Source organism: Alcanivorax sp. DSM 26293 (genome assembly GCF_900107995.1).
GTDB lineage: Bacteria > Pseudomonadota > Gammaproteobacteria > Pseudomonadales > Alcanivoracaceae > Alcanivorax.
This window is the reverse complement of sequence record NZ_FNUM01000010.1, coordinates 2,501-58,367: the sequence shown is the minus strand read 5'-3', so window position 1 is coordinate 58,367 and position 55,867 is coordinate 2,501. Positions and strand designations below refer to the sequence as shown.

Sequence of the window (55,867 nt, the reverse complement as noted above, 5' to 3'; positions counted from 1 at the left end):
AGATGAGGATTGCGAACTCCCTGTTGTCGCAGGAACAGGGGGGTGAACAGGCTGCCCATGGCAACAATGGTTTGCTGGCAGGTCAGGCTCAGGGTGATCGGGCGACCGTCAGCATTTTGCCCGCGGGCGATGACGCCGGTAATGCGGTTGCCTTGTCGCTGCAGTCGCTCGGCCCGGAAACCGCTGAACAAGAAGGCCCCCCGTTCCAGTGCGCGCGGAATGTAGCTCACATTGGTGGACTGTTTGGCGTCCGTGGGACACCCAAACTGACACAGCCCCTGGCCGTCACAGCCCTGGGCGTTGCGCATCAGCGGCTGGCGCTGCAAGAAGCCGTTGGCGGCGGCGCCCCGGTCGATAAGGTCGCCGATGGGGCCGACGGTCTCTGTGGTGGCTTGCTGCACACTGAGCATGCGCTCCACGCCCTCGAACCAGGGAGCCATGGCCTGTTCGGTGAAGGCCCCCAGTCCCTGCTCTCGCCAGCGCTGCAGCACCGACGGCGGCGTGCGCATGCAGGTGCCGGAATTGATGGTCGTGGTACCGCCCACATTGCACCCCACCGGTACCGGGATGATGGCGTTGCCGGTGGCCACGGTTGCTCCCCAGCTGCGATAGAGCTTGGGGATCACCTCGGTGAGTTTGCCGGTGAAGTGGCTGCGATCGTAATATTGGCCTTCCTCGATGATCACCACGGCCAGGCCACGACAGGCCAGTTCATAGGCTGCTGCCGCGCCGCCGGCGCCGCTGCCCAGAATCACCACGTCTGCTTCCAGGGTCATATCCTCGTCGCAATCCCGGGCGGCGGTGATCTGCTGTTGCCAGCGGAAGGTCTCGACCTGGGCGGGCAGTTGCACGGGTTGTCGGCAGCCGGTGGCCTGTTCCACCTGCTCATCCAGCACATAGGCGGCCTTGAAGGGCAGGGCCAGCAGGCGCAGCAGCTTGCCGGACACCGGAGTGGTGGCCAATTTGTCGAGAAAACGCTGTTGCTGTGTCGGCCTGGCACGATGAAAGGCGCGGCCACGCACCAGACGGTGACGATTGTCGAGCCACAGCAAACCGGCTTTCAGGCTGCGTTGCAGGCCTGTCTGGTTGGCCAGTTGCGCATCCATCCTGCTCAACAGGGCATCGGTATCTGCTGCCGGCAAGCGCTTTCCGGCCGGAAACAAGGCACGGCAGAGGGCGATGGCAGTGGGGTCTTGGCGAAGAGTGAAAGGTTCCATGGCTTCAGTGTAGTGCGCACGGAGCGTGGCGCTTGTCTTCACTGACAGCTAGCCGTTGCGGCCAGGGACAAAAACCTTGATGTCGATCAAGGCAGAGGAGGGCAAGAGGAGAGAGGATAGCAGCGGGATATGATCCCGCTGCGTATGCTTCCGGTTGTCTCCGGAAACTCTTTGGCCCCGGTCTCCGGGGCCTTTCTTTTGGTGCTGCAATCTGCCCGCCAGCGGCAGGGAAATTGCCCCTGTTACCAGTGAATACCCTTGAACAACCGGGAGAAAGCCGCCTGTTCGCGGCGGATCTTCTTCGGCGAGCTTTCCTTGTCGCCCAGGGCCGCGGAGGAATCCGAGAACAGCTTGTAACCGGTGTTCATGATGGTCTCGGTAACCTTGGGCGTCAGGAAGTGCATCACCTGACCCATGACGCCCAGATTGGTGGCAATGCGTTTGGGTTGGCGCACGATGGCATCGCAGATCATGTCCGCTGCCTGGGCCGGGCTAATGGTTGGCACATGATTATAGATCTTGGTGGGCGCAATCATCGGGGTACGCACCAGCGGCATGTTGATGGTGGTAAAACGAATGCCCTCGTGAGCGAGCTCACTGGAGGCACACCGCGTGAATGCATCCAGTGCGGCTTTCGAGGCCACATAGGCGGAGAAGCGAGGCGCATTGGTCAGCACCCCGATGCTGGAAATATTGATCACGTGGCCGCCGCCACGCTCGATCATCCCCGGCATCAATTGCATGATCAGCCGCAGCGCGCCGAAATAGTTGAGCTGCATGGTGCGCTCATAATCGTGGAAGCGATCAAAGGAATGCACCACTGAACGGCGAATGGAGCGACCGGCGTTGTTGACCAGCACATCCACATGGCCGTGGTCGGCAATCACCTGCTGAATCAGATCATCCACACTGTTCAGGTCCGACACGTCGCAGCTATAGGCCTGGGCGGTGCCGCCCAGCTGATCGATTTCATGCAGGGTCTCTTCCAGCTTTTCTGCGGTACGGGCGATCACCAGCACGGTGGCTCCGGCCCGCGCCAGCTTCAATGCTGTCGCCTTACCGATGCCGGAGGTGGCGCCGGTTACCATCACGACCTTGCCGTCCACCCGTTCGGGCAGGGTGGGCAGGGGTTGCAGTTCATCCTTGCGGTCACCGCGGTCCGGGTCCAGGTGGTTTTCCCAGAAGTCCCACAGTTGCTGGATATAACCTTCCAGATCCGGCACCTCGATGTTGCTGCCAGCCAGGGCTTCACGGGCACGCTGGTTATCGTACTCGGTGGGGAAGGTGAGAAATTGCAGGGCTGACGGCGGGATGTCCAGATTCTCCAGTACCGTATTGACCATCAGCTTCGGCGTCATGGCGCTGACACCTTTCTTCACAAAGCCGGGGACGGCGTTAAACAGACTGTTATCCAGTTTTACCGGCCAGCGCGGGGCCTGGGCGGCACCGGCAATAATGTCCATGAGTTCGCCCAGGTTGTAGCTGCGGTCCGCGGTGAGGTGAAAACACTGGCCATCATGGTCCGGCTGGTGGGCGATGTGATCCAGGGCATCCGCCACAAAGTCCACCGGCACCACATTGAAGTGGCCGCCTTCCACGCCGATCAGTGGCATCCAGTTGGGCAGTACGTCCTTGAGCTTCTGGATCAGCTTGAACATGTAGTAGGGGCCGTCGATCTTGTCCATTTCCCCGGTTTCGGAATGGCCTACCACCATGGAGGGGCGGTAGATGCGCCAGGGGAGTTTGCTCTCCTGGCGAACCAGGGCTTCAGACTCATGCTTGGTCAGCAGGTAGGGGTCGTCCAGGCCAGTGGCCTCCTCGAACATGTCTTCGGTGAAGGTCCCGTTGTAGAGACCGGCAGCGGCAATGGAGGAGACATGGTGAAAGCAGCCTGCTTCCAGTTTTTCTGCCAGTTTCAGGGTTTGGCGGGTGCCCTCGATGTTGGTGTAGCGCTGGGTGTTTTCGTCGGCGGTCAGGTCATAGATGGCCGCCAGATGGAAGAAATGGTCCACCTGACCGTTCAGATCGTCCTGATCCCGCTTGCTGACGCCCAGCAGTTTTTCGTTGATATCGCCCTGGATGGCCACCAGGCGGTCGGCGTCCACGCCCAGGCGACGACGCAGGGCATCCAGCTTGTATTCGGAGCCGGAGCGCACCAGGGCAAATACCCTGCTGTCCTCTCGCTTGAGCAGACGACCAACCAGAAAACGACCAATAAAGCCGGTGGCACCGGTGACGAAATAGTTCATTGCTTTCCCCTTTTGCTTCCCTGCTGCCCGCTGTGAGCGGGCAGTCTGTGTTGTAGCGCTAGTTGATGATGCGCCGTGAGATCGGTAAGAGCCAAATTTCTTGCCTTACAACTGTAAGGCGGATTCTCTTTCAGCGAACACTTGTTTGTCAAAGATTATTATGTAACCAGGGTGTAGTTGCGCGATGAGCGTTATTCATGGGATTATTTAACTAACACTCGTTAGTGATAATGTTATGGCTGAAACAACTCGACAGCGGCAGAAGCGACAAACCCGGGAGCGCATTCTGGAAGCGGCACGGACCCTGATGGCCGGTGGCCGCGGCCTGGATAGCCTGGGATTACGGGAAGTGGCCAGGGAATCCGGACTGGCCGCCACGTCCCTGTATAACCATTTCCCGGACATGGATGCGCTGGGGCTGGCGCTGATCGATTCCTGCTGCTTTCGTCTGCGCTCCGCCATGGAAAACGAGCGCCGCAGCATGATCGAAATCGGGCCGGCACGGGCTGTGAAAGAGCTGGTGGGCCGCTTTGTCCGTTATCTGAACGATTATGAAAATGACTTCCGTCTGCTGGTGCAACAGCGTCTGGGCAGCCATGACCGCTACCGGATGCGTATCCAGCGGGAGCTGCAGCTGCTGGTGGACGAGCTGGCCGAGGATGTGCGCCAGGCAGTGGCGGCCCAGGGGCGCGATCCGGTGCCCGCAGAACAGGAGGCGGAAGCGGCCATTGCCATCATGTTTGGCGCGGGGATTTCCATGCTCGACAACACGGTCGCCGCGCGAAAAGTGTTGGCGGACCATGCCTGTCTGCAGCTGGAAATGATGGCGCTGGGTGGACGAATGATGGCTCAAGGGGTGCGACTGTAGGCTGTTTTGGCCGTTGTCCTCTTGGGTTTGAGCGGCAAACCGGACAAATGTGACGCAATTCGTGGGTTTTTGACAAAAATTGCACTACAAAAGCGCATTGGTTTCCTTCAATTGCCAGAGGAGGTGGCGATGTCATTCGATCCCACGGATCCCTACGACGCGGCGGCCCTGTACGACATGTGGCTCAATTGCAGTCGTTGCCCGGCCACCTTCGATTTCGAGCCCGGTGGTGAAATCAATCTGGAGTATTACCACCGTATTGGCCAGCAGGCGCGCCGGGAAAACTGGGCAGTGTTGCCGGCCCGTATCAAAGGCGATGAATTGGTGTTCAATGTGCTTTGTCCGGCCTGTGCAAAGGGCCTTGGTGTGGCTGATTGTGAGGGTCATATGGAGCTTGCTGCCCCGGTGATCGACCAGATTTGTCAGGCCATGCGCGAGGCGTCTGCGGCCTGAGCGTTTCTGTCATCGTCCCTCTTTTTCTGGCTGGTTAGACTGGTGGGTAATTTAGAGGAGTTACCCATGACCGCCGATTCCCTATCCCTTTATCAGGCTATGACCGAGCGCCGCTCCGTGCGCGGCTTTCTCGACAAGCCGGTACCGCAAGCAGAGCTGGAGGCGATTTTCTCACTGGCCCAGCATGCTCCCTCAAACTGCAATATTCAGCCCTGGCAGGTGTGGGTTGCCAGTGGAGAGACCCGCAATGCCTTGCGTGAGCGTCTGGTGGACAAGGTCAGCCGGGGGGTTCCCTTTGCGCCGGACTATGAAAGTCTGCCGCGTTTCCAGGGTGTCTATCGCGAACGCCAGGTCGATTGCGCCATGGCCCTCTACGGCAACATGGGCATTGCCCGGGAAGACCGGGAGGGCCGCCGTCGTGCAGAGCTGCGCAACTTCGAGCTGTTCGATGCGCCCCACGTGGCCTTTATCGGCATGGAGCGGGATTTTGGCGTTACCGTGGCGCTGGATGTGGGCATGTATGTGCAATCCCTGCTGCTGGCCATGACCGCTCACGGGGTGGGGGCCTGTGCCCAGGGCAGCATGCGCTACTATCCGGACGATGTGCGCGAGCTGCTGGGGATTCCTGACAGCACCGCCATCGTGCTGGGCATCAGTTTCGGTTACGAAAACGCCGATGTGGCAGCCAACCGCACCCGGGTCGGGCGGGTGCCGCTGGGGGACTCGGTCCGTTTCTGTGGTGGCGGTTGAGCGGACAGAACAGGCGCAATTGTGGTACCATAGCGGTTTTCCGACCCAGTGGACCCCAATGATCATCGTCAAAGGTTCTTTCCCCGTGAAACAAGACCAGCAACCCGAGGCACTGGAGCTGGTGCAGGCCTTGGCGAAATCCTCCCGGGGGGAACGCGGCTGTCTGGCCTATGAGGTATACCTGCAAGCAGACGAGCCGCGGGTCATCGTGGTTTGGCAGCAATGGACCGACCTGGACGCGTTGGAGATCCACTTTGGTTCCGAGCATGTGGATGCCTTCCTGGATGCCATCCCCGACATGATCGATGGTGAAGTGACCTCTGCCCGATTCGATGTGAGCAGCCTGGACGGCGAACCCGTTGTTGATGAGGTGGCGGAGATTGCCCCGCTGGTGCTGGCGGACAACATTACCCTGCATTGACAGTTTCGCGTTCAGGTACCAAGTCAGCAAACCCTTCGCTGCAGATGTCATTCCCGGCCAGCCTTTCCTGCGCTACCCTCTGAGGTCTGTTGCAGGAGCCTCCATGAAAACCCGTATTGATTCCGTCGAAGAGATAACCCGCAGTTTTGCCGGGCAGGGCTATATCTGTAGTGAGCAGATTGCCCTGGCGATCTACCTGGCCGCGCAGTTGCACAAGCCGGTGCTGGTGGAGGGACCTCCGGGGGTGGGCAAGACTGAGCTGGCCAAGGCTGCGGCGGCTTTCCTGGAAGCCCCGTTGATTCGCCTGCAGTGCTATGAGGGGCTGGATGAAAGCCGGGCGCTGTATGAATGGAAGTACGGCAAGCAGCTGCTCTATACCCAGTTGTTGCGTGACAAGCTGGGCGGCATGCTGGCTGACACCGACAGCCTGGAAGCCAGCATGGAACGGCTGGGAGACCTGGGTGAAGCATTCTACAGCGATACTTTTCTGGAACCGCGTCCCCTGTTGCATGCCCTGCGCAGTGACGAGCCGGCGGTGCTTCTTATCGATGAAATCGACAAGGCGGACCAGGAGTTCGAAGCCTTCCTGCTGGAGCTGCTGTCCGATTTCCAGATTTCCATTCCCGAACTGGGCACGGTGAAAGCCCGGCACCAGCCCCTGGTATTGTTGACCAGTAACGACCAGAGGGAGTTGTCCGATGCCCTCAAGCGGCGCTGTCTGCATCTCTATATCCCTTACCCGACGGCAGAGCTGGAAGCCCAGATTGTCGCCACCCGGGTGCCGGATCTGGATGTCCGGTTGCGGGAGCAGCTGGTGGCGTTTATTCAGCATCTCCGCGAGCAGGATATGAAAAAACTGCCGGCCATTTCTGAAACTCTGGACTGGGCCCGTGCGCTGGTATTACTGCATGCGGATAGTCTGGAACATGCCCAGGTTGCCGATACGCTGAACCTGGTACTGAAAACCGAGCAGGATGTGTCGTTGGCCCGTGAGTTATTGCCTGCCTGGCTACGCAAGCTGGGTAAGCGCTAACGGGATTGCCAGCGTGAACGCTTTCCGCACTTTCCCCATGGACCACTAGGGGTTGCCGATGCCAACTCGTCGCTTGTCCGAGTTTGTTCAAGCCTTGCGCGGGGCTGGGCTGCGCATTTCCCCGGATGAGGCCAGCCAGGCCATGGATGCGGCGGCGCTGGTGGGCTATGCGCAGCGCCAGCGTTTTCATGACGCTCTGGCCCTGACGCTGGTCAAACAACAGCAGGACCGGTCCGCGTTCGAAGAAACCTTTGCCCGCTTTTTCGAGGCGGAAGACCCTCGTTCTGACTCCCCGCAGGATTCTGCCTCGTCCATGCCGTCCCCGGCAGCCCAGGCTGACCCGGCTTCCGCACAGACGCCTGAGGCGCAACAGGCAGAAGCCTTGCTGGCCAGCACTCCCGAGCAGCTGCAGCAGCGGATGGCAGAAGCTGCTGCCGAGATGGACTTCACGCAAATGGAAGTGATTACCCAGCAGGGGATCTATACCCGTCGCTTGCTCATGAATATGGGCATGGGAGCGGTGGATGACCGGGTATTGCAGCTGGATCAGGGCAGCCCGGCCCAGCAGGCCAGGGCGGAACAGCTGCGGCACTGGCGAACCCGGGTTCGGGAACAGGCGGCCGCTCAGGTGCGCCGTCAGTTTCTGCTGCATGGGGCGGGTAAAGGGCGAGCACTTCGAGAGCAGACCCTGAGGGCAGTGCCATTCCGGGACCTGCGTGAATTTCGTGACGTGCAGGCACTGGTGCGCAAGATGGCCCGGCGACTGGCGAGCCTGCACCAGCGACGCACCAAAACCAGTCGCCGGGGCATGCTCGATGCCCGTCGCACCATGGTGGCGAGCATTCGCCATGATGGCGTGCCGGCGAAACTGTTCTGGCGACGTCGCCCGCCCCGCAAGACCCGGGTCATGGTGATCTGTGATGTGTCCAGCTCGGTCAGCGATGCGGCTCGCTTTCTGCTGCAGTTTCTCTACGCCATGAACGATGTGCTGCCACGGGTGCGCAGTTTTGCGTTTGCCTCGCGGTTTGATGAAATCACCGAGGACTTTGCCCGTTACTCACCCGAGGTGGCAGTGGGTCAGGTGCTGGATCGGCTGTCCGGCAGCGGTACCGACTATGCGGAAATGTTCCGGGCGTTTCAGGCCCGCTGTGAAAGGGAGCTGGATGCCCACACCACGGTGATCATTCTCGGTGATGCCCGCAACAACTACCTGCCGGACGGTGCCGAAACGTTGCAGGCGATCCGTCGTCGGGTCAAACAGGTGTGGTGGTTGAATCCGGAATCCCGGAGCCGCTGGAACAGCGGTGATGCGGTGATGGACCGCTATTTACCCCACTGCCGCCTGGCCCGTCAGTGCGCCACCCTCAACGATCTGGAACGGGTGGTGGACAGTCTGCTGGGGGCGTTGGATTAAACGTCCGACGTCAGACGCTACCGCGTGACCCCTTGCCCGGATCGCGCAGTACCTGTTTCAGCGTGGCCTGCAGGCGCGCCTTGTTGATGGGCTTGGCCAGGTGGGCGACCATGCCGGCATCGTGACAGGCATGGATCTTGTCGGGAACCGCGTGGGCGGTAAGCGCGACAATCGGGGTCCAGGGTAGCCGGCCTTCCTGTTGCAGCTTGATAATGGCGCGGGCGGTTTCGAATCCATCCATGTCCGGCATTTCGCAGTCCATTAGAATCAGATCGAACGACTGGCTGGCAGACATCAGTACCGCAATCGCTTCCATGCCACTTTCCGCCACTTCGGTCTCGTAGCCCAGTTTCTGACACAACCCCTCGGCCACCATCAGGTTAATATGGTTGTCATCGACGATCAGGAGCCGTCCACCGGAAAGGCCGGGCACGTCGTTGTCGTCGTTTTGTGGCAGGTAGCCGCTGTCTTTTTGGGTGCCGGGCAAAGGCAGACGAAACCAGAACCGGGATCCCTGATGCTGGCGGCTGAAGACACCAATCTCGCCTCCCATGATTTCTACCAGTTGTCGGCAAATTGCCAGCCCAAGACCCGTCCCGCCATAGCGTCGACTGGTGGAGCTATCGCCCTGGTGGAAATGATCAAACAGGTTGTTGAGTTGCTCAGGGGCAATGCCGATACCGGAATCCGAGACTTCGAAATAGACATAATCCGGATTGTGTTCATCCCGCGCAGCGCTGACAGTGATGATGCCGTTACTGGTGAACTTCACTGCATTGCCGATCAGGTTTACCAGAATCTGCCGTAACCGGACCGGATCACCCAGGCAGCGTTCTCCCAAATTGGCGTCGAGCTCGGTCTGCAAGGTATTGGAGTGTACATGGGCCTTGTGTTGAAACAGGGCGAGGGACTCGTCAACCACATCCGCCAGGTTGAAGCTGGTCTGCTCGATGGGCATCTTGCCTGCTTCGATGCGGGAGTAATCGAGAATGTCGTTGATCAGGTTGAGCAGGCTGTTACCGGATTGCTCGATGACGTTCAGGTTGTGCTTCTGGTCCTGATCCAGCGGGGTGCCCTTGAGCATATCCACGGTACCAATGATGCCGTTGAGCGGCGTGCGAATTTCGTGGCTCATGACAGCCAGGAATTCGCTACGGGCACTCAGCGCACGGTTCAGTTCCCGGGTGCGTTCATCCACGCGTTGCTCCAGGACCTCGTTGGCTTCCCGTTGAATGCGGGCATTCTCACTTTTCAGTACCGTCATCCTGTGAGCCAGAGCGAAAGACAGCAGTACCGCTTCGGTAAAGGTGCCCAGCTGCATGGCATTTTCCAGCAGCCATCCTCCCTCCAGTAGCTGGAAGGTCTTCAATATGTAGAGCACGGTGGCGCAGGCGACGGCAGTAAAAGCGAGCAGGAAATAACGCGCCGGGCTGTAACCCTTGATGATCAGCCACAGGGAAAGGGCAATGGCAATAAAAGGCCAGGGCAGCACAATGGCGGTGGTGGCCTGGATGGAGAAATGAAAGTTAAGCAACGTCAGCGGGGTCAGCGCCAGCAGCACCATCGCGCTAGAGAACAATACCCGGTGAATTCGCGGGGCCCGTTTTTTCAACTCCAGGAACTGGCTGGCAAACAGCATGGAAAACGCCAGTGTGACCAGATTCAAAACCGGCAGGGAGTAATGATTCCACAGGGTGGCATCAGGCCACAGCCATTGGTAACTCAGCCCTTCCCGGGTAAACAGGTTAAGACCAAAGGTGCCGAGGTAAAGCACATAAAGCAGATAACTGGGGTCCCGGATCGAGAGGAAGATCAAGAGATTGAAGAGGCACATGGCGACAATGGCGCCAAAATAGAGGCCGTAAAAAACAGAAATTTTGTTGTCATGGGCGTTAAAGGCTGCTGGCGTCATCAGGGTGGCAGGCAGCTCAATCACGTTATTGCCCTGGGCCCGTAACAGCAGGTAATGCTCGCTGTCAGCGGGCAGGGTCAGAGGCGTCACCAGGTGATAATGGGGCAGTTCCCGGCTGTGAAAGGGCACTCTGTCGCCCATGCGGGCATGCTTGATCCGGTTGCCGTCTTTATCGAAGACGTAGATATCCAGGTAGTCCAGATGGGGACGTCCCACCCTCAGAAACCAGTAGGGCAGCGTGCTGTTGTTTTTCACGGGAATAAGAAACCACTGGTATCCCTCGCGAAAGCCCAATGAAGGATAAGGACTATCCAGCTTCTGCCCTTTCCCGCCAAGTAATGCCTGCAAGGCAAGCGCCGGGCTCAAGGAGTGATCTTCGTCGCCGAGCCATTGCATGCCTGCGGCGGCTTCATAGCTGTCGCGGTCATCCGCCAGCGTGAGAGCGTCGCTGTTCAATGACAGAAACAGAGCGCAGATAAACGCAGCCAGTCGCCCTGTGGTGACGGTTCCCTTTGTCATTCCCGATCCTGTTTTACTGTTATTGCTGTTATCCGGATGCGGCGTGTCTTGTTTTGAAGGTATTTTACAGACTTTACCGTATTGCCCGGAACCGTGCGTCGGACAGCATCTCCAAAATGGTGATTAAACGGAAAAGGAGATATGTATGAAAGTGATGATACGTAATGTTCTGGTCATGTCCTGTTCCCTGGTGGCGGCCTCCGGCGCCTTTGCTGCTGGCCCCTACATCGGTGGTAACTATAGCCAGATCCAGTATGACAACGAGGAAATTGACAGCGATACCCTGAAAATTGATGCCGCCACCATCCGTGCCGGCTTTGATTTTACCGACTTTCTTGCCCTGGAAGCCCGGGGTGGCATGGGGTTCGACAAGGACTCCCGTGGCATCGTCGACTTCGAAATGGATCATCTGTATGGCGGCTATGTGAAGCTGGGTGCACCAGTGGGTGACACGCTGCGTCCCTATGTGATCGGCGGCTACAGCAAGGTAAAAGGAGAGGTCTCGGCCAGCGGCACCGTGGCGGGAGTGGATTATTCCTTCAGCGAAACGGAAACCTTTGAGGATGAGTCCTGGGGTGCCGGGCTGGATTTCAATCTGACCGATACCCTGGGCGCGAACCTGGAATACATGCGCTATGTGGATACCGATGAAGAAGAAATTTCCGGGGTCAGCGTAGGCTTGCGTTCCGCTTTTTAGGTTGCGCGGATTGACCCGCCTGCGGGCACCATCCGGTGCCCGCATCTTCAACCTTCCCGGGACAGATCCAGAGCTTTTTCCAGATTGGGGCGGAAAGCGGTGTTGACGCCAAGTTTCATCATGGTCCAGTAGTGCCCGCTGACCACTCTCTCTATTAACAGGCTCCGGGAGGAAGGTTGGAATTTCAGCATTTGCTCCAGTGGCGTGCGTTTCACCTGTCGAAGTATGTCGGTGTGCAGTTCCGAGCGGCCAAAGTCGTAGGGTTTGTCATCGAAGGCCCGTAACAGCAAGGCGATCCAGGTGGCATAAAATTGCCCGTTGACCTGGGTGTCTTTCTTGCGGGCTCCCAGTTCCAGCAAGAGTTCGTCCAGCTGCTCCCATTGTTCATTCAGGGCGCTGCGTACGATCTTGCGCAACAGGTCGGCATCCTGGGGCGGCAAGCGTTTTACCGCGCCGAAATCATAGATCACGATGGTGCCGTCCGGGCGAAAGGCAAAATTGCCGGGATGTGGATCGCAGTGAACCGCCCGTAACTGGAAAATTTGCTGGCCCAGGGCATCGAAAAGGCGCTCGCCAAGCAGGTTCCGGGTCGCCTGATCGAAGCCGTGATCGTCATCCACCTGATCCAGGGCAATGCCGGTTTCCTGGCTCAGGGTCAGCACCTTCTCGCTGGACAGATCCTCGAAAACCTGCGGGATCACCAGCCACGGCTGGTCTTTGTGGAATGCCTGGAAATGTTTCAGGTTGCCCGCTTCCTGGTGGTAGTCCAGTTCCTCGTGGAGCTGGTTGCGGATTTCCTTGAACACCGCGTCCAGAGCCGCTTCATCCACTTTCAGCAGGCTGCCCAGACGCAGGATCCGGCGCAGATGTTTCATGTCCGAATCAATGGATTCCTTGACCGCCGGATACTGAACCTTGACCACCACATCCTTGCCATCATGGGTGGTGGCCCGGTGAACCTGGCCGATGGACGCCGCTGCGAAAGGGGTTTCCTCAAAATCGGCAAACAGCGTATCCAGTGGTTTTCCCAGCTCCCGCTCGAGTTGACGACGGATTACGTGGAAAGGCATGGGTGCCGAGGCATTCTGCAGCACCTTGAGCTGATCGCTGATCTCCCGGGGGAGAATGTCCTGCATCTGCGAGGCAATCTGCCCCACTTTCATCACCGCGCCTTTCATCTCTCCGAGGGTCGCGGCGACTTCCCGGCCGATATGCTGGAGCAGTTTTTCCCGGTCTGCGGCTTTGGCCATGTCCGACTGGAACCACCCCTTGACCTGATGACCGGCCACCCGGGTGGCAATGGACGTGGTCATGCCGGTCAGCCGGAACAGTCGGCCGGTGGCGGTGGTGGGGCGTTTGCGACGGCGGTCGTCAGCCATGGTGTCCTCGGGTGGCGCGAGCGATGTTTTGGAGAAGCATTCTCGGCATGCGCTGAGCAAATCAGCGGACGCTACCAGACTCTAGCGCTTGTCCGGCGGGCTGTACATGGTGGGATGATGCCAGAAAGAGAGGGGGAGAAAGTGAAGTTCGAGTAAATGACGGGCAAAAGAAAGGGGCCCAAATCAGGCCCCAAAGGAGAGTACAACAGAATCAGGGAAACAGAATCAGCTACGTTTTTCCCCGGCAGAAACCAGTTCATTGAACAGTTTCTCGCCTTCTTCGCGTGCAGAGGCAACAGCACCCAGGCCGGCCAGCACGAATTCGTTGGTTTCTTCGGCTTTCTCGCCGCGCTCTTTCTTGCCGGCTTCAACCAGTTTCTCGTAGAGGGCCTGGCGCTTTTCCGGCGCGGTATCGAGCAGCTGACGGGCAGCCAGCAGGGCGCCGCGGCTGGCCAGCAGAGCCTTGGGCTTGCCTTCAGCGTCTTCGCCAAACGCTTCGGTGCCGGCTTCCACGTACTTGCTCAGCAGCTCTTCAGAACCTTCCTCGGCCTTGTCATAAGCGCCCAGGCCAGCCAGATACAGCTTGTTGGCCAGTTCTTTGGCACGGTTTACCAGAGATTCGCTTTGTTCGCGGAGATCTTTCAGCTCGCCCATGATTAATGGTTCCTTTACGTTGTCCGGTGTGAAAACAAAATTTGTTGCAGCGGTAATGTGCGCTGCGTGGGATAAAGAGTAAGGATTCAGGGAAAGGAGAGGGCGGCTAACTGTCCAACAATTGGACATGGAGCGGTGAGCATTGAAGCGTCAGGATGTGATATCCGTCAAAGTCAGTAAGCCAAACCCCGCATGGTCGTGATTTATGCTCATGCGTACACTGGCTAAAAAGACTGTACCGGCTAGAGAGAACATAATGATAGAAAAATTCATTGCCAAAGTGCCTTCGCGTATCTGGGCAGATGGCCGACCGGCTCGTGCCCGCCAGTGGGAAGCGGAATTCAACGTGGCCTCCTGGGTCCGGATTGCAGGGGCGGCGGGGAAGGTGCAGTTGGTGGTTCGCTACCTGGACAATAAGACCGATCGGGCCGTGTTGGTGGACACTGCGGATGTGGGCGGGGAAGGCAGTGCATTGCTGTCCGGCAGTATACGGTTGAAGCTGACTGCAGACGTGGAGCAGGTGCAAATTTCCTTGCGGTTGAGCGAGCCGGCCATGACCCATGTGGTGGAAGAGTTGTTCATGCAGCGTCGCGGCGCGGCCCTCAAGACCTCCGACAAACTGATCTCGAATTACTGACCCGGCAGGAAAGGAGCGATCCATCCGGCAGCCGTGGCTGACATGTTTGGGGCGTCTGTCCCGGTAGAAAAATCGGGCGGGAAAAATAGACGCGTCAGCCCTGGCGGCCGACGCGCTGCGGAAAGTGGGGGCTGGGCTCGAACGAGTCCTGTTCCTGGCGAGCGGTGTCGTCATGGTTCACCAGGGACTCCGGCAAGCTCTGGAAATCCAGGCCGGTGAGCCGGTTCAGGTTCTCCAATGCCGTCTTCGGGCGCAGCTTTTGTAATCTCAGAATCTTGCTCATGGCACGTTCTCTCTTGCTTGAAACAACTAAAGCGAGAACCGTGCCAGTGTTGTGAAAATATTTTTATTGTTTTTGTTCAGTGGCTTACGTTATGTAAACGGGGAAAGTCACTGCGCAATGGGCGAAGCCCGGCAGCATGTGACAATTTTGGTAACCTGCTTTTCCGTCAATCCAGAAAGAAATCCGGCAGCAACTTGTCGTCATCCAGATCCGGGTCCACCCGATAGCCACTGAGGTCGTTGACGCCGGCGCTGCGCAACACGTCCTCATCAATAAAGAAGCGCCCACTGGCCGCGTCCACTGGCTGTGTGAGGATGGTCCAGGCGGCATCGGCCATGATGGACGGCTGGCGGGCGGCCTTGACGGTGGGGGCGCCGCCGAGCTGGTTCTGTACGGCGGCAGTGTTGATGACGGTTTTGGGCCACAGGGCATTGATGGCCACTTTGCCGGCATATTCGTCGGCCATGCCCAGTACGCACAGGCTCATGCCGTACTTGGCCATGGTGTAGGCCACATGGCGGCCAAACCAGTGGGGCGCCATGTTCAGTGGTGGGGCCAGGTTGAGAATGTGCGGGTTGGCCGCTTTCTTCAGGTGGGGCAGGCACAGCTTGCTGGCCATGAAAGTGCCGCGACTGTTGATCTGGTGCATCAGGTCGTAGGACTTCATGGTGGTGGCTTCGGTGCCAGTGAGGGAGATGGCGCTGGCGTTGTTAATCAGAATATCAATGCCGCCAAAGGTTTCCACGGCCTTGTCCACGGCGGCCTGCAGCTGTTCCTCGTAACGAATGTCGCCCACACAGGGCAAGGCGGAGCCGCCTGCCTCGCGAATTTCCTCGGCCGCGGTATAGATGGTGCCGGGCAGTTTCGGATGCGGCTCGGTGGTTTTGGCGAACAGAACGATGTTGGCACCGTCACGGGCTGCGCGCAGGGCGATGGCCTTGCCGATGCCGCGGCTGGCACCGGTAATGAACAGGGTTTTGTCTTTGAGGTTGTCAGTGGACATGGGGCTCTCCCGGAGTTGGCGCTGACAAGTGAACGAGAGTTACTTGTCAGCGGCGAGACGTAACGTTATGGTTGCTTTTTTCGGTCATTTGGGGCCATGCGCGGCACAAGCTGGATATAGCCATGACAATACTAAAAATGGACCCTGCGGAGTACTCGGTCTCCGCCGAATACCTGGCCCTTTTTCTGGAGGTAATGTCCAGACGGGGCATTGCCAATGAGGTATTGCTGTCCGGCACTGACATTGAGCCTGGCTGCTGGCGGGACCCCAAGGCACGGGTAACCGCCCAGGATTTTGAACGGGTGGTGATGCGCGGTATCCAGCTTAGCGGTGAGCCCTGGTTGGGCTGGGAGCTGGGCGCCGCCATGACGATTTCCTCCCATGGGTTTCTGGGGTATGCCGCCATGAGCAGCGCCACCCTCGGCGAGGCCATGGAGCTGGCGGTGAAATACTTCCGTACACGCAGCACCCTGGTGCAGCTGGATATTTTCACCGATGGCGACATGGCGGTGATGCAGATCGATGAGTTGCTGGCGCTGGGTGGGTTGGCGCCGGTAATGATGGAAAGCCTGTTCGCCAGTTTTCACTTCATGGGCCAGAAGCTGTTGCCGGATATGGAGATTATCGGTGAGTTGCGCTTTACCTACCCGGAGCCCGAGTACTTTGCGCGCATGCGGCCGGTGATGCCGGTGCCGGTGTATTTCGATTGTGCCTACAACCAGATGCGTTTTCCGGTTGAGCGCCTGGACTATGAACTGCAATTTGCCGACCCGCGTCTGGCACGCATGGCTGCGGATCAATGTGAACAGGAGATGGCCTCCATCAAGGCACCGCCAGCCCTGCTTGGACAGGTTCGGCGGATCATTCTGGGCGGGGGTGGCCGTTTCCCCGGCGTCGAGGAGGTGGCCGGTGAGCTGCACATGTCGTCGCGCACCCTCAAGCGCAAGTTGCAGCAATTGGGTACCAGTTACCAGGAAGTGCTGGATGGGCTGCGCAAAGGCCTGGCGGTGGAATACCTCACCCAGACAGACAAGACAGTCGACGAAATCGCCATGAGTCTGGGCTATTCCGATGCCTCCAACTTTGCCCGGGCGTTTCGACGCTGGACGCTGCGAAGTCCTTCAGATTATCGATAATAGGGCCCCATGATGCGGGGCAACCGTTGACGGTCCGTTGTGAGAAGCGAGGTACGAGGAGCGAAAGGCAGTCCGGTTTTGAATTTAGACACCCGTAGCTCGTCACATCGCTCCGATGTTCTGTTATTTGAGGAGACACCATGGCCACACTCCACCCGCGCCTTGCCGCTGATACCCGGCCCCTTGGCGAAACGGATCTTTGCTGGCTGCGCTGGATGAATGACCGGCGCTTTCCCTGGCTGATCGTGGTGCCCAAACGCGACGGGCTGCGCGAATGGCATCACCTGCCCATGGCGGACCAGCAGGCGCTGCTGCAACAGGTCAATGGCCTGGCGGCGGAGCTGGAGCGGGTGACCCGGGCGGACAAGATCAATATCGGCGCCTTGGGAAACCTGGTGCCGCAATTGCACATCCACATCATTGCCCGCTTCGAGGGGGACCCCTGCTGGCCTGGCCCGGTCTGGGGGCAGGGGCAGCCCGAGCCCTGGGCAGAGGGCGAGAGTCCGGAGTGGCTGGAAAAAGTGGCGTTGACGGGGGCCGTGTAGCCATGGCGGGCCTGGTACCGGTAACCGTGCAATGCCCCCATTGCTGGGAGCCCATCGAGGTGTTGATTGATACGTCGGTGGCAGAGCAGGAGTACGTGGAAGACTGTCAGGTGTGTTGCCAGCCGTTGCTATTTACTGTGGCAGTGCCATTCGACAGCGAAGAGCCGCAGGTAGAAGTGCGGCCGGAGAATGAGTAGCTCGCCTCTTTGCGATTGGCTCGATGCCGCTCGCGGCGCGATAGCCAAGTTCATGTTGTCCCGAGCTGTTTCGAAGTCGCTGTAGGAGCTCCTCTCGAGGAGCGAACCACGCGTCAACGTGGAAATTGCCCGCGGGCGGTCAGGAGTAGCAGGGCTTGACAGGTTCCATGGCCTGCCTCGCTACGCTCGGTTCGCCCCTCGAGAGGAGCTCCTACAGCAGCGTTGTAGAAAGTTTTTCACTGCGCCGGTTATCGCGCCGCCAGCGACGCTCCTGCAGTGCGATTGTAGGGGGGGTATCAGGAGCCCTGGCGATCAATGTGCCCCAACTCCCGTTCCGGGCACACCACATCCCGCACCCGTCGCTTCAGCTCGGTGATTTCCGGAAAACCGCCGTCGCTCTTGCGTTCCCAGATTCGCTGGCCATTGGCCTCGATCTGAAAGACACCACCGGTCCCCGGTTGCAGGGCCACTTCGTCCAGCTCGTCGCTGAAGGTGGTCAGCAATTCCTGCGCGTACCAGGCACTACGGAGCAGCCAGTTGCACTGGCTGCAGTAGTGAATGGCGACCCGGTTGCCAGGCATCAGGGTGTGTCGTTACCCGCCAGGAAGGACAGCATCTCCGGGTCTTTGAGCAGACGGTTGATGGCGCCACTGAGGATGTCGTTGACCATCTGCTGGTTACGGCTTGCCGACGGGGTCAGCGGCAGGTCGTGTTCCACACTGCTTTTGTAGGTGCCAGTGTGGATCACATCGCCACGACTGGCCTCGGCCAGCAGGGTCAGCGTCAGGGTGACCTGATTGATCACCGACCCTTCCTCGGGCACGTAGTCTAGCTGCTCCAGACGCACTTCCAGGCGGGTCGCGTCATCGTCGGGATTGAACGCGTTGAAACCCTGGGTTTGCAGGCCCTTTTTCACCGCGTCTTCAATGGCGCTCTTCACGTCATTGGCGGGACGCACCAGGGCGGTATCCTTGTAGACGCCGCCGCGGGTGCCAAACGCTTCCTGGTCACGGGAGTCCACGGCCAGAACCTGTACGGGCTGGTTACGGCCAATGTTGGTGGCGTCCACGTCGGCAACCGGTTTGACATCAATCACCTGCGGGCTGAGGGCGCAGCCGGCGAAAGTGGCGGTCAGGGCAAGCACTAGCACAGCACGAAACATGGTGGCTCCTTGTATCAATAAGTCCGCTTCAGGGATTCTTCTGCCAGGGTGAACAGGGTCTCCTTGTAGGGGGAGGCCGGCACCGCAGCGATGGCGTCCAGGGCCAGGCGCGTATGCTCGGCGGCCTTGTCCACCGTATATTGAAGACCACCGCTGGCCTGAACGGTTTCAATAATATGCTGCAGATGATCCAGGCCCCCGTTACGGATGGCGTCCTTGATCAGCTTGGCCTGCTCCGGACTGCCATTGGCGATGGTGTAAATCAGCGGCAGGGTGGGTTTGCCCTCGGCCAGGTCGTCGCCCACGTTCTTGCCCAGCTCGCTGGCTTCACCCTGATAGTCCAGCACATCGTCGATCAGCTGGAAGGCAATGCCCAGATGGCGGCCGTAGGTGGCGAAGGCCTCTACGAAGTCGGTGTTGTCATCGGCTCCCAGCACGGCACCGGTTTCTGCCGCGGATTCGAACATCTTGGCCGTCTTGTGGTGGATTACCCGCATATAGTTGTCTTCACTGGTATTCGGGTCGCGCACATTGATCAGCTGCAGCACTTCACCTTCGGAAATGGTGTTGGTGCTCTGGGAGAAGATATCCAGCAGGCGCGGGTGTTTGAGTGCCACCATCAGTTGCAGGGCCCGTGAAATCAGGAAATCGCCCACCAGGACGCTGGCCGCATTGCCCCACACCGCATTGACCGTGGGCCGGCCGCGACGCAGGTTGGATTCGTCCACCACGTCGTCGTGGAGCAGGGTGGCGGTGTGCAGGAATTCGATAATGGCAGCCACGTCCACATGGCGCTCACCGTGGTAACCGGAGGCCCGGGCACAGAGGATGGAAACCAGCGGGCGCAGGCGCTTGCCACCGGACTGGACGATATAGTCACCCACCTCACGGATCAGCGGGACATTGGAATCCAGGTGGTGGTTGATAAACTGGTTCACCGCCGCGAAGTCATCTTCGACGACAGCATAAATGGCCTTGAAATCCATGCACTTGTGTCCAGACAGAAGGTGGGCGCAACAGCGGGCAATGCTAGCAGTGGCTGGCAGCTAGTCAAGGAAAGCCCATTCCCCGTGAAGACGGCGGCACGAGGCGGAATCAGGGCTTGTTCAGGGGCGGTGTTTCACGTACACTTCGCGACCCAATTTCATCCTCTGCCTGGCCCGCAAGTGGTGATCCCTGAACAACAGGGTGTTACCCGCCTGAGTGGAGTTGTGCTGGAGCACATACATGTACGCAGTAATCAAAACCGGTGGTAAGCAGTATCGCGTTGAAGAAGGCGATGTTGTTCGCATCGAGAAAATTGAAGTGGCCACTGGCGAATCCGTGGATTTCGATCAGGTGCTGCTGGTTGCCAACGGCGATGACGTGAAAGTCGGCCAGCCAATGCTGGATGGCGCCAAGGTAACCGCTGAAGTGCTGGAGCAGGGCCGTCACAAGAAGATCAAGATTGTGAAGTTCCGTCGTCGTAAGCACTCCCGCAAGCAACAAGGTCATCGCCAGTGGTACACGGCGGTGAAAATCACCGGGATCCAGGGCTGATCCTTAGGACATTTGAGAGAGGATTGAGATATGGCACATAAAAAAGCCGGTGGTAGTACTCGTAACGGTCGCGATTCGGAAAGTAAACGCCTTGGCGTGAAACGCTTCGGCGGCCAGGTTGTCAGCGCAGGCGAAATCATCGTTCGTCAGCGTGGCACCAAATTCCACGCTGGCGTGAATGCCGGCATGGGCAAAGACCACACCATCTTTGCCAAGGAAACCGGTCGCGTTAAGTTCGAAACCAAGGGTCCGCTGAGCCGCAAGTTTGTGGTGATCGAGCCCGTGGCCTGATCCGAAAGGGTCAGAAAAAGCCCCGCGAGGCTCCTGCCCGCGGGGCTTTTTTGTGTCAGGCTGCTTGCAAGCGATATGCATCACGCCACAGGAAACAGATCTGAGACATTGTGGTGAGCGGCCTGCGTGCTGCTCTACAATGGCATCCATCCAGTAAAGAGTGTCCTCCCAATGCAATTTGTCGATGAAGCCACCATTGAAGTTCACGCCGGTAAGGGCGGTGATGGCTGTCTGAGTTTCCGCCGCGAAAAATACGTGGAATTCGGCGGGCCGGATGGCGGCGACGGCGGGGCTGGCGGCAGTGTGATGGTGCAGGCGGATACCAATCTGAACACCCTGGTGGATTACCGCTACGAGCGCATTTTCAAGGCCCGCAATGGCGAGCCCGGCAAGGGGCGTCAGATGACCGGCAAATCCGCCGATGACGTGGTGCTGCTGGTGCCGGTGGGGACTACCATCGTCGATGTGGATACCGATGAGGTGCTGGCGGACCTGACCGATCCGGAGAAGCCGGTAATGATCGCCCTGGGCGGCCGCGGTGGGCTTGGCAATATTCATTTCAAGAGCAGCACCAATCAGGCACCGCGCAAGACGACCAAGGGCAAGCCTGGCGAATCCCGTCGTCTGCGTCTGGAGCTGAAGGTGCTGGCGGATGTGGGGCTGCTGGGGATGCCCAATGCGGGCAAGAGTACCCTGATTCGGGCGATTTCCGCTGCCAAGCCCAAGGTGGCGGATTATCCGTTTACCACTCTGGTGCCCAATCTCGGTGTGGTGAAGGCGGATCGCCATCGCAGTTTTGTGGTGGCGGATATCCCTGGCCTTATTGAGGGTGCGGCCGAAGGGGCGGGTCTGGGGATTCGTTTCCTCAAGCACCTGGCGCGCACTCGCCTGTTGCTCCATGTGGTGGATCTGGCGCCCATGGATGGCAGTAGCCCGGCGGATCATATTGATGCCATCGCTGACGAACTGGACCGTTTCTCTCCCGCTCTGGCCGAGCAGGAGCGTTGGCTGGTGTTCAACAAGATCGACCTGTTGGCGGATGATGAGGCCCAGGCGCAGGCGGATGCCATCGTCGAGGAGTTGGGCTGGCAGGGGCCGGTGTTCAGGATTTCCGCTGCGGCGGGAGTGGGCTGCGAAGATCTGGTCTATGCCCTGATGAATGCCATCGAGGACCGTCGCAGGCTCGAGCAGGAAGACCCGGAGTATGCCGCTGCGCAGCAGGATCTGCGGGCTCGCCTGGAAGAAGAGGCCCGTGAGAAAGTTCAGGAGCTCAAGGCGGACGCCCGCCGAGCCCGCCAGAATGATGATGACGACGATGACGACCACGATGTGGAAATCATCTACGAACCCTGATTGAGCGCAATGAAGGAGTGAGCGTGGCGGACCGCCAGCGTTGGGTGATCAAGATAGGCAGTGCCCTGCTGACCAATGACGGCAAGGGGCTCGATTGTGCCCTGATGCAGTCCTGGGTGGACCGCATGGTGGCGTTGCGCGAGCAGGGCATCGAGGTGGTGATCGTGTCCTCCGGTGCCGTGGCGGAGGGGATGACCCGGCTGGGCTGGGCCTCCCGTCCTGATTCGGTCCATGAGCTGCAGGCCGCAGCTGCAGTGGGGCAGATGGGGTTGGTGCAAGCCTGGGAGTCGCGCTTCCAGAAACACAATCTGCACACCGCCCAGGTGCTGCTGACGCACGATGACCTGTCCGACCGGAAACGCTACCTCAACGCCCGTTCCACGCTGCTGACCCTGCTGGGTTTTTCGGTGGTGCCCGTGGTGAACGAGAATGACACCGTGGTCACCGATGAAATCCGTTTCGGTGACAATGACACCCTGGCGGCGCTGGTGGCCAATCTGATCGAGGCGGACCGGTTGGTGATTCTCACTGATCAGGACGGCCTTTTTGACGCTGATCCTCGCAGCAACCCGGAGGCAAAACTGATCCGGGAAGCGCGGGCATCGGATCCGGACATTGCCCGTGTTGCTGGTGGTGGCGGGCTGCTGGGGCGCGGCGGCATGGCCACCAAGGTGCGAGCCGCCAAGCTGGCTGCCCGTTCCGGGGCCTCCACCACCATCGCCTCCGGTCGCAGTCCGCAGGTCCTGGCGGAGCTGGCCCTGGGGCAGGGGCCGGGGACCACGCTGCTACCGGATACCTCGCCCATGAATGCCCGCAAGCAGTGGCTGGCTGGGCATCTGCAGATGCGCGGACGGGTGGTGCTGGATGCCGGAGCGGTGCGCCGTATCCGTGATGGCGGATCCAGCCTGCTGCCGGTGGGCGTGGTAGATGTGTTCGGCCAGTTCTCCCGCGGGGAAATGGTGGCCTGTGAAAGCGAGCAGGGCGAGCGCATCGGCTGTGGGCTGGCCAACTATGACGCCGCCGACGCCCGCCGTATTTGTGGCAAGAAAAGTACCGAAATTGCCGATGTGCTGGGTTACATGAACGAGGAAGAGCTGATCCACCGGGATAATATGGTGGTGTTCGACGTCGGCTGATGTGGGAAGCGAGTCTCGAGTTTCGAGAAGCGAAAGGCAAAACCGGTTTGGCCCTTCGAAACTCGCTTCTCGCAACGCGTCACTGATTTTCAGGCATAAAAAAACCGGCCATTGGCCGGTTTTTTCGTGAACGCATGAGACTCAGGCAGCCATGGCCTTGATCTTGGCGTTCAGGCGGCTCTTGTGGCGAGCGGCCTTGTTGGGGTGAAACTTGCCCTTGCGGGTGGCTTTGTCCAGCACAGACACCGCCTGGGTATAAGCTTCCTGAGCGCTGCCTTGGTCGCCGGACGCAATAGCCGCGTTCACCTTTTTCAGGTATGTGCGCACCATGGAGCGCATCGCTGCGTTGTGCTGACGGCGGGTTTCCGCCTGACGCGCACGCTTGCGTGCTTGCGGTGAGTTAGCCAAGGTCCTGCTCCTATACTTTAAATTCGAAGGTCAAATTCGGGTTACGACACTGGCCTCTGGGGCCGACCCGGCCTGTTGTGGTCAAAAAACACGCGGGTCATGGTCTAAAGACGCGCAACTATGCCGATCCGGCAGCCTGATGTCAATGGGCTGCGGGGGCGGAAATCATCATTCTGGCGGTTTGCGTGGCCTTTGTTTACTCTTGCCCGGTTTGCTGGAGGCACCATGACCGAACCCACAGAAAAGACCCCGAAAAAAGCCGGTTTAATGGCCTCCACTGCCGTGGTGGCAACCATGACCATGCTGTCGCGGGTGCTGGGGCTGGTTCGGGACGTGGTGATTGCCCGTATGCTGGGGGCCTCCGCCGGGGCCGATGCCTTTTTCGTGGCCCTGAAGATTCCCAATTTTTTCCGCCGTCTGTTTGCCGAAGGGGCCTTCAACCAGGCGTTCGTGCCGGTGCTCAGCGAGTATCGCAGCAAAGGCAGCATGGCGGCCACCAAGCTGTTGGTGGATCGGGTGGCCGGAACCCTGGGAACCGTCGTGGCGTTGATCACCCTGGTGGGGGTGCTGGCGGCGGCGGGGGTGGTGTGGTTGTTTGCCCCCGGTTTTGGCGATGACCCGGTGAAGCGGGCACTGACCGTGGAAATGCTGCGGCTGACCTTCCCTTATCTATTCTTTATTTCCCTGACCGCCTTTGCTGGCGGCATCCTCAATTCCTGGAACCGCTTTGCGGTGCCGGCTTTTACCCCGGTGCTGTTGAACCTGAGCCTGATCGGCTGTGCCCTGTTCCTGGCCCCGCAGTTTGCCGAGGATCGCATGGCGGTGGCGCTGGCCTGGGGGGTGCTGATCGCCGGGGTCGCTCAGCTGCTGTTTCAGCTACCGTTTCTTGCCAGGCTGAATCTGATGCCGGTGCCGCGCATGGGCTGGTCCGACCCGGGGGTGCGCAAGATCATGACATTGATGGTGCCGGCCCTGTTCGGGGCGTCGGTCTATCAGCTCAACTCCCTGGTCAATACGGTGTTGGCGTCGCTACTGGAGACGGGGTCGGTGACCTGGCTCTACTACACCGACCGGCTGATCGAGCTGCCGCTGGGGATTTTTGCGGTGGCGATCGGCACGGTGATCCTGCCCAGCCTGTCCAGCAAGCATGTGGATGCCTCCAGCGAGGCGTTTTCCCGAACCCTGGACTGGGCCATCCGCATGGTGTTGCTGATTGGTCTGCCGGCAGCACTGGCGTTGGCAGTGCTGGCCGAGCCGCTGCTGTCCACGCTGTTCCAGTACGGCGAGTTCACTGCGTTGGATGTGGCGAAAACCGCAGAATCCCTGCGTGCCTATAGCGCCGGCCTGTTGGCGGCCATGCTGATCAAGGTACTGGCGCCGGGCTTCTATGCCCGCCAGGATACCCGCACGCCGGTGAAGATCGGTGTGATTGCCATGCTGGCGAATATGGCGTTTGGCGCCTTGCTGGTGTGGGAGTGGCGTCATGTGGGGCTGGCCACGGCCATGGCCCTGTCCGCCTGGCTCAATGCCGGGTTGTTGTATCTGGGGCTGCGCCGGGCGGGGGTCTATCAGCCGCTCAAGGGGTGGTTGTTTCACTGGGGGCGGATGGTGGCTGCCGGTGTGGCCATGGCGGCGGCCACTTACTGGCTGTCTTTGCAAACCCAGGCCTGGACCGAGGCCGGCATGTGGAACCGGGTCGGTTGGCTCAGCCTGATTGTGATTTCCGGGTTGTCGATCTACGGGGCAAGCCTGCTGATTTTGGGGCTGCGCCCGCGGCATTTGCGCCGCTGACATCCCGGGGTTGTCTTTCCTCTGGGTGAGCGCCATGTCAGTAATGGTTAACTTTCCCGCCGGTCGCTGCCACGGGCGCATACAAAACCATCGACGAGCCTGTATAATCGGGCGTCTTTTGAGACGAGGATGAGATGCGACTGATTCGCGGCATTCACAATCTGCGCGACAGGCATCGCGGCTGCGTGGCCACCATCGGCAATTTCGATGGGGTGCATCAGGGGCATCAGCGGATTCTGGATCAGGTGATCGCGGAAGCCCGCCATCGTGGTCTGAAGGCCACGGTGATGCTGTTCGAGCCGCAACCTCAGGAGTTTTTTGCGCCGCAGCAGGCGCCAGCCCGGCTCATGTCCCTGCGCGACAAGCTGATTGCCCTGCGTGAAGCAGGGGTGGATCAGGTGCTGTGTGTGCGGTTCGACGAGCGGTTTCGCTCCCTGACCGCCGAGGCCTTTGTGAAATCCCTGCTGGTGGACGGGCTGGGGGTGGAATACCTGGTGGTGGGGGATGATTTCCGTTTCGGCTGTGGCCGTGACGGGGATTTCGCTTACCTGCAGCAGGCTGGCGAGCAGTTCGGTTTTGCTGTGACTGACACTGCCACCTGCCAAATCCATGGCGAGCGGGTGTCCAGCACCCGGGTCCGTGCGGCGCTCAACGCCGGAGATTTTGCCCTGGCGGAAACCTTGCTGGGGCGGCCCTTTGCCATCAGTGGCCGAGTGCGCCACGGTGACAAGATCGGTCGCACTCTGGATCTGCCCACGGTGAATCTGGCACTCAAGCGTCTGCACTCCCCGCTGGCCGGGGTGTTTGCCGTGACGGTGACTGGCGCCGGGCTCACAGACCAGGCCGGGGCCGCCAACATGGGCGACCGCCCCACGGTGAATGGCACAGAAAACCGCCTGGAAGTGCATCTGTTGGACTACAGCGATGCCGGGGCCGGCCAGGACAGTCTGTACGGCAAGCATTTGACGGTTGCCTTTCGCCATTACGTGCGAGCGGAAGAAAAATTCGCGGATCTGGATCAGCTCAAGACTGCCATCTGGCAGGACGTGCAAGCGGTCCGGGACTACTTTGAAAAGACGGGATCATCCAAGACGGGACTATGACGGACTACAAGGCAACGCTTAATCTTCCCCAAACCGACTTTCCCATGAAAGCCGGCTTGTCCCAGCGCGAACCGGCGCGCCTGAAAGAGTGGCAGCAAAAGCAGCTCTACCAGAAGATCCGTGAGGCCTTTGCCGGCCGTCCCAAGTTCATTCTTCATGATGGCCCTCCGTACGCCAACGGCGACATTCATATCGGCCATGCGGTGAACAAGATCCTCAAGGACATGATCGTCAAGTCCCGTACCCTGGCCGGCTTTGATGCCCCCTATGTACCGGGCTGGGACTGCCATGGTCTGCCCATCGAGCTGATGGTGGAAAAGAAGGTCGGCAAGGCCGGCCACAAGGTGGATGCCCGCACCTTTCGCCAGAAGTGTCGGGAATACGCCAGCAAGCAGGTGGCCGGACAGAAGTCCGATTTTCAGCGTCTGGGCGTGCTCGGCGACTGGGACAATCCCTACTTGACCATGGATTACGCCTTCGAGGCGAACATCATCCGCTCCCTGGGCAAGATCGTCGACAACGGTCACCTGCAACAGGGTTTCAAGCCGGTGCACTGGTGTCTGGATTGCGCTTCTGCCCTGGCGGAAGCGGAAGTGGAATACTACGACAAGGTATCCCCGGCCATTGATGTGGCGTTCAGTGTGGTGGATGTGGCGGACTTTGCCGCCCGCTCCGGTATTCAGGCTACTGCGCCGGCACTGGTGATCTGGACGACCACCCCCTGGACCATCCCCGCCAACCGGGCGGTGGCGGTGCATCCGCAGTTGGACTATGTGCTGCTCAGCGGCGAGCTGGATGGCCGGCATCGCGAGTTGCTGGTGGCCGAGGGGCTGGCGGACGATCTGGTCGAGCGCTGGGCAATGGAAGGCGTGTCCCGCTCTGCTGCCGTGAAAGGCGACAAGCTGGAAATGCTGGCTCTGAAGCATCCGTTCCTGGGCTCGCAGGTGCCGGTGATTCTTGGTGATCACGTGACCACCGATGCGGGTACCGGCCTGGTGCACACCGCCCCCGGGCACGGTGCCGACGATTTCGTGGTCGGCCAGCAATATGATCTGGACCCGATTAGCCCGGTGCTGGACAGCGGCCTGTTCCGCGACGACCTGCCGGTGGTGGGTGGCGTGCATGTGAGCAAGGCCAACGACCCGGTGATCGAGGCATTGAAGGAAAGCGGTGCCCTGGTGAAGCTGGCGAAGATCGAGCACAGCTACCCGCACTGCTGGCGTCACAAGACGCCCCTGATCTTCCGCGCCACCGCCCAGTGGTTCGTGTCCATGGACAAGGCCGGGTTGCTGCCCCGCGCACGTCAGGAAGTGGACCAGGTGCAGTGGCTGCCGGAGTGGGGCAAGGCCCGCATCGAAGGCATGCTCACCGATCGCCCGGACTGGTGTATCTCCCGTCAGCGTACCTGGGGCGTGCCCATCGCCCTGTTCGTGAACAAGGAGACCGGTGAGCTGCACCCGGATACCCCGGCCCTGATCGAGCAGGTTGCCCAGCGGGTTGAAAACGAGGGCATTGATGCCTGGTTCGACCTGGACCCCGCCGAGTTGCTCGGCGAGCAGGCGGACCAGTACAGCAAGGTCACCGATACCCTGGACGTGTGGTTCGATTCCGGCGTCACCCATTACTGCGTGCTGGATCAGCGCCCGCAGCTGGGCACTCCGGCGGATCTGTATCTGGAAGGCTCTGACCAGCATCGTGGCTGGTTCCAGTCGTCTTTGCTGACCAGCCTGGCGATCCGCGATGCGGCGCCCTACAAGACGGTGCTGACCCACGGTTTCACCGTGGACGAGCAGGGCCGCAAGATGTCCAAGTCCATCGGCAACGTGATCGCTCCCCAGGAAGTGTGGAATGATCTGGGCGCCGATATCCTGCGCCTGTGGGTGGCAGCCACGGATTACCGTGGCGAGATGTCCGTGTCCAAGGACATCCTCAAGCAGATGGGCGACAGCTATCGCCGTATCCGTAACACCAGCCGTTTCCTGCTTTCCAATCTCAGTGGTTTCGACCCGGCGACCGATGCCCTGCAGCCGGAGCAGATGCTGGCGTTGGATCGCTATATCGTCGATCGCGCCCTGCAACTGCAGGAAGACATTCAGGGGCTGTACGACGGTTACCATTTCCATCAGGTCTACCAGAAGTTGCACAACTTCTGCGCGCTGGATCTGGGTGGCTTCTATCTGGATATCATCAAGGATCGCCAGTACACCACCCAGGCGGATTCCGTGGCGCGTCGCTCCTGCCAGACCGCGCTCTATCACATCGCCCAGGCGCTGGTGCGCTGGATGGCGCCGGTGCTCAGCTTCACCGCCGAGGAGATCTACGAGAACCTGCCCGGCGAGCGTCTCGATTCCGTGTTCCTGGCGGAATGGTACACGGGGCTTTTCGCGCTGACCGATACGGACATGGACCGCGCTTTCTGGCAGCAAGTGCAGGATGTGAAACAGGCGGTCAACAAGGCCATCGAGAATGCCCGCCGGGACAAGCTGATCAAGGGCGGGCTCAGTGCCGAGGTGGTGCTTTATGTGGATGAGGCGCAACAGGCGCTGCTGAATCGCCTGGGAGATGAGCTGCGCTTCGTGACCATCACCTCCGCGGCTACCCTCAAGCCCCTGGCCGAGGCGCCGGTAGAACTGGAGGCCACTGCCGTGGCGGGCCTCAAGGTGCAAGTGGTCCCCAGCGAATACACCAAGTGTGTACGTTGCTGGCACCACCAGCCGGATGTGGGCAGCCATGCGGACCACCCTGAACTGTGTGGCCGTTGCGTCACCAATGTGGACGGGGATGGCGAGGTGCGACGTTATGCGTGATGGCACGGACCACGGAGACCAGATGTCAGACGTCAAAAAGGGACTATTGCCAGGCCAGCTGATCTGGCTGTGGCTCACCGGTGTGGTGATTGCGCTGGATCAGATCACCAAGCATATGGTGGTGGCCCGTTTTGATCTCTACGAGCGGCTGGAAGTGATGCCGTTCTTCAATCTGACCCTGGCCTACAATCCGGGAGCCGCGTTCAGCTTCCTGGCGGATGCCGGGGGGTGGCAGCGCTGGTTCTTTACCGCTATCGCCCTGGGCGCTTCGGTGGTGATTCTGATCTGGCTGGCCCGGCTCACCGCAGCCGAAAAACTGCAGGGAGTGGCTCTGGCCCTGATTCTGGGCGGAGCCCTGGGCAATTTCTATGATCGGCTGGTGTTGGGACATGTGGTGGACTTCCTGGACTTTTACTGGGGTAACAGCCACTTCCCGGCTTTCAACATCGCCGACACCGCCATCACCATCGGGGCCGGCCTGATATTGCTGGATATGTTCTTGGGCGCTGGAAACGGCGCCGAAAAGAAAGAGGCACGCAAAAAGCATGACTGAGATTCTCCGCGCGGGCCCGGAAACCCGTATTACCCTGCATTTCGCTGTGCGTCTGATGGATGGCACTGAAATGGATTCCACTTTTGGCGGTGAGCCGGCGGCCTTTGTCTGGGGGGATGAATCCCTGCTGCCGGGCTTCGAAAATGCACTGCGTGGACTCAAGGCGGGGGACCGGCGTAGCGTGTTCCTGGAAGCGAAAAAGGCGTTCGGCGACTACAACGACGAGAATGTGCAGCACTTTACCCGGGATACCTTTGCCCAGTACGACACCCTGGAGCCGGGCATGGTGCTCAGTTTTGCCGATGCCGCCGGTGGCGAGTTACCGGGAGTGATCAGCAGGGTGGAAGATGAATGGGTATTCGTCGACTTCAACCACCCTCTGGCCGGGCGCGATCTCACCTTTGAGGTGGAGATCATCGCGGTGGAACGCTATGCGCCGGAGCAACCCGTTACGCTGAATTGATACCGGCTGGAGTGAGGCACTTTCAGCTCGATGGTCGTGGCCATGGTCGCAGATTGCGGCCTTTCCCGGTTACAATGCCCGCACTCGTTACGCAGGACTTCCTATGCAAATCCGACTCGCCAACCCCCGTGGTTTCTGTGCCGGGGTGGATCGCGCCATCGACATTGTCAACCGGGCCCTGGAAGTGTTCGGACCGCCTATCTATGTGCGCCACGAAGTGGTGCACAACCGCTACGTGGTTGACGACCTGCGCCAGCGGGGAGCGGTATTTGTGGAAGAACTCCACGAAGTGCCGGATGATGCCATCGTCATCTTCAGCGCCCATGGCGTGTCAAAAGCCGTACAGCAGGAGGCGGATCGCCGCCAGCTGAAGGTATTCGATGCCACCTGCCCGCTGGTGACCAAGGTGCATATGGAGGTGATCCGCTACGCCCGTGAGGGACGCGAAAGCATCCTCATTGGCCACGCCGGCCACCCGGAAGTGGAAGGCACCATGGGGCAGTACGACAAGGCCAATGGTGGCGATATCTATCTGGTCGAAGACGAGGCGGATGTGGCCAGACTCCAGGTGCGTGACCCGGATACCTTGGCTTTTGTCACCCAGACTACCCTGAGCGTGGATGACACCGCCCGAGTCATTGATGCCCTGCGACAGCGTTTCCCCAATATCCTTGGTCCCAAACGCGAGGATATCTGCTACGCCACCACCAATCGCCAGGATGCTGTACGACAGCTGGCCCTGGAGTGTGGCCTGGTGCTGGTGGTGGGCTCGGTAAACAGCTCCAACTCCAACCGTCTGCGGGAGCTGGCCGAGCGCTGCGGCGCCGAAGCGCATCTGCTCGACGATCCCTCCCAGATCGACCCGGCCTGGCTCAAGGGCAAAACGGCTGTCGGCGTCACCGCCGGCGCCAGCGCCCCGGAAGAGCTGGTCCAGCAGGTCATCACCACCCTCAAATCCCTGGGCGGCTCCGACGCCGAAGAAATCCCCGGCCGCGAAGAGAATATCCGTTTCTCCATGCCCAAGGCCCTGCGGTCGTAAGTCGCTCTGGGCCGCTGTCTGCCGTATTGCTCATCCAGTCGATGATCCCAAGACCCTAGTGTTTTGACTGCTGCGGTGGGCGGCCACTCTACGACACGTTTTTCTGCAATCCATAGTCTCACTCTGGTTGACCATGAGGCCGATCGAGCAAGGGCCTCGCGGTACCTCCATTCCTCCCTCTGGTCCGTAAAACGTTGATTAAGGGTCACTGGTCCACGACAGCGTGGGTATTTGGCTAATGCTTTTTTCTCGTCCTTAAAGGGGCGGGAAGATACGAATAAAGTGTGAGCCCTTTCACAACATAAAGTATTAAAAGTCATTAATTTTCAGAAACTTATACCGTTCGGAGCTGCCAAGGCTCCACTGGTCTCCATTCAATTGCTGCCGGGAGGGGCGTTGCTAAAGTGATATTTGTGTTGAATCAGATCAACGATGGGGCAGGAATGGGAAAGTCATTTATCTCCCGCAGGCAAGCGGGGTTTACCATGATCGAGCTGATGATTGGAATCGTCGTCGCTGGCGTTTTGTTGTCCATTGCAGTGCCATCTTTCAATGACTTTCAAGCAAGAAACGCGCTTCGCAGCACCGCTGCAGATTTCATTACGGCCGTCAATACAGCGAGGATTCAGGCAGTCAGTTTAAGGACTACAGTCACCCTCAAACCGATTTCAGGAAACGATTGGGGGGCAGGTTGGCAGATTGAGTATCCCGCGTCAGTGATTACGGAAGAGAATCAGGATTTCCTGCCTAGAGGAAGCTCAAAAATCGCCTCTGAAGATGGCCTAAACCAGATTCAGTTCCTCAGTAATGGCTTGAATGCTGCTGGCGAGGCAGAGTTTTCACTCTGTGATGATCGTAGTGGAGAGCAGGGAAGAACCATCACAATTTCTCCATTTGGCAAAGTGACCAACGAAGTGAAGAGTTGTAGCTGATGACGAATTCATGGCGAGGAATGCAGCGAGGGGTAGGGCTCATCGAAGTTATGGTGGCCCTGCTGGTATTAGCCATTGGTGTGCTTGGATATGCGGGAATGCAACTTACAGCATTAAAGTCTGCTGAAGATGCCAATAATCGCGCTCAGGCAACATTATTGGGCCAGGATGCCCTTGAGCGATTTCTGGCCAATGAAGAGGCAATGGATACCTTCATGAACGTGGATAATTGGCCAAATGCGAGTGTCCCGTCGGGAGAAAAGCCTGACCGATTGAACGATTGCATTACTCAATCCTGCGACGCTGATGAGCTGGCTGATTGGGAAATCGACATGCTGGCCTGGCAGGCTGCGAATTTTTTACCGGGAGGCATGATAGCCGCAGGTGAGTGTCAGCATGCAGCTGGGATCAGCTGTGTCGTTATTAGCTGGAATGACCAGCAGCCTGAGGATTGTATGACGAATGATGGCGTGAATGTGGATGACGGGGCTACCTGTGTAGTGTTGGAGGTGACGCGATGAAGCGGATGCAAGGTTTCAGCCTCGTTGAACTGATGGTGTCAATGGTATTGGGGCTTCTCATTACCGGAGCTGCGCTGCAGTTGCTGCTTGCCAATCAGCAATCTTTCGCCTTGCAACAAACCTTGTCCCGTGTGCAGGAGAATGGGCAGCTTTTTGTACGTTTCCTGGTGACAGATTTGCGCAGAGCGGGCCTGGAGATGGCCAACGTTGCATCCACAGATGCACAGGGGGTGCGTTTTACTGCGTCGGGCAACATCCCGGGCTCTAATAATGGAAACGATTATGATCGCTTGACGCTGTCATATCATGGCGTGACCGACTGTGAGGGGTCTATTGCACCGGCAATGACAGAAGTGGTGAATACCTATTTTGTTAATGACGACTCAGAACTTCTCTGCCAGGGCGGGCTTACAGGTGGTAATGGGGTCGTTCTGCTGGAAGATGTTGAAGCTTTCGAAGTGCTTTATGGCATAGATGAGGAAAGAGACGGGACTGCGAAAGTGAACCGGTATGTGGAAGCCGGTTTGCAGGGGGGGAACCCGGTTTTGGCGGTTCGCTTTTCTCTGTTGCTTAAAGAGGAAAGCAACTCATTGCCAAAAGGCGACGGAGACAAAGAGTTTTTTATTCTCACCAAAACGGTAAAAGAGCCTGCAGACAGTTCTGTTCGCCGTGTTTTTATGTCTACGGTCAAAATGCGAAATTACAACTGGGATGAAGTATGAATATTCAAGTAACTACTCGCCATCGTCAGGAAGGTGCGGCTCTAGTCATAGCGCTGCTGATTCTTGTGGTGGTGTCCCTGCTTGGCGTTTCAGCCATGAAAACCAGTGTTTTCTCTGCAAAAGTGGCAACAGGGACGCAGGCGGATGCGATGACGTTCGAGGCTGCAGAAACCAGTTTAAGTGTGGCTTACCAGGAATTGAATGACATGTCCGGTGAAGCACTTTATGCCAATCTGGCCGGACAGAAAATGCTCACGATGTGTGTGACAGAGAAAGATACCAGTAAAGAAGGACCTTGCAAAAAAGGTGACGTTCTTGATTCAAGAGGATTGATAGCAGCTGAGTCGTCCTCTCGGTTGAATGGTTATGAGCCTGTGCCAGGTGCAGAACTGGGTACGACAGCAGGGTCAGTGATCTATGTTGATTACAAGGTAGCCATGCTGGGTGAAAGTACCATGGCGAGTTTTAATTTGGACAACCATCATTTTCAGGAAGCGCTCAAGCGTGGCCTGAAGCCTGGCTCTGAGATTGAGTAAGGAGGGGATATGAATAAGTTAAAAAGCGTAATAGGTGTGTTGCTGGCTTGTGCAATGGCGCCGACCGGACTTTATGCAGACGATACGGAAATTTTCTTTGCCAAGGCGAATGCGGATAACGCTGAGAATAAACCGAAGGCAAACGTGCTTTTCCTGATTGATACGTCGGGGAGTATGGAGGGAAAGGCGCCGAATAGCGATAAAACTAAAATGCAGGAGCTCAAGTCTGCCTTTGCCAAAGTGATTGATAATCTGGGTTCTGACATTGATGTGGGCTTGGCAAAGTTCAACGGCGGTCATGATGAGTTTGGCTACGGAGGGTATGTTTTTTATCCTGTCACTGAGATGGATGATGCCAGACGAGCTGAAATCAAGCAGATCGTAAATGGATTGGAGGGTACCTCTAACACTCCTACCATGGAAGCGTATAGCGAGGCAGCCCGATATATGCTGGGCGATAGCCCAAGTGATTACGCCAAACGGGGCGAAGCTTTGGAGGAAGAGCCCCGTTTAGCGGTGAATATTAGTCGTGAGTGGCGTTGTGTTCGATTTAGAGGTAACGGCAAGTGCCGAGAATACGGTTGGGTCTACACTACGCAAAGTGAATATGACTCCCCGGTAAACCTCAAAAACGAGTGTGAGAGCAATCATATTATTATGATGACCGATGGTGATCCAACAAAAGATTCGGACTATGAGTCTGTTCGGAGTATCACTAACGGTTATTGTAACGGTAGCTACAATTGCCAAGAGCATCTAGCCAAGTGGCTTTACAATGATGGCAACGACGAGACCGGGGTGAGAAAATCCATTAAGACCTGGCAGGTCGCACTGGGGGTGGGAGAAAACTCCAGTCAGGCAAGAAACATGAAGAAAGTGGCAGAGGCAGGCCTTGGTGATGAAAAGGCAGAAGTAAGATTTGCTAATAACGCAGAAGAATTAGCCTCCGAATTCAAGGAGATTCTTGATCTGGTGGACAAAGATTCGCGTACCTTGTCTTCCCCGGGGGTCGCAGTAAACCAGATGAACCGGTTCCAGCACCTTGATCAGCTTTACTACGCGGTTTTTGCACCCAACAAAAACAGCAACTGGAAAGGCAACCTGAAACGATATCGCCTCAAAAATGGGGAGATCGTAGGTGTTTCCGGCGGGAATGCGATTGACCCAGACACTGGTTATTTCAAAAAGGACTCGCGCAGTTTCTGGAGCCAGGAAACCGATGGCGTCGATGTCGAGAAAGGTGGTGCTCGCGGGCAATTATCGGGTCGCGACTTGTATTATAACTCCGGTACGACAGTAAAGGCACTGGATTGGCAGGCAGTTCAGGATAACCCTGGCAACTGGGCTGACTTCTTTGGTATGGATGCCGACGCTACGGATGCCGAAGTCAGGGCAGTGGCTCAGAAGTTAAAGGTGCAATGGGGAGATCCGCTCCACAGTGCACCTCTACTGGTGAATTACGGTAGCGATGCCGAGAATAATCTTATTTTCGTTTCTACCAATGGAGGCATGTTGCACGCTATCGATTCCAGCGATGGCACCGAGGAATATGCGTTTATGCCGGAAGAGTTTATTAGCCAAGCAGATAAATATACGTCTGATACATTTCCTCTAACTGTAGACAATCGGCGCCAGACCTATGGTCTGGATGGTAGTTGGGTCGCATGGCGTAAACCTAATGCCGACGACCCTGTAAAAGGCAAGCCAGAGCATGTCTACATTTATGGCGGGATGCGCCGAGGAGGGCGCACCTACTATGCTCTGGATGTGTCCAGCAAGAACTCCCCGAAAGTTAAATGGAAAATTGAGGGTGGCAAGACAAATGGTTTTGCACGGCTGGGGCAGACATGGTCAACGCCAACGTTGACGCAAATTCCCGTCGGTGGTCAAAAGAAAGTGCCGGTACTGGTCTTTGGGGGCGGTTATAGCCCTGATGGGCACGACAACAAGCAGGGGCGTTCACGTAATACCGGTGACTCGCTAGGCAATGCCATCTATATCGTCAATGCGGAAACAGGCAAGCTCATTTGGTCCGCTAGTGGTGGGGACATGAAGTGGTCTATTCCGGGTAGTGTCTCAGTGGTTGATAAAAACCTGGATGGTGTTGCTGATTTCCTTTATTTCGGTGATCTTGGTGGGCAGTTGTTCAGGGTCGATATTGATCAGAAGGGCGGCAACAATATGAAGGTGCATCGTCTGGCCCAATTGGGCACCGGCGGTGCTAGTGGAAATCGCCGTTTTTACGACGCCCCTGCCGTGGTTTATATCGTTGAGGAAGGCGTGAAAAAGCTCTATGTAGTAGCTGGTTCGGGTTATCGCTCCCATCCACTTGACGAAACCGTAGAGGATGGGCTGTTTGTGGTGAAAGACGCGACTGCGATGACCGCAAAGCAGGAAGCACCGGAAGAAATCGGCTTTGGTGACCTTGTCAATGTCTCTTCAGGAACGCCGGAGGCTGATGATAAAGGGTGGTTTTACCCCATGTCGCGGAAAGGAGAAAAAATCCTGGCTTCTCCTGTGGTGTATCCCACCCTGGACGACGACGGTAGAACCATTTCTGTTCTTGCTGCCACCTCATACACCCCAATCAAGCAAGATCAGGTTGACCCCTGTGTCGTGACCTACGGATCTGGGGCGCTGTATCAGTTGAGTCTCTTGACTGGTGGTGGTGTTGATTACAACAATGATGGAGTGGCTGACGTACCAGAAATAACGGATACGGATGGAGGATCTATACCTTCAAAGCCTACTCTTCTGGAGCCTGGCTGCGAAGGCGAAGACTGTGGAGATTCGGCAAAAGACCGGAAAGGCACAATCTGTGTTGGTACTGAATGCTTCGAGCGTCGCGGCGCGGGTTATGATCATCTCAGGAAGCGTCGCTGGTACCAGATGGAAAAAACTGAAGCTGATCAATTCAAGGCTGGAGGGCTTTGAGGATGAAGCAGGCCGGATTAACAAGTCCTTGCCGCAGCCAAAAGGGCTTCACTCTGGTGGAGCTGATGGTTGTGGTGGCGATAGTGACCATTTTGGCCGCTATCGCCTATCCCGGGTACACGCGTTATGTTCAGGATACCCGCCAAGCAGAAACGCAAGGCGAGATAATGGGGCTTGCTGGTGCTCTTGAGCGTTATAGAGCGAAGAATTTTTCCTACAAAGGGGCCAATACCAAGCTGGCTGATTTCTCACCTCTGCTGGCAAATAGCGAGTATTACAATGTGAGCATCACAGTGTCGGGTGCGGGTGATCAGCAATACGAGATCAGCGCATCACCGAAAAGCGGCGTGATGTCGAACACAGGGGTGATGAAAATTAACAGTGAAGGTCAGACCTGTATTAAGAAAGGCTCATGCACCATTGGTACTGACCCTTCCTGGAAAGAACACTAAAGACAGTCATCTGGTGCGGCCGTTTCTACCCTGGAGCGGCCTATCCAGTTCATCACGATTCTTCTGGCGGCTTTATGGTTGCAGATGTAGAAGCTGCCATTTTGAAAGCGTGAGATTCCGCGGTTGTAAAACTTCAAATGGTTTCCTCTGAATCGTTTCCACACCAGATTTGCTCCTGTGGGAAGTTGGTAGTATTCCTTGATTTCACTGGCAGAGAGTTTTCCGTCCTGATTTCTGTCATGACCCATCCAAAGCAGTCTTGTCTTCCCAAAGGATGAGCAGCCCCGTTGACCATCACAAATCATCTGATTACCGTCCGAGATAGCATCGGATCGAGCTTTTTGAATCAAGTTATGGATATTGGCTGCAGCGGTTCTGATTTGATAGCGGGGAATCATATCCTGCCAGGCATGCATGCCAATACTTAAAATGATTACCACTATGGAAAGGCAAATAATCATCTCAAGCAGAGTAAAGCCTTGTTGTCTGAATCCGGTGCGCTGAGTGAGGTTGATGTGCATTGTCGCCCTCCGCTGACTGTTAGGCTGAGCCTATTGCGGATTCAGGTGCGCTGTTATGCTACTGTTGCTTCCCTTTATGTGAGTCAAACCCGGTAGTTGTCATGTCAGATGTGCTTGTTGTGGGTGGCGGAATTGTCGGCCTTCTGAGTGCGATGGAGCTTACGACGCGTCAGCGATCTGTAACAATCATCGACTTTCCTGTCGTCAGTCCTTCTGCGTCATGGGCCGGCGGAGGGATTTTGGCTCCCTTGTACCCTTGGCGCTATTCCGATGCCATGACCCGCCTTACCATCGATTCCCTTTCACGCTTTGATTCCATACTGGAAGCGATAGACCCAGGCGGTGCGCTGGGCCGGCGCTTGATGAACCGGTGTGGACTTTGGGTGGAAGTGGCTGAATCCGAGAAACCCTATGCCACATCCTGGGCAAGTCATTGGGGGCTGCCTGTAAAGGTGTGTTCAGCTACTGATTTGATGCATGAAGCCGGCCCTGGGGATGGTTTGTTTTTCCCGTCGCTGGGGAATATTCGCAATTCGGGTCTCCTTAAGGCGTTACGTGAATACCTGATTGGTCTTGGTGTACGTTTTGAGACGGCTCGGGTGGATAAAATTAAAAGCCATTCTTCTGGACCCGTTAGTGTGTGCGCAAGTGACGGAAGGAGCTGGACCGCAGAACAGGTGTTGGTCAGCGCAGGGGCGGGGGGGCAAGCTTTGCTGGGATCGATGGGTTTGCATTTGCCCTTGTTTCCAGCCAAAGGAGAAATGCTTCTTTACCAAATGGAACCCGGGGATGTGCCTTCTGTGATGCTTACCGAGCGGGGCTATTTGATTCCCCGGAACGATGGCGCAGTTTTGGTCGGTTCCACACTGCGCAAGGGAGACAACACAACCTACCCTACTGTGGCGGGTCGTTATCAGCTTGAGTCGTTGGCAGAATATCTCTGGCCTGTCTTGAAATCTCGCAAGCCCATGCACCACTGGGCCGGAGTGCGTCCGGGGTGTGCCAGAGATTTCCCTTACATCGGGAGGGTGCCCGGCCAGCCTGGGGTTTTCTCGTCGGCAGGCCATTTTCGTAATGGTTTGGTTTCAGGACCCGCCAGCGCTGAGTTGGTTGTGCAGTTGATGTGTCAGGAGACACCATTTACCGATCCTGATGCTTATTCGTTGCTTTCTTCGTCTCTATCAAGTTCCAGTTTTTTCAGCCGATAACGTAAAGATCGAAATGTCATACCCAGTTTTTTGGCTGCAGCGGTTCGATTCCAATGGGTTATATCCAAGGCTTTTAGAATTTCTTTTTTCTCTATCTCTTGCAGGAAATCTTCAAGAGGTTGGTTGCTATCCCGCTCAGCCAGGTTTTGCGATGGCGAGATGTTTGGGGTTGCATGCACGGGCTGAGTAGATTGAGTGTGCGCCTGTAGATGGAGGTGTTCCCTATCGATTGTGTTGCTATCGCAAAGGGTAAGCGCACGTTCCAGCGTGTTTTCCAGCTCCCTGACATTGCCAGGAAATGGGTATTGTGCCAAAACGTCCATGGCCGCATCGGTTATGGAGGGAGGGGTAATCTCCCAAGCATGACTTAGCCTGTTAAGAATATGTTTTACCAGAGCAGGAATGTCTTCTTGTCTCTCGCGTAATGCGGGTACGTGAGCCTCAATTACATTCAAGCGGTAGAACAGATCCTGCCGGAATCGGCCTTCTGCCATCTCACGGGCAAGGTCCTTGTGAGTGGCACATAAAATCCGCAAATTGACCTGGAACTCCTTGGTTTCCCCTACCGGACGAACAGACTTTTCTTGAATGGCCCGCAGCAGTTTGACCTGCATGTGGAGAGGGAGGTCGGCAACTTCGTCAAGAAAAAGCGTGCCGCCATCGGCTTCGCGAAAAAGACCTTTTCGGTCTTCCACCGCACCGGTAAATGCCCCCTTGCGATGGCCAAAGAATTCGCTTTCCATCAATTCCGAGGGAATGGCACCACAGTTGACTGCCACGAAGGGTTTTTCGCGCCGTGGGCCAAGGCTATGTATCAGTCGGGCAATGCGCTCTTTGCCGCTGCCGGATTCACCACTGATATAGATTGGGGCCTGGCTGCGTGCAAGCTTGCGGACCTGGGCTTTCAGGGCTTGCATGCTTGGTGCTTCGCCGATCAGGCTGTCTTCTTCCTCGTGGTGATCTTCCACTTCGCTGATGCCCAGACCATCTTCAATCAGCTGACGCAGGCGATCCAGCGATACGGGCTTGGCGATAAAATCATAGGCGCCGAACTTCATGGCATCTGTCGCTGTTTCCATGCTGCCATAAGCCGTAATCACGGCGGTGGGCATTTCGGGACAGTGACGGGAAATATACTGCATCAACTCCAATCCGGTGCCATCGCCCAGGTTCATGTCGGTCAGACACAGGTTGAATGTCTGCTCATCAAGGGCTTTTTTGGCTGCGGCGAGGGATTCAGCGGCGGTGGCTTTCAGCTTCATTCGGCCAATGGTAATGACCAGCAGTTCGCGCAGATCTGCTTCGTCGTCAACAACCAGGATGTGTGGGGTGTCAGCACTCATAATCAGATCGTGTTATTGGAATTGTCGGTGCGGGTGAGCAAAGGTTATCACAAAGCTGGCCCCATTCGGGCTATCTTCAAGATCCAAGGCGGCCTGATTGGCCTGGCAGAGCTCCCGGCAAAGATAGAGGCCTAATCCATTGCCGTCATTGGCCGTGGTATAGAAGGGTTCAAAAAGGTGTTGAGCGGTTTCCCGGGGGATGCCGTTACCGTTATCCCGGATCCGGAGCCAGGGTAAGCCGGTCTGCTGATGGCTGCCACATTCCAGAGTCACGTTGCAGTGCTCCCCGCCGTGCTGAAATGCATTTCGAATCAGGTTGTCGACTACCTGGGTCAGCTGGCTGCGGTCAAAGCGGACTTCCACCTCCGATTGGCAGGCCTTGCTGAGGCGCTGGTTGCTGTAGCCCCGTAACGCCCATTGTTCAATAAGCTCGTCAAGGAATGGCGCCAGGCTGAAGCGCTCGGCCTGGCCTCGTCCTCGGCGAGACAGGTCCAGCACATCGTGGATGATGCCATTCACGCGGCCCACATGATTGCGAATAATGCCGAGCAAATGCTGATCTTCCTCGCTGGCATTGCCATCGAGTAACAGCTCGGTGGCATGGTTGATGGCGCTTAGCGGGTTGCGTATCTCGTGGGCAAGCGTGGCAGAGAGACGCCCCAGTGAGGCCAGATTCATCTGCTGTGCTTCCTGGGCAACCCGGGCGCTATCTTCCAGAAAGAGCAGGGTGAGCAGCTCGTGGTCGGTTTCCAAAGGCGCGAAGCGTGGGCTGAGCACGGGAGATTGTTCTGATGTTCTCAAGGTGGCCAGCGGCAGTAGCGGGTTTTCCAGCCAGCGACGGTAGCGGTGAGCCAATTGCTTGGGTAGCTGGTTGCCCAGCATGGGTGTGCCAAACAGACTATTGGCGGCCTGATTCGCCATCAGGATCCGTAAGGATTGGTCGAATACCACCACGCCGGTGCGCATGCGCTGCACAATCTGTTGATTCAGGGCTTCCAGGCGCTCAATGGCCACCCGCTGTCGCTGTGCGATTCGTTCACTGTGCTGCAGCCGCTGGGATATCTGCTGGATAATCAGCGAGACCATGAAAAAGGCGATACCCAGCAACCCTGATTCTGTGAGCAGGAATGGCGACTCAGACAGGGCCTGGATGGAAAAATAAAACTGCTCGAACATCATCGACAGAGTCGCGAGCGCGGCAATCAGAAAGCCCAGGCGTCCACGCAGTAAAATATTGCCTGCGGCGACGGTGACCAGCAGCAAAACCGCCAGCCCGCCCTCCAGGCCTCCGCTGGCGTGCACCACCAGGGTGAGCATGGTCAGATCGGTAATCAGGGAAGCCGGTTGCGCCCAAGCGGGGTAGGCCCGCTTTTCAGCGCGGAAATCCAGGGTGGCCGACGCCAGTGTCAGCCCCAGATAGACAAAGAGTGTCGTTTCAAATAAGAGTGGCAGATGGGTGCCGATGAGGGGCTTTTCCGGCCCGAAATGCAGCAGCATCAGGCTGCAGGCGATGGCAATCCGGTAAACGTTATAGATACGGGCGGGTGTCCACCCCTGGCTAGCGCTCATGGTGCTCCAGATACAGGCGCTGGTGCTCCTGGCAGCAGAAGTGTCGGCCATTATGCGTAAAGGCTTCCGGGGCCGGGACATGCACGCCGCACTGGGCGCATTTGAGCATGGCCTGACCGTCCCGATCCGCATCGGTTCCGGTATTGCTGCGGCTGCCGGCCTGCGAAAGCAGGTTTTTTGCCACTCGCCAGGCCAAATAGATCAGGGCGGCAATAATCAGCAGGCGTATCAGGCCCATTTTGTTCTCCTTGTTTTAGCGTGATGCGTCCATAGGTCGCCGGCTCAGAGCCTGCTCGGGGTCTATAGGCAACCCGAAGGGCCGGGAGCTTTTTTCGCCAGCCCGCGACGGCTATTGCTTATGTAGAATGACTACACATCACAGTCGCGGGCTGGCGAAAAAATTGCCTCCGGCGCGGCTGCGTATAGACCCCAAGCAGGTTCTAAAGAGTACAATCAGCGCTCACTTGAGGAAAGGCCGGTTAACCATGCGGATTATTATGGCCCAGCAGAATGCGCTGGTGGGCGACATTGAGGGCAATGCCCAACGGGTAATCGATGCGGCGGACGAGGCTCGTCGTTTGCTGGGTGCGGATCTGGTGCTGTTTCCGGAGCTGATGCTGACCGGCTATCCCCCGGAGGATTTGCTGTTGCGCCCCAGTCTCAACAGCCGCGTGGATGCGGCCCTGGAAACGATCGGGCAGCAGGTCAGTGTGCCGGTGGTGATCGGCTATCCTGCGGTACGGAATGGGCAGCGCCGAAATGCCGCCGGGGTAATGTTCCCGGGGGAGAGTCGCCCCCGTCATGAGTATTTCAAGCAGCATCTGCCCAACTACCGGGTGTTCGACGAAAAACGCTATTTCCAGCCTGGTTCCGAAGCCTGCACTTTTGAGCTGGATGGCTGGACCCTGGGCCTGACTATCTGCGAGGACATCTGGCACAGCGGGCCGGCCGCCCAGCTGCAGCAACAGAATGTGGATCTGGTGCTTAATCTGAACGCCTCACCTTTCCGGGCCAACAAGTTCCAGGAGCGCCTTGAGCAGGTAGAGGCCCGCAGCCGTGAAACCGGCCTGCCCATCCTGTATTGCAACCTGGTGGGGGGGCAGGACGAGCTGGTCTTTGACGGTGCTTCCTTCGTCTGTGATAGCCAGGGGCGGCGCTGTATACAGGCTGCCAGCTTTGCCGAGGCTCTGGTGCCGGTGGACCTGCAATGCCAAGACGGACACTGTGAGCCCATGGGGGAGCAGCTTCCGCTTCCCGGCCTGGAGGAGAGCCTTTATCAGGCCCTGGTGCTGGCAACCCGGGACTACGTGAACAAAAACGGTTTCAAGGGGGCCCTGTTGGGCTTGTCCGGTGGCATTGATTCGGCACTCACCCTGGCTGTGGCGGTGGATGCGCTTGGCCCGGAGCGGGTGGAGGCTGTGATGATGCCGTTCCGCTACACCTCGGCCATGAGCCTGGAGGACGCGGAGAAACAGGCCAAAACCCTGCGGGTGCACTACCGGGTGCTGCCCATTGAGCCCGCGTTCAATGGGTTTATGGATATCCTCAGTGAGGCATTCGCCGGTCAGCAGAAAGATACCACCGAGGAGAACCTGCAGGCCCGCTGCCGCGGAGTCCTGCTGATGGCGCTTTCCAACAAAAACGGTTCTGTGGTTCTGACCACCGGGAACAAGAGCGAAATGGCGGTGGGTTACGCCACGCTCTACGGCGATATGGCCGGTGGTTTCTCGGTACTCAAGGATGTCTTCAAGACCATGGTTTACCGCCTGGCAAACTGGCGGAACCAGCAAGCCGGTGTGGAAATTATCCCGGAACGGGTGATCACCCGCCCGCCTTCTGCCGAACTGGCCCCGGATCAGGTCGACAGTGATTCATTGCCGGATTACGACGAGCTGGATGCGATTCTCGAGCGCTACGTGGAGCAGGATATGAGTGCGGAAGCGGTGATCCGGGATGGGTTTGACCGGGAGAATGTCTATCGGGTCGTCAAGCTAACCGACCGTAATGAATACAAGCGGCGGCAGGCCGCCGTGGGCCCCCGGGTCAGCCGTCGCGCCTTCGGCAAGGATCGGCGCTACCCGATTACCAATGGCTGGCGCCCTGGGGACTAAAAATAGTTGGACGTTTAACGTTCAACCTTGAAAAGCGGTTAGCCCTGCGGGTTCCTGAAAGCAAAGAGGCCGCGCCCAGGCTATGGGCGCGGCCTCTTGTGTTTATAAAGCAAAAAGCGCGGTCCGCGCTTTTCGACGGTGAACGTTAAACTTTCAGCTCATTACAGCAAATCAAACGTCAGCAGGCTCAGCAGCCCATCATCCTCGTCCGGCCACCAGGCCAGATCCACGCGTTTGTCATTGTCCAGAAAGTTGCTGTCCGGCCAGTTCAGGGCCAGAACCTTGCGGCTCTTTTCCGCCAGTTCCGGTTGCTTCAGACGCTCGTAGCCCTTCGTCATGATGGCAAGCGCCTCGGGTACCGCTGGGGTTTGCTGGAAATGCTTGACCACATACTGGGCCCGATTGATGGAGGCGATGACTGCGCCGCGGCGGGCATAGTAGCGGGCCACATGCAGCTCCTGGCGGGCCAGCTGGTTGCGGATATGCACCATCCTTGAACGGGCATCCGGTGCATACTCGCTGTCCGGGAAGCGGTTTACCAGTCGCTCGAAATCCCGGAATGCATCCTTGGCCGCTCCCATATCCTTGCTGGATTTGTCGGAGCTGACCATATTATCGAACAGGCCTTTTTCCATATTGAAATTGGCCAGCCCACGCATGTAAATCGCATAGTCCATGCGTGGATGCGCTGGATAATTGCGCATAAAGCGCTGGGCCGCGACCACGGTGGCCGGGTAATCCACCGCCCGGTACTGGGCGTAGATCAGGTCCAGGGCGGCCTGTTCCGCGAAATCGCCGTAGGGAAAACGGGCTTCCAGCTCCTTGAGCTGGTCAATGGCGGTCAGATAGTTCTTTGACTCCAGCGACTCGCTGGCTTCCCGATACTGGTCTACCTCGGTCAGCTCCGGGCGCTCCTTGTTGCTGGCGCAGCCGGCGAGTAGCAGCAGGCACAGTAGTGGCCATAAAAGAGGTGGCATTCTTCCCTCGTTAAGCGGTTACAATACAGGCTTCAGAGCCTTTGAATAATTCAGACTCGGCATTTAAACACAGGTTGCACTATGGGACATCTTGGCGGCGAGAAAATTCAGCGTAGCGAGCAGGTACGCGCAGATCAGGCGGGGCAGCGGGTCGATCAGGCCGCCGCCGAGCTGTTTGAGGGATTTTCCCGTTCCCGGCTACAAGGCTGGATCAAGGACGGGGTGCTGACCGTCAACGGAGGCAAAGCCAAGCCCAAGGATAAGCTGATTGGCAATGAGTGCCTGGCGCTGGAAGTGGAAATCGCCCCGGAACTGGACGATCTGCCCCAGTCCATTGAGCTGGATGTGGTCTATCAGGACGACGACTTGATCGTGATCAACAAGCCCACCGGGCTCGTTGTGCACCCGGCAGCGGGCCACGCGGATGGCACTCTCCTCAATGGCCTTCTGCACCTGGATGAACGGCTCAACAGTCTCCCCCGGGCAGGCATTGTGCACCGACTGGACCGGGATACCACCGGCCTGATGGTGGTGGCCCGGTCCCTGGAGGCGCATCAGAGCCTGGTGGCGCAGTTGCAGGACAAGAGCCTGTTTCGCCAGTACGAAGCCATTGCCGTGGGCGTGATGACCGGCGGCGGCAAGGTGGACGCACCGATCGGTCGCCACCCGGTGGACCGAAAGAAACAGGCGGTCGTAAAGCACGGAGGTAAGGAAGCGGTCACTCACTACCGGGTTCTGGATCGTTATCGGGCCCACACTCGGATCAAGGTGCAGCTGGAAACCGGCCGAACGCACCAGATCCGTGTGCACATGGCCCATCGCAACTATCCGCTGGTGGGCGATCCGCTCTACGGTGGCCGTCTCAAGCAGCCCGCCGGTGCCAGCGAGGCCCTGCGCGAAGCCCTGCGCCGTTTTCCCCGCCAGGCCCTGCATGCGAGAAAACTCGGCTTGATTCATCCGGCCACGGGGGAATACTGTGAATTCGAAGCGCCGCTGCCCGAAGATATGCAGGCGTTGATTCGGGTACTGGAACAGGACGCACGGCCCGACGAGCAATAATACTTCAAGGACGAAGTCGAATGATGAAGACCGTTAATCTTATGGCGGGGGGGCTTTCCCTTGCCCTGTCAGGTTGTATCAGTACCTATCATGCCTGGGATGGGACCAAAGGGTACCAGGAGGAACAGCTTGAGGAGCGTCAGTACAGGATCAGTTATGTGGCCGAACAGGCCACCCGCTGGGACTGGCTGGATGATTATCTGAAACGGCGTTGCCAGGAGCTGGCAGGTTCGCATGTGGCATTAATGTCGGATATCACGCACGACACCCATACCGTGACGGCAATGTCATCCGTTGCGGTTGGAGCGCCAGTGATAGCCGGCGGGAATGACTTTGGCGGTGTGATGATGCCGGTAACGTCGGCGCCCCATGAAGTTGTCTTTAATCTGAAAAAAGCCGAAGGACGTTGCTCTTTCTGAGTGACCTGGAGTGAAGGATGGCCCTTCCCGCCCGAACACAGTGGCTGTGGCCCCGCTGGCAACCGCACCCGGCAGTGCGCGTGGCAGTGACCACCCGTGCCGGCAGTCACTCTCCGCCCCCCTGGAATGGCTTCAATCTGGGCATGAACTGCGGTGATCAGCCCGCTCGGGTGGAGCAGGCCCGTCACCATGTGGAGAAACTGCTGCAGGCGGATCATCCGGTGGCCTGGTTGAAGCAAGTCCACGGCAAACGGGTGATCCGCGCAGAGGATGCTGACAATGAGGCCGATGGGGTCTGGACGGATCAGCAGCGCTGGCCCTGTGTGGTGCTCACCGCCGACTGCCTGCCTGTGTTGCTGGCGCGAACCGACGGCAGTGCGGTGGCGGCGGTGCATGCGGGGTGGCGAGGCCTGCAGGCGGGCATCATTGCCCAGGGAGTGAGCAGGATTGCCCCGAAGGGTGAGCCGGTCAGTGCCTGGCTGGGCCCGGCGATCTGTGGCAAATGCTACCAGGTGGGTGACGAGGTCTACCGCGCCTTTGTGGATACCCAGGCAGATTTTAAAGATGCCTTTCATGCAGATGCGACCCCCCACCATTGGCGATTTTCCGTTGCCCAGGCGGCCATGATTGAACTGGCCCGTCTGGGCGTGGAGGACGTACAGGGCGGGGAGCTTTGCACCGCCTGTGATCTCAAGCGTTTCTATTCCTACCGTAAAGAAGGCGACACGGGTCGGTTTGCGTCACTCATTTGGCTGGACCAATAAAAGAGCAGTGAAGAGTTAATAGTGAACAGCGACGCGAGGCCGCTTTTCTGTTTTTGAAACGCAAGAGGCCGCACCCAAACCCTGGGCGCGGCCTCTTGCGTTTCAGAATCAATTCACCCCGGATCGCGAACTATTCACTGTTCACTATTAACTCTTCACTGCTCTTGAATATGGCCCAATCGGACCCATTTAGAGGTCAGATGACAAGTAACCGGTGATCGTGGCTGGCTTGCCGACAGGGAGCGGGCGCGCGGATCACAACCGGAAAGGAGAGCCCAAATGCGAATGGATAAACTCACCGCGCGCCTGCAGCAAGCGTTGTCTGACGCGCAATCCCTGGCCGTGGGGCAGGGCAACAGCACCATAGAGCCCGTTCACCTGATGCTGGCACTGATGCAGCAGCAAGGCGGCGCGGCCCGCCCCTTGCTGGAAAAGGCCGGCGCCAATGGGGCTGATGTGATTACTGCCCTGAACATGGCGGTGGACAAGCTGCCCACGGTCAGTAATTTCACCGGCGATGTGCAGATGGGCCAGGCCACCGGCCGTTTACTCAACATGGCCGACCGGGAAGCCCAGCAGCGTGGAGATCAATACCTGTCCACCGAGGTGGTGTTGCTGGCGGCCTGTGATGATAACGGTGAGCTTGGCAAGCTGATGAAGAATGCCGGTATCACCAAGAAGACACTGGCGGAGAAAATTGCGCAGGTACGGGGTGGCGAAGCGGTGAACGATCCCAATGCGGAGGACAAGCGCGAGGCGCTGGACAAATATACGGTCAATCTGACCGAACGGGCCGAGTCCGGCAAGCTCGACCCGGTGATCGGTCGTGACGATGAAATCCGCCGGACTATTCAGGTATTGCAGCGTCGTACCAAGAACAACCCCGTCCTCATTGGTGAGCCCGGTGTGGGCAAGACCGCCATTGTGGAGGGGTTGGCCCAGCGTATTGTCAACGGAGAGGTGCCGGAAGGGCTGAAGGACAAACAGGTGCTGTCTCTGGACATGGCGGCCCTGATTGCCGGTGCCAAATATCGCGGCGAGTTCGAGGAGCGTCTCAAGGCCGTGCTCAACGAGCTGGCCAAGCAGGAAGGTCGTATCATCCTCTTCATTGATGAGTTGCACACCATGGTCGGCGCCGGCAAGGGAGAGGGCTCCATGGATGCGGGCAACATGCTGAAGCCGGCCCTGGCCCGGGGCGAGCTGCACTGTGTGGGCGCCACCACGCTGGATGAATATCGACAGTACATCGAAAAGGATGCGGCCCTTGAGCGTCGCTTCCAGAAAGTGCAGGTGGATGAGCCCAGCGTGGAAGATACCATCGCCATTCTGCGCGGTCTGAAAGAGCGTTATGAGGTCCACCACGGTGTGGACATTACCGACAGCGCCATCATTGCCGCGGCCAGGCTCAGCCATCGCTATATCACGGATCGGCAGCTGCCGGACAAGGCCATTGACCTGATCGACGAGGCCGGTAGCCGAATCCGCATGGAAATCGATTCCATGCCGGAAGAGATGGACCGTCTTGATCGCCGGCTGATCCAGCTGAAAATGGAGCGCCAGGCGCTGCGCAAGGAAGAGGATGAAGCCAGTCGCAAGCGGCTGGAAAAACTGGAAGCGGATATCGACGAACTGGAAAAACAGTACGCCGACCTGGAAGAGATCTGGCAAGCAGAAAAAGCCGCCTTGCAGGGAGCCCAGGAATACAAGGCAGAACTGGAACAGGCCCGTGTCGAGCTGGAACAGGCCCGTCGCGCCGGAGATCTGAATCGCATGTCCGAGCTGCAGTACGGGGTTATCCCGGAACTGGAGAAGCGGGTGCAGGCGGCCCAGGACCAGGAAGAGCAGCAGTCGCAGACCGAGAACCAGTTGCTGCGCAACAAGGTGACCGATGAGGAAATCGCCGAGGTGGTTTCCAAGTGGACCGGGATTCCTGTGGCCAAGATGCTGGAAGGCGAGAAAGACAAGCTGTTACGCATGGAAGAGGCCTTGCATCAGCGGGTGGTCGGCCAGGCGGAGGCAGTGGAAGCGGTCGCCAATGCGGTGCGTCGCTCCCGGGCCGGGCTGTCCGATCCCAATCGCCCCAATGGCAGCTTCCTGTTCCTCGGCCCCACCGGGGTGGGCAAGACCGAGCTTTGCAAGGCGCTGGCCAACTTCCTGTTTGATACCGAAGAGGCCATGGTGCGTATCGACATGTCCGAGTTCATGGAGAAACACTCCGTGGCGCGGCTGGTGGGTGCCCCTCCAGGCTACGTAGGTTACGAAGAAGGTGGCTACCTGACCGAAGCGGTGCGTCGCAAGCCTTACTCCGTGGTGCTGCTGGATGAAGTGGAAAAGGCGCACCCCGATGTGTTCAACATCCTGTTGCAGGTGCTGGACGATGGTCGCCTGACCGATGGTCAGGGCCGTACCGTGGATTTCCGCAACACCGTGGTGGTGATGACCTCGAATCTGGGCTCCGACCTGATCCAGAAACTGGCTGGAGACAACGATTACGAGGCCATGAAATCAGCGGTCATGGAGGTGGTGGGTAACCACTTCCGCCCGGAATTCATCAACCGGGTGGACGAGACCGTGGTGTTTCATCCGCTGGCCAAGGATCAGCTCAAGGGTATTGCCGGCATTCAGTTGGATTACTTGCGTAAGCGGCTGGCTGAGCGGGATATCCGCCTCGAGCTCAGCGATGCGGCGCTGGATAAACTGGTGGAAGCTGGCTTCGACCCGGTCTATGGTGCCCGGCCCCTGAAGCGGGCCATCCAGCAGCAGCTGGAGAACCCGCTGGCCCAGGCCCTGCTCAGGGGAGAGTTTGGTCAGGGAGACACCATTTCCATCGACGTGCATGAGGACCGCTTCACTTTTGAGCGGTGAGAGCGGTGTCCAGTGAGCCCTGGGAGGCAGGGCTCACTTACCCTTAATTCTGGTTGCACTTTTCCAGGGCTTCCTGGCTGCTCTGAATCATCTTTTCTCTTGCTTCCTGGTCCAGAACTTCCAGTTCGCCGGTCTCCGGATTCTTGCTTCGCACAATGGGCTTGTTCTTCAGGGTTTCCAGATTTTTACGGTGTTGTTCGCAGCGCTCCTTGACGACTTCGTCGGGCTCTGACTGAAGGCGCTCGGCCTCCCTGGCTGCTTGGGCAGCCTCTTCTTTGGCATCTTGCCGCGCATTCCGCTTCGCATTCAGGGCCTCCAGTTCGCGGTCCTGATCGGAGCTCGCATTGGCGCGGGTGTTCACTTCTGTGGAGACGACCCCTTGTGGCGGGTTGGCCCCGTAGTGGGTCACGCCATCCTCGTCGACCCATTTGTGGAACTTGGCCGCCGAACCGGCGCTGGCAAGGGTGAGCAGGGCACTGCCAAGCAACAGGCTGAATTTGTTCATAATGTTGGTCTTCTTTTCGGGTTGTCTTTTCGGCTCGTACTTTAGCATGACTGTTGAGGGGGATTTTCTGCAACCCAAACCCGACCAAGGGCTTTGAATCGACGCACATTTCTGACAAAATTGAGCCTTTCCGGAGATCGGGACCCGCATTTGCTTACCGGTAAATGTGAGGCCGGGACCCGGGGCACCGTTACCGCGATGTCCTGCCAGCAGTATCACTGCACCCTCGTCCCGCTGTGGGAGCCTCCGGAGGTTTCTCATTCCTATTTAGCGGGAGTAATCCCTCTTCAGGTTTGCAGTGCCTCCGTGTCGCCCTCCCAGCCTGCGTTCGTGTCGGCCACCTCCGACAGGGCCCAAGAGCACCCAAATACGGTGTTTTACCCGCAGGCAGCTAGTTGTAAACCCCGTCCCGCTGCACGGCAGTGGGTTGTATGCATTCTGATTTGAGGTAGCAACCGTGGAAATGTTATCCGGCGCGGAGATGGTGGTCCGTGCGCTGCAAGACGAGGGAGTGGAGTACATCTTCGGGTATCCCGGGGGGTCCGTACTGCACATTTACGATGCATTGTTCCAGCAGGACAAGGTCAGCCACATTCTGGTTCGCCACGAGCAGGCGGCCACCCATGCGGCGGACGGTTATGCCCGTGCCACCGGCAAGCCCGGCGTGGTGATGGTGACCTCGGGTCCCGGTGCCACCAATGCCATTACCGGCCTGGCGACGGCGTTCATGGATTCCATCCCCATGATCGTTCTGTCTGGTCAGGTGCGCTCCGACTGGATTGGCGATGACGCCTTCCAGGAAACCGACATGATCGGCGTGTCCCGTCCGGTGGTGAAGCACAGCTTCATGGTCCGCGATGCCAAGGACATTCCGGAGATCATGAAAAAGGCGTTCTACATTGCCACCACCGGCCGTCCCGGCCCGGTACTGATCGATATTCCTAAGGATCAGACCGCGCCGAACGTGAAGAACCCTTACGAGTATCCGAAAAAGGTCAAGATGCGTTCCTATGCGCCGGTCAGCCGTGGCCACTCCGGCCAGATCCGCAAGGCAGTGGAAGAGCTGATGAAAGCCAAGCGCCCGGTGATCTATGCGGGTGGCGGCGTGATCCAGGGCGAGGGTAGCGAACTGCTGACCAAGCTGGCCCACCGCTTGAACTTCCCGGTAACCAATACCCTGATGGGGTTGGGCTGCTTCCCGGGCACGGATCCGCAGAATGTGGGCATGCTGGGCATGCATGGCACCTATGAAGCCAACATGACCATGCACAGCTCCGATGTGATTCTCGCGGTGGGGGCTCGCCTGGACGACCGGGTGACCAACAACGTGAAGAAATTCTGTCCGGGTGCCAAGATCATCCACATTGATATCGACCCGGCGACTATCTCCAAGAACATTATGGCGCATATCCCCATCGTGGGGCCGGTGCACCAGGTGCTGGAAGAGATGTTGTCGGCTCTGGATGAGCACGGTGGCGAGCCGGACCAGAAGGCGCTGGAGCGCTGGTGGGAAGAGATTGAAGGCTGGCGCAAGGTTCACGGCATGCGCTATGAGACCAATGAAAATGGTCCCATGAAGCCCCAGCAGGTGGTGGAAGCCCTTTACAAGGCCACCGGTGGTGACGCCTATGTGACCTCGGATGTGGGCCAGCACCAGATGTTTGCCGCCCAGTACTACAAGTACGACAAGCCCCGTCGCTGGATCAACTCCGGTGGCCTGGGAACCATGGGCTTCGGTCTGCCGGCGGCCATGGGCGTGCAGTTCGCGTTCCCGGACGCCACCGTGGCCTGTGTCACTGGTGAAGGCTCCATCCAGATGAACATTCAGGAGCTCTCCACCTGCCTGCAGTACGGCCTGCCGGTGAAGATCATCAACATCAATAACCAGGCCCTGGGCATGGTGCGTCAGTGGCAGGACATGCAATACGGTGGCCGCCACAGCCAGTCCTACATGGAGTCCTTGCCGGACTTTGTGGCCCTGGCGGAAGCCTACGGCCATGTGGGCATGAAGGTGACCAAGTTTGAGGACCTGGAAGGGGCTATGAACGAAGCCTTTGCCCTGAAAGATCGCCTGGTATTCATGGATATCTATGTGGACCCCACCGAGCACGTGTACCCGATGCAGATTGCAGACGGTTCCATGCGCGACATGTGGCTGAGCAAGACGGAGCGGACCTGATGCGTCGAATTATCTCTATTCTGATGGAAAACGAGCCGGGCGCACTGAGCCGGGTGATCGGTCTGTTCTCCCAGCGGGGCTACAACATCGAAAGCCTGTCGGTGGCGCCCACCGAAGACAGCACCCTGTCGCGCCTGACCCTGACCACTTTTGGTAATGATCTGAAGATCGAGCAGATCACCAAGCACCTGAACAAGCTGATCGAGGTGGTCAAGCTGGTGGATCTCACCGAAGGGGCGCACATCGAGCGCGAGCTGATGCTGATCAAGGTAAAAGCCACCGGCGCCCAGCGTGCCGAGGTAAAGCGCAGTGTGGATATCTTCCGCGGCCAGATCGTGGATGTGACCAGCACCGTCTATACCATTCAGCTCACGGGTGCTTCCGACAAACTGGACGCCTTTATCGGTGCCATCGGGGAGACCCAGGTACTGGAAGTGGTGCGTTCCGGGGTATCGGGGATTTCCCGCGGCGAAAAAGTGTTGAGCCTGTAAGAACACTCGATGCCTGACGCCAGACAAAAAAACCGCTCTTCGGAGCGGTTTTTTTGTGGGGGGATAACTGCCTGTGGTTGAGTCGCGAGTTACGAGAAGCGAGTTGCGAAAGGCAAAGACTTGGGCTTTGCTCTTCGAAACTCGAAACTCGAAACTCGAAACTCGCCCTATTCCGGTAGCTGCGACCAGAAGGCTTGAATCAGCGGCTCTTCCCGCCGTCTCTCCTGAGTAAACAGGCCTACCTCATAGGGTGCCAGCGCCGGCTGAACATCCAGGGGACGGGTGCGGCCGGCCAGGGGGCTGTTGTCCAATACGATTTTCGGCACGATACCCACCCCGAAGCCCAGGCTCACCATGCTGACGATGGCCTCATTGCCACCCACCTGGGCATAGATATGCGGCTTGACGCCCAGTTGTCGAAACCACCGGTCCACCCGTTCCCGGGCCAGGCCTTCCTCGGAAAGGATCATGGGAACATCTTCCCAGGCAGCTTTGGTCGCGCTGCCGCTGAGCCGTTCCGCCAGTTGGGCCTGCCCGGCCTGGGCAATAAACAGTAGCGGAGAGCGGGCGATGGGGCGGAAGGAAATGCCTGCGGGAAGGTGATCCGGCCTGGCACCAATGGCGATATCTTCCTCACCGTACTGGATCCGTTGCACCGCCTGGGCCGGGTCACCGGTATGCAGCTTCAGTTCGATGCGTGGGTACTGGTGGCGAAAGCTGCTGAGAATATCGTAGAGAAAGCTGTAGCTGGCGGTCACCGAACAGTACAGGCTCAGCTCCCCCTGCAGCACCCGCCGGTCTTCCTGCAGGGCGTGACGCAGGTTGTCCCATTGCATCAGGGTATTTCGGGCGTATTCCTGAAAGCGTTGTCCCTCCCGGGTGAGAGTGACGCTGCGATTGTCGCGGTAGAACAGCGGCACGCCCAGCTCATCTTCCAGTTGCTGGATGGTACGGCTGAGCGTGGACGGGCTCACATGGCACATGGTGCTGGTGCGCCCGAAATGCAACGTGTCCGCCAGGGTCAGGAACAGGCGGAGCGGCTTGGTATCCATGGATGGCTATATCACTTTGCGTTGCGGTAAATGAAATGCAATGTTTCAAATATATCATTTTACGCAATGCGACGGATAGCCTAGAGTGGCGGGCGCCTGTCCGGGCAGGTTCCCTGTGTGCCTGTCCGTCACCGATTTCCGATATCTGAAAGAGCCAGAGCTATGAGCATGCAAGTGTATTACGACAAGGATTGCGACCTTTCTATCATCCAGGGCAAGAAAGTGGCCATCATCGGTTACGGCTCCCAGGGCCACGCCCATGCCTGCAACCTGAATGATTCCGGTGTGGACGTGACTGTCGGTCTGCGCCCGGGCTCTTCCTCCATCGCCAAGGCTGAAGCCCATGGCCTGAAAGTGAGCGATGTGCCGTCTGCTGTCGCTGCCGCTGACGTGGTAATGATCCTGACCCCGGACGAGTTCCAGTCCCAGCTGTACCGTGAAGAAATCGAGCCGAACCTGAAAAAAGGCGCGACCCTGGCGTTCGCACACGGTTTTGCCATCCATTACAACCAGATCGTGCCGCGCGCTGATCTGGACGTGATCATGATCGCTCCCAAGGCGCCGGGTCACACGGTTCGTACCGAGTTCACCAAAGGCGGCGGTATTCCTGACTTGATCGCCATCTTCCAGGACGCCTCCGGCAACGCCAAAAACGTGGCTCTGTCCTACGCCTCCGGCGTGGGTGGCGGCCGTACCGGTATCATCGAAACCACCTTCAAGGACGAAACCGAAACCGATCTGTTCGGTGAGCAGGCCGTTCTGTGTGGGGGTGCGGTCGAGCTGGTGAAAGCCGGTTTCGAAACCCTGACCGAAGCGGGCTACGCGCCGGAAATGGCCTACTTCGAGTGTCTGCACGAGCTGAAGCTGATTGTTGACCTGATGTACGAAGGCGGTATCGCCAACATGAACTACTCCATCTCCAACAACGCGGAGTATGGTGAGTACGTGACTGGCCCGGAAGTGATCAACGACGAATCCCGTGCGGCCATGCGCAACGCCCTGAAGCGCATCCAGAGCGGCGAGTACGCCAAGCAGTTCATTTCTGAAGGCGCCCTGAACTACCCGTCCATGACGGCTGCCCGTCGCAACAACGCGGCGCATCCCATCGAGCAGGTGGGTGAGAAACTGCGCGGCATGATGCCCTGGATCCAGGCAAACCAGATCGTCGACAAGAGCAAGAACTAAGCGCTTGCACGGATCATCAAAAAACGCGGCTTCGGCCGCGTTTTTTGTTTACGGTCACTGCGTTAGACTAGTCACACCCAATTTGGATGGACCACCATGCAGGACAACGACAAGACAACGACCCCGGAGCAGCCCGAAACCTTTGAGGTGGTGGAGGCCGAGCACCGTACCGGCGCCCGTCACAAGGGGGTTTACCTGCTGCCGAACCTGTTTACCACCGGTGCCCTGTTCGCCGGCTTCTATGCCATCGTGGCGGCCATGAATGGCCTGTTCGAGCATGCAGCCATCGGTATTATCGTGGCGGGTATCCTGGACGGCCTGGATGGCGGAGTGGCCAGGCTCACCAATACCCAGAGCAAGTTCGGCGCGGAGTACGACTCCCTGTCTGACTGCGTTGCCTTCGGGGTGGCACCGGGACTGGTGGCCTATTCCTGGGGGCTCTCGGAGCTGGGCAAATTTGGCTGGATGGCCGCCTTTATCTATGTGGCCTGCGCGGCATTGCGTCTGGCC

Annotated in this window: 55 protein-coding genes (2 of these 55 cut by a window edge); 37 read left to right on the top strand and 18 right to left on the bottom strand. The window is 58.2% G+C overall.

The window, feature by feature from the left end; translation table 11 throughout:
* Positions 1–1,142, bottom strand: the 5' portion of a protein-coding gene (locus tag C4S63_RS15460; protein ID WP_235000045.1) for a GMC family oxidoreductase. 742 nt of this gene lie to the left of the window's left edge; the window shows 1,142 of its 1,884 coding nt (coding positions 1–1,142); its start codon is at positions 1,140–1,142; its stop codon lies beyond the left edge, outside the window.
* A 317-nt stretch (positions 1,143–1,459) separates the two neighbouring features.
* The gene (locus C4S63_RS15455; protein WP_062817635.1) at positions 1,460–3,466 is read right to left on the bottom strand and encodes an SDR family oxidoreductase; all 2,007 of its coding nucleotides are present in this window, start codon (positions 3,464–3,466) and stop codon (positions 1,460–1,462) included.
* Positions 3,467–3,701: 235 nt separating this feature from the next.
* Between C4S63_RS15455 and C4S63_RS15450 the strand changes: the two genes are divergently transcribed.
* The 6 genes from C4S63_RS15450 to C4S63_RS15425 all read left to right on the top strand — a co-directional run bounded on the left by C4S63_RS15450 (position 3,702) and on the right by C4S63_RS15425 (position 8,405).
* On the top strand, positions 3,702–4,334 hold the full coding sequence (locus C4S63_RS15450) for a TetR family transcriptional regulator (protein ID WP_062817634.1): 633 nt from the start codon (positions 3,702–3,704) through the stop codon (positions 4,332–4,334).
* 129 nt (positions 4,335–4,463) lie between these two features.
* The gene (locus C4S63_RS15445) at positions 4,464–4,787 is read left to right on the top strand and encodes a hypothetical protein (protein WP_062817633.1); all 324 of its coding nucleotides are present in this window, start codon (positions 4,464–4,466) and stop codon (positions 4,785–4,787) included.
* A 66-nt stretch (positions 4,788–4,853) separates the two neighbouring features.
* A complete protein-coding gene (locus C4S63_RS15440) occupies positions 4,854–5,537 on the top strand; it encodes a nitroreductase (protein WP_062817632.1) in 684 nt (227 codons plus the stop codon).
* 85 nt (positions 5,538–5,622) lie between these two features.
* Positions 5,623–5,958: a putative quinol monooxygenase gene (locus C4S63_RS15435; protein WP_231866036.1), complete on the top strand. Its 336-nt coding sequence runs from the start codon at positions 5,623–5,625 to the stop codon at positions 5,956–5,958.
* A 103-nt stretch (positions 5,959–6,061) separates the two neighbouring features.
* Positions 6,062–6,991 carry a MoxR family ATPase gene (locus tag C4S63_RS15430; RefSeq protein ID WP_062817630.1) on the top strand — a complete coding sequence of 310 codons (930 nt, stop codon included), beginning with the start codon at positions 6,062–6,064 and terminating at the stop codon, positions 6,989–6,991.
* 58 nt (positions 6,992–7,049) lie between these two features.
* Positions 7,050–8,405, top strand: coding sequence for a VWA domain-containing protein (locus C4S63_RS15425; protein ID WP_103918133.1), 1,356 nt, complete (start codon positions 7,050–7,052; stop codon positions 8,403–8,405).
* 10 nt (positions 8,406–8,415) lie between these two features.
* Here the strand turns inward: C4S63_RS15425 and C4S63_RS15420 are convergent, their stop codons facing one another.
* Positions 8,416–10,836 (bottom strand): hybrid sensor histidine kinase/response regulator, encoded by a 2,421-nt coding sequence (locus C4S63_RS15420; RefSeq protein ID WP_103918132.1) that lies wholly within the window; start codon positions 10,834–10,836, stop codon positions 8,416–8,418.
* A 145-nt stretch (positions 10,837–10,981) separates the two neighbouring features.
* Between C4S63_RS15420 and C4S63_RS15415 the strand changes: the two genes are divergently transcribed.
* Entirely contained in the window at positions 10,982–11,533 is a 552-nt protein-coding gene (locus tag C4S63_RS15415) for a porin family protein (RefSeq protein WP_062817627.1), read from the top strand.
* 47 nt (positions 11,534–11,580) lie between these two features.
* Here C4S63_RS15415 and C4S63_RS15410 read toward each other — a convergent pair whose 3' ends face one another.
* Together C4S63_RS15410 and C4S63_RS15405 are read right to left on the bottom strand one after the other, a co-directional pair.
* Positions 11,581–12,912 carry an AarF/ABC1/UbiB kinase family protein gene (locus C4S63_RS15410; protein WP_103918131.1) on the bottom strand — a complete coding sequence of 444 codons (1,332 nt, stop codon included), beginning with the start codon at positions 12,910–12,912 and terminating at the stop codon, positions 11,581–11,583.
* A gap of 225 nt (positions 12,913–13,137) precedes the next feature.
* Positions 13,138–13,566 (bottom strand): phasin family protein, encoded by a 429-nt coding sequence (locus C4S63_RS15405; RefSeq protein ID WP_062817625.1) that lies wholly within the window; start codon positions 13,564–13,566, stop codon positions 13,138–13,140.
* Between the two features lie 256 nt (positions 13,567–13,822).
* On the opposite strand from C4S63_RS15405, the gene C4S63_RS15400 reads away from it, so the two are divergent.
* Positions 13,823–14,203 (top strand): hypothetical protein, encoded by a 381-nt coding sequence (locus C4S63_RS15400; RefSeq protein ID WP_062817624.1) that lies wholly within the window; start codon positions 13,823–13,825, stop codon positions 14,201–14,203.
* A 94-nt stretch (positions 14,204–14,297) separates the two neighbouring features.
* Here the strand turns inward: C4S63_RS15400 and C4S63_RS15395 are convergent, their stop codons facing one another.
* Together C4S63_RS15395 and C4S63_RS15390 are read right to left on the bottom strand one after the other, a co-directional pair.
* The gene (locus tag C4S63_RS15395; protein ID WP_103918130.1) at positions 14,298–14,486 is read right to left on the bottom strand and encodes a hypothetical protein; all 189 of its coding nucleotides are present in this window, start codon (positions 14,484–14,486) and stop codon (positions 14,298–14,300) included.
* Positions 14,487–14,652: 166 nt separating this feature from the next.
* Positions 14,653–15,489: an NAD(P)-dependent oxidoreductase gene (locus C4S63_RS15390; protein ID WP_103918129.1), complete on the bottom strand. Its 837-nt coding sequence runs from the start codon at positions 15,487–15,489 to the stop codon at positions 14,653–14,655.
* Positions 15,490–15,611: 122 nt separating this feature from the next.
* Between C4S63_RS15390 and C4S63_RS15385 the strand changes: the two genes are divergently transcribed.
* From C4S63_RS15385 to C4S63_RS15375, 3 genes are all read left to right on the top strand, one after another.
* Positions 15,612–16,625 (top strand): AraC family transcriptional regulator, encoded by a 1,014-nt coding sequence (locus tag C4S63_RS15385; protein ID WP_063509677.1) that lies wholly within the window; start codon positions 15,612–15,614, stop codon positions 16,623–16,625.
* 140 nt (positions 16,626–16,765) lie between these two features.
* On the top strand, positions 16,766–17,170 hold the full coding sequence (locus C4S63_RS15380; protein WP_103918128.1) for an HIT domain-containing protein: 405 nt from the start codon (positions 16,766–16,768) through the stop codon (positions 17,168–17,170).
* 2 nt (positions 17,171–17,172) lie between these two features.
* Positions 17,173–17,367, top strand: a complete 195-nt coding sequence (locus tag C4S63_RS15375) for a CPXCG motif-containing cysteine-rich protein (RefSeq protein WP_103918127.1) — start codon at positions 17,173–17,175, stop codon at positions 17,365–17,367.
* A 296-nt stretch (positions 17,368–17,663) separates the two neighbouring features.
* Here C4S63_RS15375 and C4S63_RS15370 read toward each other — a convergent pair whose 3' ends face one another.
* The 3 genes from C4S63_RS15370 to C4S63_RS15360 are packed head-to-tail and all read right to left on the bottom strand — an operon-like array spanning position 17,664 to position 19,515.
* Positions 17,664–17,948, bottom strand: a complete 285-nt coding sequence (locus tag C4S63_RS15370; RefSeq protein WP_103918126.1) for a SelT/SelW/SelH family protein — start codon at positions 17,946–17,948, stop codon at positions 17,664–17,666.
* Positions 17,948–18,529, bottom strand: coding sequence for a YajG family lipoprotein (locus C4S63_RS15365; RefSeq protein ID WP_103918125.1), 582 nt, complete (start codon positions 18,527–18,529; stop codon positions 17,948–17,950). Before C4S63_RS15365 ends, C4S63_RS15370 begins: the two co-directional genes overlap by 1 nt.
* A gap of 14 nt (positions 18,530–18,543) precedes the next feature.
* The gene (locus C4S63_RS15360) at positions 18,544–19,515 is read right to left on the bottom strand and encodes a polyprenyl synthetase family protein (RefSeq protein WP_063509679.1); all 972 of its coding nucleotides are present in this window, start codon (positions 19,513–19,515) and stop codon (positions 18,544–18,546) included.
* Between the two features lie 241 nt (positions 19,516–19,756).
* Between C4S63_RS15360 and rplU the strand changes: the two genes are divergently transcribed.
* The 4 genes from rplU to proB all read left to right on the top strand — a co-directional run bounded on the left by rplU (position 19,757) and on the right by proB (position 22,848).
* A complete protein-coding gene (gene rplU / locus C4S63_RS15355) occupies positions 19,757–20,068 on the top strand; it encodes a 50S ribosomal protein L21 (protein WP_007148862.1) in 312 nt (103 codons plus the stop codon).
* Positions 20,069–20,098: 30 nt separating this feature from the next.
* A complete protein-coding gene (rpmA, locus tag C4S63_RS15350; RefSeq protein WP_062817615.1) occupies positions 20,099–20,359 on the top strand; it encodes a 50S ribosomal protein L27 in 261 nt (86 codons plus the stop codon).
* 171 nt (positions 20,360–20,530) lie between these two features.
* Entirely contained in the window at positions 20,531–21,712 is a 1,182-nt protein-coding gene (gene cgtA, locus C4S63_RS15345) for an Obg family GTPase CgtA (RefSeq protein WP_062817614.1), read from the top strand.
* Positions 21,713–21,735: 23 nt separating this feature from the next.
* On the top strand, positions 21,736–22,848 hold the full coding sequence (proB, locus tag C4S63_RS15340) for a glutamate 5-kinase (RefSeq protein WP_103918124.1): 1,113 nt from the start codon (positions 21,736–21,738) through the stop codon (positions 22,846–22,848).
* Between the two features lie 141 nt (positions 22,849–22,989).
* Here proB and rpsT read toward each other — a convergent pair whose 3' ends face one another.
* Positions 22,990–23,256 (bottom strand): 30S ribosomal protein S20, encoded by a 267-nt coding sequence (gene rpsT, locus C4S63_RS15335; RefSeq protein ID WP_062817612.1) that lies wholly within the window; start codon positions 23,254–23,256, stop codon positions 22,990–22,992.
* Positions 23,257–23,481: 225 nt separating this feature from the next.
* On the opposite strand from rpsT, the gene murJ reads away from it, so the two are divergent.
* The 12 genes from murJ to C4S63_RS15275 all read left to right on the top strand — a co-directional run bounded on the left by murJ (position 23,482) and on the right by C4S63_RS15275 (position 37,109).
* On the top strand, positions 23,482–25,047 hold the full coding sequence (murJ, locus tag C4S63_RS15330; protein WP_103918123.1) for a murein biosynthesis integral membrane protein MurJ: 1,566 nt from the start codon (positions 23,482–23,484) through the stop codon (positions 25,045–25,047).
* Between the two features lie 134 nt (positions 25,048–25,181).
* Complete coding sequence (gene ribF, locus C4S63_RS15325; RefSeq protein ID WP_103918122.1) at positions 25,182–26,150, top strand: bifunctional riboflavin kinase/FAD synthetase; 969 nt, start codon at positions 25,182–25,184, stop codon at positions 26,148–26,150.
* Positions 26,147–28,957 carry an isoleucine--tRNA ligase gene (ileS, locus tag C4S63_RS15320; protein WP_103918121.1) on the top strand — a complete coding sequence of 937 codons (2,811 nt, stop codon included), beginning with the start codon at positions 26,147–26,149 and terminating at the stop codon, positions 28,955–28,957. The genes ribF and ileS overlap by 4 nt, the downstream gene beginning before the upstream one ends.
* 22 nt (positions 28,958–28,979) lie before the next feature.
* Positions 28,980–29,510 carry a signal peptidase II gene (gene lspA / locus C4S63_RS15315; protein WP_062817669.1) on the top strand — a complete coding sequence of 177 codons (531 nt, stop codon included), beginning with the start codon at positions 28,980–28,982 and terminating at the stop codon, positions 29,508–29,510.
* Positions 29,503–29,973, top strand: coding sequence for a peptidylprolyl isomerase (locus tag C4S63_RS15310; RefSeq protein ID WP_103918119.1), 471 nt, complete (start codon positions 29,503–29,505; stop codon positions 29,971–29,973). The genes lspA and C4S63_RS15310 overlap by 8 nt, the downstream gene beginning before the upstream one ends.
* A gap of 103 nt (positions 29,974–30,076) precedes the next feature.
* Positions 30,077–31,012 (top strand): 4-hydroxy-3-methylbut-2-enyl diphosphate reductase, encoded by a 936-nt coding sequence (gene ispH, locus C4S63_RS15305; RefSeq protein ID WP_062817607.1) that lies wholly within the window; start codon positions 30,077–30,079, stop codon positions 31,010–31,012.
* A gap of 443 nt (positions 31,013–31,455) precedes the next feature.
* Positions 31,456–31,944 carry a GspH/FimT family pseudopilin gene (locus C4S63_RS15300; RefSeq protein WP_103918147.1) on the top strand — a complete coding sequence of 163 codons (489 nt, stop codon included), beginning with the start codon at positions 31,456–31,458 and terminating at the stop codon, positions 31,942–31,944.
* The gene (gene pilV, locus C4S63_RS15295; RefSeq protein WP_235000043.1) at positions 31,944–32,465 is read left to right on the top strand and encodes a type IV pilus modification protein PilV; all 522 of its coding nucleotides are present in this window, start codon (positions 31,944–31,946) and stop codon (positions 32,463–32,465) included. Before C4S63_RS15300 ends, pilV begins: the two co-directional genes overlap by 1 nt.
* Positions 32,462–33,187, top strand: a complete 726-nt coding sequence (locus C4S63_RS15290) for a PilW family protein (protein WP_103918117.1) — start codon at positions 32,462–32,464, stop codon at positions 33,185–33,187. The genes pilV and C4S63_RS15290 overlap by 4 nt, the downstream gene beginning before the upstream one ends.
* Positions 33,184–33,723, top strand: coding sequence for a PilX N-terminal domain-containing pilus assembly protein (locus tag C4S63_RS15285; RefSeq protein WP_103918116.1), 540 nt, complete (start codon positions 33,184–33,186; stop codon positions 33,721–33,723). Before C4S63_RS15290 ends, C4S63_RS15285 begins: the two co-directional genes overlap by 4 nt.
* 9 nt (positions 33,724–33,732) lie before the next feature.
* The gene (locus C4S63_RS15280) at positions 33,733–36,657 is read left to right on the top strand and encodes a PilC/PilY family type IV pilus protein (RefSeq protein ID WP_103918115.1); all 2,925 of its coding nucleotides are present in this window, start codon (positions 33,733–33,735) and stop codon (positions 36,655–36,657) included.
* A 2-nt stretch (positions 36,658–36,659) separates the two neighbouring features.
* The gene (locus C4S63_RS15275) at positions 36,660–37,109 is read left to right on the top strand and encodes a type IV pilin protein (protein WP_103918114.1); all 450 of its coding nucleotides are present in this window, start codon (positions 36,660–36,662) and stop codon (positions 37,107–37,109) included.
* Here C4S63_RS15275 and C4S63_RS15270 read toward each other — a convergent pair.
* Positions 37,106–37,630: a GspH/FimT family pseudopilin gene (locus C4S63_RS15270; RefSeq protein WP_103918146.1), complete on the bottom strand. Its 525-nt coding sequence runs from the start codon at positions 37,628–37,630 to the stop codon at positions 37,106–37,108. The two genes, C4S63_RS15275 and C4S63_RS15270, sit on opposite strands and share 4 nt — an antisense overlap.
* 101 nt (positions 37,631–37,731) lie before the next feature.
* Between C4S63_RS15270 and C4S63_RS15265 the strand changes: the two genes are divergently transcribed.
* Positions 37,732–38,838: an FAD-binding oxidoreductase gene (locus tag C4S63_RS15265; RefSeq protein ID WP_103918113.1), complete on the top strand. Its 1,107-nt coding sequence runs from the start codon at positions 37,732–37,734 to the stop codon at positions 38,836–38,838.
* Here the strand turns inward: C4S63_RS15265 and C4S63_RS15260 are convergent.
* Genes C4S63_RS15260 through C4S63_RS15250 form a run of 3 tightly spaced genes read right to left on the bottom strand, consistent with a single transcriptional unit; the run spans position 38,787 to position 41,988 of the window.
* Positions 38,787–40,181 carry a sigma-54 dependent transcriptional regulator gene (locus tag C4S63_RS15260; RefSeq protein ID WP_103918112.1) on the bottom strand — a complete coding sequence of 465 codons (1,395 nt, stop codon included), beginning with the start codon at positions 40,179–40,181 and terminating at the stop codon, positions 38,787–38,789. The two genes, C4S63_RS15265 and C4S63_RS15260, sit on opposite strands and share 52 nt — an antisense overlap.
* A 12-nt stretch (positions 40,182–40,193) precedes the next feature.
* On the bottom strand, positions 40,194–41,750 hold the full coding sequence (locus tag C4S63_RS15255; RefSeq protein WP_103918111.1) for a PAS domain-containing sensor histidine kinase: 1,557 nt from the start codon (positions 41,748–41,750) through the stop codon (positions 40,194–40,196).
* Positions 41,740–41,988 carry a PP0621 family protein gene (locus C4S63_RS15250; RefSeq protein WP_103918110.1) on the bottom strand — a complete coding sequence of 83 codons (249 nt, stop codon included), beginning with the start codon at positions 41,986–41,988 and terminating at the stop codon, positions 41,740–41,742. Before C4S63_RS15250 ends, C4S63_RS15255 begins: the two co-directional genes overlap by 11 nt.
* 247 nt (positions 41,989–42,235) lie before the next feature.
* Between C4S63_RS15250 and C4S63_RS15245 the strand changes: the two genes are divergently transcribed.
* On the top strand, positions 42,236–43,861 hold the full coding sequence (locus tag C4S63_RS15245) for an NAD+ synthase (RefSeq protein WP_063509979.1): 1,626 nt from the start codon (positions 42,236–42,238) through the stop codon (positions 43,859–43,861).
* Positions 43,862–44,022: 161 nt separating this feature from the next.
* Here C4S63_RS15245 and C4S63_RS15240 read toward each other — a convergent pair whose 3' ends face one another.
* Positions 44,023–44,838: an outer membrane protein assembly factor BamD gene (locus C4S63_RS15240; RefSeq protein WP_103918109.1), complete on the bottom strand. Its 816-nt coding sequence runs from the start codon at positions 44,836–44,838 to the stop codon at positions 44,023–44,025.
* Between the two features lie 81 nt (positions 44,839–44,919).
* Between C4S63_RS15240 and rluD the strand changes: the two genes are divergently transcribed.
* The 4 genes from rluD (at position 44,920) to clpB (ending at position 49,945) form a co-directional block, all read left to right on the top strand.
* Positions 44,920–45,897, top strand: coding sequence for a 23S rRNA pseudouridine(1911/1915/1917) synthase RluD (rluD, locus tag C4S63_RS15235; protein ID WP_103918108.1), 978 nt, complete (start codon positions 44,920–44,922; stop codon positions 45,895–45,897).
* Positions 45,898–45,917: 20 nt separating this feature from the next.
* Positions 45,918–46,316, top strand: coding sequence for a hypothetical protein (locus C4S63_RS15230; protein ID WP_103918107.1), 399 nt, complete (start codon positions 45,918–45,920; stop codon positions 46,314–46,316).
* A gap of 17 nt (positions 46,317–46,333) precedes the next feature.
* Complete coding sequence (gene pgeF, locus C4S63_RS15225; RefSeq protein WP_103918106.1) at positions 46,334–47,080, top strand: peptidoglycan editing factor PgeF; 747 nt, start codon at positions 46,334–46,336, stop codon at positions 47,078–47,080.
* Positions 47,081–47,359: 279 nt separating this feature from the next.
* Positions 47,360–49,945, top strand: coding sequence for an ATP-dependent chaperone ClpB (gene clpB, locus C4S63_RS15220; RefSeq protein ID WP_103918105.1), 2,586 nt, complete (start codon positions 47,360–47,362; stop codon positions 49,943–49,945).
* 43 nt (positions 49,946–49,988) lie between these two features.
* Here clpB and C4S63_RS15215 read toward each other — a convergent pair whose 3' ends face one another.
* Complete coding sequence (locus C4S63_RS15215; RefSeq protein ID WP_062817590.1) at positions 49,989–50,450, bottom strand: DUF4124 domain-containing protein; 462 nt, start codon at positions 50,448–50,450, stop codon at positions 49,989–49,991.
* Between the two features lie 457 nt (positions 50,451–50,907).
* Between C4S63_RS15215 and C4S63_RS15210 the strand changes: the two genes are divergently transcribed.
* Together C4S63_RS15210 and ilvN are read left to right on the top strand one after the other, a co-directional pair.
* Entirely contained in the window at positions 50,908–52,629 is a 1,722-nt protein-coding gene (locus C4S63_RS15210; RefSeq protein WP_062817589.1) for an acetolactate synthase 3 large subunit, read from the top strand.
* On the top strand, positions 52,629–53,120 hold the full coding sequence (ilvN, locus tag C4S63_RS15205; protein WP_062817588.1) for an acetolactate synthase small subunit: 492 nt from the start codon (positions 52,629–52,631) through the stop codon (positions 53,118–53,120). Before C4S63_RS15210 ends, ilvN begins: the two co-directional genes overlap by 1 nt.
* A 167-nt stretch (positions 53,121–53,287) precedes the next feature.
* Here ilvN and ilvY read toward each other — a convergent pair whose 3' ends face one another.
* On the bottom strand, positions 53,288–54,172 hold the full coding sequence (gene ilvY, locus C4S63_RS15200; protein ID WP_103918104.1) for an HTH-type transcriptional activator IlvY: 885 nt from the start codon (positions 54,170–54,172) through the stop codon (positions 53,288–53,290).
* A gap of 168 nt (positions 54,173–54,340) precedes the next feature.
* On the opposite strand from ilvY, the gene ilvC reads away from it, so the two are divergent.
* The gene (gene ilvC / locus C4S63_RS15195; protein WP_103918145.1) at positions 54,341–55,357 is read left to right on the top strand and encodes a ketol-acid reductoisomerase; all 1,017 of its coding nucleotides are present in this window, start codon (positions 54,341–54,343) and stop codon (positions 55,355–55,357) included.
* A 96-nt stretch (positions 55,358–55,453) separates the two neighbouring features.
* Positions 55,454–55,867, top strand: partial view of a CDP-diacylglycerol--serine O-phosphatidyltransferase gene (gene pssA / locus C4S63_RS15190; protein WP_062817586.1) — the 5' portion only. 366 nt of this gene lie beyond the right edge of the window; only the first 414 of its 780 coding nucleotides appear in the window; its start codon is at positions 55,454–55,456; the stop codon falls past the right edge of the window.

Coding starts and splice junctions, on each gene's coding strand:
- C4S63_RS15280 (WP_103918115.1), top strand. CDS start 33,733: ATGAATAAGTTAAAAAGCGTAATAGGTGTGTTGCTGGCTTGTGCAATG.
- C4S63_RS15420 (WP_103918132.1), bottom strand. CDS start 10,836: ATGACAAAGGGAACCGTCACCACAGGGCGACTGGCTGCGTTTATCTGC.
- C4S63_RS15250 (WP_103918110.1), bottom strand. CDS start 41,988: ATGGGCCTGATACGCCTGCTGATTATTGCCGCCCTGATCTATTTGGCC.
- C4S63_RS15425 (WP_103918133.1), top strand. CDS start 7,050: ATGCCAACTCGTCGCTTGTCCGAGTTTGTTCAAGCCTTGCGCGGGGCT.
- C4S63_RS15430 (WP_062817630.1), top strand. CDS start 6,062: ATGAAAACCCGTATTGATTCCGTCGAAGAGATAACCCGCAGTTTTGCC.
- ilvN (WP_062817588.1), top strand. CDS start 52,629: ATGCGTCGAATTATCTCTATTCTGATGGAAAACGAGCCGGGCGCACTG.
- C4S63_RS15445 (WP_062817633.1), top strand. CDS start 4,464: ATGTCATTCGATCCCACGGATCCCTACGACGCGGCGGCCCTGTACGAC.
- C4S63_RS15375 (WP_103918127.1), top strand. CDS start 17,173: ATGGCGGGCCTGGTACCGGTAACCGTGCAATGCCCCCATTGCTGGGAG.
- C4S63_RS15360 (WP_063509679.1), bottom strand. CDS start 19,515: ATGGATTTCAAGGCCATTTATGCTGTCGTCGAAGATGACTTCGCGGCG.
- C4S63_RS15240 (WP_103918109.1), bottom strand. CDS start 44,838: ATGCCACCTCTTTTATGGCCACTACTGTGCCTGCTGCTACTCGCCGGC.
- ribF (WP_103918122.1), top strand. CDS start 25,182: ATGCGACTGATTCGCGGCATTCACAATCTGCGCGACAGGCATCGCGGC.
- C4S63_RS15370 (WP_103918126.1), bottom strand. CDS start 17,948: ATGCCTGGCAACCGGGTCGCCATTCACTACTGCAGCCAGTGCAACTGG.
- C4S63_RS15265 (WP_103918113.1), top strand. CDS start 37,732: ATGTCAGATGTGCTTGTTGTGGGTGGCGGAATTGTCGGCCTTCTGAGT.
- C4S63_RS15290 (WP_103918117.1), top strand. CDS start 32,462: ATGAAGCGGATGCAAGGTTTCAGCCTCGTTGAACTGATGGTGTCAATG.
- C4S63_RS15455 (WP_062817635.1), bottom strand. CDS start 3,466: ATGAACTATTTCGTCACCGGTGCCACCGGCTTTATTGGTCGTTTTCTG.
- ispH (WP_062817607.1), top strand. CDS start 30,077: ATGCAAATCCGACTCGCCAACCCCCGTGGTTTCTGTGCCGGGGTGGAT.
- C4S63_RS15300 (WP_103918147.1), top strand. CDS start 31,456: ATGGGAAAGTCATTTATCTCCCGCAGGCAAGCGGGGTTTACCATGATC.
- clpB (WP_103918105.1), top strand. CDS start 47,360: ATGCGAATGGATAAACTCACCGCGCGCCTGCAGCAAGCGTTGTCTGAC.
- C4S63_RS15400 (WP_062817624.1), top strand. CDS start 13,823: ATGATAGAAAAATTCATTGCCAAAGTGCCTTCGCGTATCTGGGCAGAT.
- C4S63_RS15270 (WP_103918146.1), bottom strand. CDS start 37,630: ATGCACATCAACCTCACTCAGCGCACCGGATTCAGACAACAAGGCTTT.
- pgeF (WP_103918106.1), top strand. CDS start 46,334: ATGGCCCTTCCCGCCCGAACACAGTGGCTGTGGCCCCGCTGGCAACCG.
- C4S63_RS15385 (WP_063509677.1), top strand. CDS start 15,612: ATGACAATACTAAAAATGGACCCTGCGGAGTACTCGGTCTCCGCCGAA.
- C4S63_RS15405 (WP_062817625.1), bottom strand. CDS start 13,566: ATGGGCGAGCTGAAAGATCTCCGCGAACAAAGCGAATCTCTGGTAAAC.
- C4S63_RS15245 (WP_063509979.1), top strand. CDS start 42,236: ATGCGGATTATTATGGCCCAGCAGAATGCGCTGGTGGGCGACATTGAG.
- rpmA (WP_062817615.1), top strand. CDS start 20,099: ATGGCACATAAAAAAGCCGGTGGTAGTACTCGTAACGGTCGCGATTCG.
- C4S63_RS15440 (WP_062817632.1), top strand. CDS start 4,854: ATGACCGCCGATTCCCTATCCCTTTATCAGGCTATGACCGAGCGCCGC.
- ilvY (WP_103918104.1), bottom strand. CDS start 54,172: ATGGATACCAAGCCGCTCCGCCTGTTCCTGACCCTGGCGGACACGTTG.
- C4S63_RS15380 (WP_103918128.1), top strand. CDS start 16,766: ATGGCCACACTCCACCCGCGCCTTGCCGCTGATACCCGGCCCCTTGGC.
- pilV (WP_235000043.1), top strand. CDS start 31,944: ATGACGAATTCATGGCGAGGAATGCAGCGAGGGGTAGGGCTCATCGAA.
- C4S63_RS15215 (WP_062817590.1), bottom strand. CDS start 50,450: ATGAACAAATTCAGCCTGTTGCTTGGCAGTGCCCTGCTCACCCTTGCC.
- ilvC (WP_103918145.1), top strand. CDS start 54,341: ATGCAAGTGTATTACGACAAGGATTGCGACCTTTCTATCATCCAGGGC.
- C4S63_RS15365 (WP_103918125.1), bottom strand. CDS start 18,529: ATGTTTCGTGCTGTGCTAGTGCTTGCCCTGACCGCCACTTTCGCCGGC.
- C4S63_RS15390 (WP_103918129.1), bottom strand. CDS start 15,489: ATGTCCACTGACAACCTCAAAGACAAAACCCTGTTCATTACCGGTGCC.
- ileS (WP_103918121.1), top strand. CDS start 26,147: ATGACGGACTACAAGGCAACGCTTAATCTTCCCCAAACCGACTTTCCC.
- C4S63_RS15260 (WP_103918112.1), bottom strand. CDS start 40,181: ATGAGTGCTGACACCCCACACATCCTGGTTGTTGACGACGAAGCAGAT.
- C4S63_RS15410 (WP_103918131.1), bottom strand. CDS start 12,912: ATGGCTGACGACCGCCGTCGCAAACGCCCCACCACCGCCACCGGCCGA.
- C4S63_RS15415 (WP_062817627.1), top strand. CDS start 10,982: ATGAAAGTGATGATACGTAATGTTCTGGTCATGTCCTGTTCCCTGGTG.
- C4S63_RS15450 (WP_062817634.1), top strand. CDS start 3,702: ATGGCTGAAACAACTCGACAGCGGCAGAAGCGACAAACCCGGGAGCGC.
- C4S63_RS15230 (WP_103918107.1), top strand. CDS start 45,918: ATGATGAAGACCGTTAATCTTATGGCGGGGGGGCTTTCCCTTGCCCTG.
- cgtA (WP_062817614.1), top strand. CDS start 20,531: ATGCAATTTGTCGATGAAGCCACCATTGAAGTTCACGCCGGTAAGGGC.
- C4S63_RS15285 (WP_103918116.1), top strand. CDS start 33,184: ATGAATATTCAAGTAACTACTCGCCATCGTCAGGAAGGTGCGGCTCTA.
- rplU (WP_007148862.1), top strand. CDS start 19,757: ATGTACGCAGTAATCAAAACCGGTGGTAAGCAGTATCGCGTTGAAGAA.
- murJ (WP_103918123.1), top strand. CDS start 23,482: ATGACCGAACCCACAGAAAAGACCCCGAAAAAAGCCGGTTTAATGGCC.
- C4S63_RS15395 (WP_103918130.1), bottom strand. CDS start 14,486: ATGAGCAAGATTCTGAGATTACAAAAGCTGCGCCCGAAGACGGCATTG.
- C4S63_RS15275 (WP_103918114.1), top strand. CDS start 36,660: ATGAAGCAGGCCGGATTAACAAGTCCTTGCCGCAGCCAAAAGGGCTTC.
- C4S63_RS15310 (WP_103918119.1), top strand. CDS start 29,503: ATGACTGAGATTCTCCGCGCGGGCCCGGAAACCCGTATTACCCTGCAT.
- lspA (WP_062817669.1), top strand. CDS start 28,980: ATGTCAGACGTCAAAAAGGGACTATTGCCAGGCCAGCTGATCTGGCTG.
- C4S63_RS15255 (WP_103918111.1), bottom strand. CDS start 41,750: ATGAGCGCTAGCCAGGGGTGGACACCCGCCCGTATCTATAACGTTTAC.
- rluD (WP_103918108.1), top strand. CDS start 44,920: ATGGGACATCTTGGCGGCGAGAAAATTCAGCGTAGCGAGCAGGTACGC.